This window comes from Phenylobacterium haematophilum (assembly GCF_014196295.1).
Classification (GTDB): domain Bacteria; phylum Pseudomonadota; class Alphaproteobacteria; order Caulobacterales; family Caulobacteraceae; genus Phenylobacterium; species Phenylobacterium haematophilum.
Window position 1 is genome coordinate 1 of the sequence record NZ_JACIDK010000006.1, and the last position, 55143, is coordinate 55143.

53 protein-coding genes and 1 riboswitch (1 of these 54 only partly in view) are annotated in these 55143 nt (G+C 67.2%); of the genes, 15 read left to right on the top strand and 38 right to left on the bottom strand.

The genetic code is table 11. The features are described from left to right. The first annotated feature begins 392 nt into the window (after nucleotides 1-392). The 3 genes from GGQ61_RS17460 (at nucleotide 393) to GGQ61_RS17470 (ending at nucleotide 6368) form a co-directional block, all read left to right on the top strand. Nucleotides 393-1619 carry a TolC family protein gene (locus tag GGQ61_RS17460; RefSeq protein WP_183775724.1) on the top strand — a complete coding sequence of 409 codons (1227 nt, stop codon included), beginning with the start codon at nucleotides 393-395 and terminating at the stop codon, nucleotides 1617-1619. 106 nt (nucleotides 1620-1725) lie between these two features. Further along, nucleotides 1726-3228, top strand: a complete 1503-nt coding sequence (locus GGQ61_RS17465) for an efflux RND transporter periplasmic adaptor subunit (RefSeq protein WP_183775726.1) — start codon at nucleotides 1726-1728, stop codon at nucleotides 3226-3228. Continuing rightward, complete coding sequence (locus GGQ61_RS17470; protein WP_183775728.1) at nucleotides 3225-6368, top strand: efflux RND transporter permease subunit; 3144 nt, start codon at nucleotides 3225-3227, stop codon at nucleotides 6366-6368. Before GGQ61_RS17465 ends, GGQ61_RS17470 begins: the two co-directional genes overlap by 4 nt. 476 nt (nucleotides 6369-6844) lie before the next feature. Here the strand turns inward: GGQ61_RS17470 and GGQ61_RS17475 are convergent, their stop codons facing one another. The 4 genes from GGQ61_RS17475 to GGQ61_RS17490 form a co-directional block, all read right to left on the bottom strand. After that, nucleotides 6845-7165 (bottom strand): DUF411 domain-containing protein, encoded by a 321-nt coding sequence (locus GGQ61_RS17475; protein ID WP_343056184.1) that lies wholly within the window; start codon nucleotides 7163-7165, stop codon nucleotides 6845-6847. A 401-nt stretch (nucleotides 7166-7566) separates the two neighbouring features. After that, nucleotides 7567-8751, bottom strand: a complete 1185-nt coding sequence (locus tag GGQ61_RS17480; RefSeq protein ID WP_068875197.1) for a copper resistance protein B — start codon at nucleotides 8749-8751, stop codon at nucleotides 7567-7569. Further along, entirely contained in the window at nucleotides 8748-10601 is a 1854-nt protein-coding gene (locus GGQ61_RS17485; RefSeq protein ID WP_068875198.1) for a copper resistance system multicopper oxidase, read from the bottom strand. Before GGQ61_RS17485 ends, GGQ61_RS17480 begins: the two co-directional genes overlap by 4 nt. A gap of 220 nt (nucleotides 10602-10821) precedes the next feature. After that, on the bottom strand, nucleotides 10822-11235 hold the full coding sequence (locus GGQ61_RS17490; RefSeq protein ID WP_068875199.1) for a four-helix bundle copper-binding protein: 414 nt from the start codon (nucleotides 11233-11235) through the stop codon (nucleotides 10822-10824). A 212-nt stretch (nucleotides 11236-11447) separates the two neighbouring features. Here GGQ61_RS17490 and GGQ61_RS17495 point away from each other — a divergent pair, with 212 nt between their 5' ends. Further along, nucleotides 11448-11645 carry a heavy-metal-associated domain-containing protein gene (locus tag GGQ61_RS17495; RefSeq protein ID WP_068875200.1) on the top strand — a complete coding sequence of 66 codons (198 nt, stop codon included), beginning with the start codon at nucleotides 11448-11450 and terminating at the stop codon, nucleotides 11643-11645. A 176-nt stretch (nucleotides 11646-11821) separates the two neighbouring features. Further along, entirely contained in the window at nucleotides 11822-12151 is a 330-nt protein-coding gene (locus GGQ61_RS17500) for a copper-binding protein (protein ID WP_068875201.1), read from the top strand. Between the two features lie 177 nt (nucleotides 12152-12328). Here the strand turns inward: GGQ61_RS17500 and GGQ61_RS17505 are convergent, their stop codons facing one another. The 3 genes from GGQ61_RS17505 to GGQ61_RS17515 are packed head-to-tail and all read right to left on the bottom strand — an operon-like array spanning nucleotide 12329 to nucleotide 15550. After that, nucleotides 12329-12601 carry a hypothetical protein gene (locus GGQ61_RS17505; protein ID WP_156467042.1) on the bottom strand — a complete coding sequence of 91 codons (273 nt, stop codon included), beginning with the start codon at nucleotides 12599-12601 and terminating at the stop codon, nucleotides 12329-12331. Nucleotides 12602-12632: 31 nt separating this feature from the next. After that, nucleotides 12633-13070 carry a Cu(I)-responsive transcriptional regulator gene (cueR, locus tag GGQ61_RS17510; RefSeq protein WP_068875202.1) on the bottom strand — a complete coding sequence of 146 codons (438 nt, stop codon included), beginning with the start codon at nucleotides 13068-13070 and terminating at the stop codon, nucleotides 12633-12635. Then, nucleotides 13067-15550 (bottom strand): heavy metal translocating P-type ATPase, encoded by a 2484-nt coding sequence (locus GGQ61_RS17515; RefSeq protein WP_183775730.1) that lies wholly within the window; start codon nucleotides 15548-15550, stop codon nucleotides 13067-13069. Before GGQ61_RS17515 ends, cueR begins: the two co-directional genes overlap by 4 nt. Nucleotides 15551-15874: 324 nt before the next feature. On the opposite strand from GGQ61_RS17515, the gene GGQ61_RS17520 reads away from it, so the two are divergent. The 4 genes from GGQ61_RS17520 (at nucleotide 15875) to GGQ61_RS17535 (ending at nucleotide 17719) form a co-directional block, all read left to right on the top strand. Further along, nucleotides 15875-16276 carry a DUF305 domain-containing protein gene (locus tag GGQ61_RS17520; protein WP_068875204.1) on the top strand — a complete coding sequence of 134 codons (402 nt, stop codon included), beginning with the start codon at nucleotides 15875-15877 and terminating at the stop codon, nucleotides 16274-16276. Nucleotides 16277-16404: 128 nt separating this feature from the next. Continuing rightward, nucleotides 16405-16698, top strand: coding sequence for a hypothetical protein (locus GGQ61_RS17525; protein ID WP_068875205.1), 294 nt, complete (start codon nucleotides 16405-16407; stop codon nucleotides 16696-16698). A gap of 5 nt (nucleotides 16699-16703) precedes the next feature. Then, the gene (locus GGQ61_RS17530) at nucleotides 16704-17135 is read left to right on the top strand and encodes a Spy/CpxP family protein refolding chaperone (RefSeq protein WP_221221126.1); all 432 of its coding nucleotides are present in this window, start codon (nucleotides 16704-16706) and stop codon (nucleotides 17133-17135) included. Then, nucleotides 17132-17719: a sigma-70 family RNA polymerase sigma factor gene (locus tag GGQ61_RS17535; RefSeq protein ID WP_183775732.1), complete on the top strand. Its 588-nt coding sequence runs from the start codon at nucleotides 17132-17134 to the stop codon at nucleotides 17717-17719. The genes GGQ61_RS17530 and GGQ61_RS17535 overlap by 4 nt, the downstream gene beginning before the upstream one ends. Here GGQ61_RS17535 and GGQ61_RS17540 read toward each other — a convergent pair. After that, nucleotides 17712-18788: a type II restriction endonuclease gene (locus GGQ61_RS17540; protein ID WP_246371043.1), complete on the bottom strand. Its 1077-nt coding sequence runs from the start codon at nucleotides 18786-18788 to the stop codon at nucleotides 17712-17714. The genes GGQ61_RS17535 and GGQ61_RS17540 overlap by 8 nt on opposite strands. Before the next feature lie 355 nt (nucleotides 18789-19143). On the opposite strand from GGQ61_RS17540, the gene GGQ61_RS17545 reads away from it, so the two are divergent. The 3 genes from GGQ61_RS17545 to GGQ61_RS17555 all read left to right on the top strand — a co-directional run bounded on the left by GGQ61_RS17545 (nucleotide 19144) and on the right by GGQ61_RS17555 (nucleotide 21110). After that, entirely contained in the window at nucleotides 19144-19506 is a 363-nt protein-coding gene (locus tag GGQ61_RS17545) for a DUF4440 domain-containing protein (RefSeq protein WP_183775736.1), read from the top strand. A 255-nt stretch (nucleotides 19507-19761) separates the two neighbouring features. Further along, entirely contained in the window at nucleotides 19762-20181 is a 420-nt protein-coding gene (gene flgC / locus GGQ61_RS17550) for a flagellar basal body rod protein FlgC (protein WP_183775738.1), read from the top strand. 410 nt (nucleotides 20182-20591) lie between these two features. Then, complete coding sequence (locus GGQ61_RS17555) at nucleotides 20592-21110, top strand: hypothetical protein (RefSeq protein ID WP_183775740.1); 519 nt, start codon at nucleotides 20592-20594, stop codon at nucleotides 21108-21110. A gap of 530 nt (nucleotides 21111-21640) precedes the next feature. On the opposite strand, the gene GGQ61_RS22515 is transcribed toward GGQ61_RS17555, so the two are convergent. The 12 genes from GGQ61_RS22515 to GGQ61_RS22745 form a co-directional block, all read right to left on the bottom strand. Then, on the bottom strand, nucleotides 21641-21865 hold the full coding sequence (locus GGQ61_RS22515; RefSeq protein WP_183775743.1) for a DUF1289 domain-containing protein: 225 nt from the start codon (nucleotides 21863-21865) through the stop codon (nucleotides 21641-21643). Then, nucleotides 21862-23919, bottom strand: coding sequence for a heavy metal translocating P-type ATPase (locus GGQ61_RS17565; protein WP_183775745.1), 2058 nt, complete (start codon nucleotides 23917-23919; stop codon nucleotides 21862-21864). The genes GGQ61_RS22515 and GGQ61_RS17565 overlap by 4 nt, the downstream gene beginning before the upstream one ends. 13 nt (nucleotides 23920-23932) lie before the next feature. Next, nucleotides 23933-24211 carry a metal-sensing transcriptional repressor gene (locus GGQ61_RS17570; protein WP_183775747.1) on the bottom strand — a complete coding sequence of 93 codons (279 nt, stop codon included), beginning with the start codon at nucleotides 24209-24211 and terminating at the stop codon, nucleotides 23933-23935. Between the two features lie 135 nt (nucleotides 24212-24346). Next, nucleotides 24347-25678 (bottom strand): MFS transporter, encoded by a 1332-nt coding sequence (locus GGQ61_RS17575; RefSeq protein ID WP_183775749.1) that lies wholly within the window; start codon nucleotides 25676-25678, stop codon nucleotides 24347-24349. A gap of 526 nt (nucleotides 25679-26204) precedes the next feature. Continuing rightward, a complete protein-coding gene (locus GGQ61_RS17580) occupies nucleotides 26205-26654 on the bottom strand; it encodes an SRPBCC family protein (protein ID WP_183775751.1) in 450 nt (149 codons plus the stop codon). A gap of 30 nt (nucleotides 26655-26684) precedes the next feature. Then, entirely contained in the window at nucleotides 26685-27326 is a 642-nt protein-coding gene (locus GGQ61_RS17585) for a transmembrane anchor protein (protein WP_183775753.1), read from the bottom strand. 13 nt (nucleotides 27327-27339) lie between these two features. After that, the gene (locus tag GGQ61_RS17590; protein WP_183775755.1) at nucleotides 27340-28056 is read right to left on the bottom strand and encodes a HupE/UreJ family protein; all 717 of its coding nucleotides are present in this window, start codon (nucleotides 28054-28056) and stop codon (nucleotides 27340-27342) included. A gap of 83 nt (nucleotides 28057-28139) precedes the next feature. Further along, on the bottom strand, nucleotides 28140-31328 hold the full coding sequence (locus tag GGQ61_RS17595) for an efflux RND transporter permease subunit (protein ID WP_183775757.1): 3189 nt from the start codon (nucleotides 31326-31328) through the stop codon (nucleotides 28140-28142). 12 nt (nucleotides 31329-31340) lie between these two features. Then, on the bottom strand, nucleotides 31341-32600 hold the full coding sequence (locus tag GGQ61_RS17600) for an efflux RND transporter periplasmic adaptor subunit (protein ID WP_183775759.1): 1260 nt from the start codon (nucleotides 32598-32600) through the stop codon (nucleotides 31341-31343). Then, a complete protein-coding gene (locus GGQ61_RS17605; protein WP_183775761.1) occupies nucleotides 32600-33910 on the bottom strand; it encodes a TolC family protein in 1311 nt (436 codons plus the stop codon). Before GGQ61_RS17605 ends, GGQ61_RS17600 begins: the two co-directional genes overlap by 1 nt. Before the next feature lie 725 nt (nucleotides 33911-34635). Continuing rightward, nucleotides 34636-35124 carry a response regulator gene (locus tag GGQ61_RS17610; RefSeq protein ID WP_246371044.1) on the bottom strand — a complete coding sequence of 163 codons (489 nt, stop codon included), beginning with the start codon at nucleotides 35122-35124 and terminating at the stop codon, nucleotides 34636-34638. Between the two features lie 47 nt (nucleotides 35125-35171). Then, nucleotides 35172-35402, bottom strand: a complete 231-nt coding sequence (locus GGQ61_RS22745; RefSeq protein WP_183775763.1) for a helix-turn-helix domain-containing protein — start codon at nucleotides 35400-35402, stop codon at nucleotides 35172-35174. Between the two features lie 93 nt (nucleotides 35403-35495). Here GGQ61_RS22745 and GGQ61_RS17620 point away from each other — a divergent pair, with 93 nt between their 5' ends. Continuing rightward, complete coding sequence (locus GGQ61_RS17620) at nucleotides 35496-35933, top strand: helix-turn-helix domain-containing protein (protein ID WP_183775765.1); 438 nt, start codon at nucleotides 35496-35498, stop codon at nucleotides 35931-35933. A gap of 200 nt (nucleotides 35934-36133) precedes the next feature. Next, nucleotides 36134-36195: riboswitch (Fluoride riboswitch) on the bottom strand. Between the two features lie 120 nt (nucleotides 36196-36315). Here GGQ61_RS17620 and lgt read toward each other — a convergent pair. From lgt to mobQ, 4 genes are all read right to left on the bottom strand, one after another. Then, nucleotides 36316-37173, bottom strand: coding sequence for a prolipoprotein diacylglyceryl transferase (lgt, locus tag GGQ61_RS17625; protein ID WP_183775766.1), 858 nt, complete (start codon nucleotides 37171-37173; stop codon nucleotides 36316-36318). Between the two features lie 266 nt (nucleotides 37174-37439). Continuing rightward, nucleotides 37440-38399: a P-type conjugative transfer ATPase TrbB gene (gene trbB / locus GGQ61_RS17630; protein WP_183775767.1), complete on the bottom strand. Its 960-nt coding sequence runs from the start codon at nucleotides 38397-38399 to the stop codon at nucleotides 37440-37442. Nucleotides 38400-38422: 23 nt separating this feature from the next. Continuing rightward, complete coding sequence (locus GGQ61_RS17635; protein WP_183775768.1) at nucleotides 38423-40399, bottom strand: type IV secretory system conjugative DNA transfer family protein; 1977 nt, start codon at nucleotides 40397-40399, stop codon at nucleotides 38423-38425. A gap of 13 nt (nucleotides 40400-40412) precedes the next feature. Next, nucleotides 40413-41909 (bottom strand): MobQ family relaxase, encoded by a 1497-nt coding sequence (mobQ, locus tag GGQ61_RS17640; RefSeq protein WP_183775769.1) that lies wholly within the window; start codon nucleotides 41907-41909, stop codon nucleotides 40413-40415. A gap of 260 nt (nucleotides 41910-42169) precedes the next feature. Between mobQ and GGQ61_RS17645 the strand changes: the two genes are divergently transcribed. Further along, nucleotides 42170-42856: a hypothetical protein gene (locus tag GGQ61_RS17645; protein ID WP_183775770.1), complete on the top strand. Its 687-nt coding sequence runs from the start codon at nucleotides 42170-42172 to the stop codon at nucleotides 42854-42856. On the opposite strand, the gene GGQ61_RS17650 is transcribed toward GGQ61_RS17645, so the two are convergent. The 9 genes from GGQ61_RS17650 to GGQ61_RS17690 all read right to left on the bottom strand — a co-directional run bounded on the left by GGQ61_RS17650 (nucleotide 42853) and on the right by GGQ61_RS17690 (nucleotide 51269). Continuing rightward, on the bottom strand, nucleotides 42853-43710 hold the full coding sequence (locus GGQ61_RS17650) for a cell wall hydrolase (RefSeq protein WP_183775771.1): 858 nt from the start codon (nucleotides 43708-43710) through the stop codon (nucleotides 42853-42855). The genes GGQ61_RS17645 and GGQ61_RS17650 overlap by 4 nt on opposite strands. After that, a complete protein-coding gene (locus GGQ61_RS17655) occupies nucleotides 43710-44246 on the bottom strand; it encodes a S26 family signal peptidase (RefSeq protein ID WP_183775773.1) in 537 nt (178 codons plus the stop codon). The genes GGQ61_RS17650 and GGQ61_RS17655 overlap by 1 nt, the downstream gene beginning before the upstream one ends. Nucleotides 44247-44444: 198 nt before the next feature. Beyond that, nucleotides 44445-45236, bottom strand: coding sequence for a type IV toxin-antitoxin system AbiEi family antitoxin domain-containing protein (locus GGQ61_RS17660; RefSeq protein WP_183775775.1), 792 nt, complete (start codon nucleotides 45234-45236; stop codon nucleotides 44445-44447). Between the two features lie 178 nt (nucleotides 45237-45414). Then, nucleotides 45415-46464, bottom strand: a complete 1050-nt coding sequence (locus GGQ61_RS17665) for a ParB/RepB/Spo0J family partition protein (RefSeq protein ID WP_183775777.1) — start codon at nucleotides 46462-46464, stop codon at nucleotides 45415-45417. 11 nt (nucleotides 46465-46475) lie between these two features. After that, nucleotides 46476-47678, bottom strand: a complete 1203-nt coding sequence (locus GGQ61_RS17670) for an AAA family ATPase (protein ID WP_183775779.1) — start codon at nucleotides 47676-47678, stop codon at nucleotides 46476-46478. Nucleotides 47679-47988: 310 nt separating this feature from the next. Further along, entirely contained in the window at nucleotides 47989-48954 is a 966-nt protein-coding gene (locus GGQ61_RS17675) for a replication initiator protein A (RefSeq protein WP_183775781.1), read from the bottom strand. Nucleotides 48955-49036: 82 nt separating this feature from the next. Further along, nucleotides 49037-49945 carry a nucleotidyl transferase AbiEii/AbiGii toxin family protein gene (locus tag GGQ61_RS17680; RefSeq protein ID WP_183775783.1) on the bottom strand — a complete coding sequence of 303 codons (909 nt, stop codon included), beginning with the start codon at nucleotides 49943-49945 and terminating at the stop codon, nucleotides 49037-49039. Further along, nucleotides 49942-50751, bottom strand: a complete 810-nt coding sequence (locus GGQ61_RS17685) for a type IV toxin-antitoxin system AbiEi family antitoxin domain-containing protein (RefSeq protein WP_183775785.1) — start codon at nucleotides 50749-50751, stop codon at nucleotides 49942-49944. Before GGQ61_RS17685 ends, GGQ61_RS17680 begins: the two co-directional genes overlap by 4 nt. A 152-nt stretch (nucleotides 50752-50903) precedes the next feature. Continuing rightward, complete coding sequence (locus tag GGQ61_RS17690; protein WP_183775787.1) at nucleotides 50904-51269, bottom strand: single-stranded DNA-binding protein; 366 nt, start codon at nucleotides 51267-51269, stop codon at nucleotides 50904-50906. A 440-nt stretch (nucleotides 51270-51709) separates the two neighbouring features. On the opposite strand from GGQ61_RS17690, the gene GGQ61_RS22520 reads away from it, so the two are divergent. Further along, a complete protein-coding gene (locus tag GGQ61_RS22520; protein WP_281372727.1) occupies nucleotides 51710-51844 on the top strand; it encodes a hypothetical protein in 135 nt (44 codons plus the stop codon). A gap of 412 nt (nucleotides 51845-52256) precedes the next feature. Here the strand turns inward: GGQ61_RS22520 and GGQ61_RS17695 are convergent, their stop codons facing one another. From GGQ61_RS17695 to GGQ61_RS17715, 5 genes are all read right to left on the bottom strand, one after another. Beyond that, on the bottom strand, nucleotides 52257-52472 hold the full coding sequence (locus GGQ61_RS17695) for a hypothetical protein (protein ID WP_183775789.1): 216 nt from the start codon (nucleotides 52470-52472) through the stop codon (nucleotides 52257-52259). Between the two features lie 345 nt (nucleotides 52473-52817). After that, nucleotides 52818-53750 (bottom strand): DUF2493 domain-containing protein, encoded by a 933-nt coding sequence (locus GGQ61_RS17700; RefSeq protein ID WP_183775791.1) that lies wholly within the window; start codon nucleotides 53748-53750, stop codon nucleotides 52818-52820. 129 nt (nucleotides 53751-53879) lie between these two features. Further along, nucleotides 53880-54245 (bottom strand): deazapurine DNA modification protein DpdA family protein, encoded by a 366-nt coding sequence (locus GGQ61_RS17705; RefSeq protein ID WP_425501018.1) that lies wholly within the window; start codon nucleotides 54243-54245, stop codon nucleotides 53880-53882. After that, nucleotides 54200-54754: a deazapurine DNA modification protein DpdA family protein gene (locus GGQ61_RS17710; RefSeq protein WP_183775795.1), complete on the bottom strand. Its 555-nt coding sequence runs from the start codon at nucleotides 54752-54754 to the stop codon at nucleotides 54200-54202. The genes GGQ61_RS17705 and GGQ61_RS17710 overlap by 46 nt, the downstream gene beginning before the upstream one ends. Further along, nucleotides 54741-55143 carry the 3' portion of a hypothetical protein gene (locus tag GGQ61_RS17715; protein ID WP_183775797.1) on the bottom strand. Its footprint extends 146 nt past the window's final position, so the window shows 403 of its 549 coding nt (coding positions 147-549); its start codon lies off the right edge, out of view; it ends in the stop codon at nucleotides 54741-54743. The genes GGQ61_RS17710 and GGQ61_RS17715 overlap by 14 nt, the downstream gene beginning before the upstream one ends.

Sequence of the window (55143 nt, forward strand, 5' to 3'; positions counted from 1 at the left end):
CCCGCCAAGGGCTCGATGAAGACCAAGATCAAGCGCGCCGGGTGGGACAACGCCTTCCTGCTCTCCATGCTCGGCCATATGCGATAGCCCTGCCTGCTGAGGGAGGACGCTATGACCACCGGGTGGGCCCACCCTCCTCCAACCCGCACGATGTCTTTCGACCGGTGATCCGAACCGCCAAACCGGACGCCCTCATTGGGATCAGGGATTGCCCTTGCCCGATGATGCACGGCCCGGCGTCGCAGACGACGCCGAACGGCTGAACCGCCTGAGAGGCCGCGCCCCCCTCCTTACCCCCCGGGGCGCGGTTCTTGACGGGCCGCCGGCGGAGCCTCTGCGCTCCGTCGGCGTGTCCCGGCCGGCTTTGCTCTATGCCCCTTCGGATTCCGAACATGCGACTTCCCATCCTTCTCGCCAGCCTGCTCGTGGCCGGCGGCGCGCAGGCTGCGCCGCTGACCTTTGCCGCCGCGCTCGACGCCGCCCAGCGAACCTCGCCGACCCTTCAGGCCCGCGCGCGGCAGGTCGACAGCGCGCGCGCCGCCGCGCGCGCCGCGGGCGCGCTTCCCGATCCCAAGATCGCCTTCGGGCTGGATAACTTTCCCGTCTCGGGCCCGCCCGCCGGGCGGTTCAACGGCGACAGCATGACCATGGCGCGGGTCGGCGTGATCCAGGATGTTCCCAACGGCGCCAAACGCGCCGCCGAACGCGCTCGCGCTCAGACGGACACCCAGGCCGCCGGGGCCGCCGAACAAGTCGGCGTCCGTGACACCCGCACCGCCACGGCGCTCGCCTGGATCAACCTCTACTATGCCGAACGGCGGTTGTCGGCGATCGACGAGCTGTTGAAGAGTCTCGAACCCCTGTGGAACAGTGCCCCCTCCGCCGTCGCGTCGGGCGCGGCGCGGCCCGCGCAGTCCCTTGAGGCCGAGCAGATGCGGGCCGACCTGCAGGACCGGCGCAGCGAGCTCCTGGCCGCCGTGGGACGCGGCCGCGCAGACCTCGTCCGCTGGACGGGCGATCCGCAGGCCGGAGTCGCCGGATCCCCGCCGGGCTTCGAGGTTGATGCGACCACACTGCGGAGCGGGCTGGCCGGTCACCCGCGGCTGGCGGAGCGAGAGGCAATGACGGCGCAAGCCCAGGCCGACCTGCGCCTCGCCCGCGCCCAGAAACGGCCGGACTGGAGCTGGGAGCTCGCCTACCAGCGGCGCGATCCAATGTTCGGCGACATGGTCTCCGCAGGCGTGACCGTGACCCTGCCGCTGTTCGCCGCCCGGCGGCAGGACCCGCTCATCGCATCTAATGTCGCCTCTGCGGCCCAAAGCCAGGCCGAAGCCGAGGCGACTCGCCGCGACCTCGCCGCCCAGCTCGAGGCTGGTCTCGCCGACCACCTGATGCACCATGATCAATGGAGCCGGGCCAAGGACGTGCTGATACCGCTCGCCAAGCGGCGCGCTGACTTGGAGACGGCCAGTTACGGCGCGGGCCGCGGCGGGCTGACCGACGTGCTCCAAGCCTTCACGGCGCTCGCCAACGCCCAGCTGACCTTGCTGGATCGCGAGGCGGCGGTCGCCGCCGACGCCGCCACGCTGGCGCTCACCTACGGGAGCGACCGACCATGAGCGCCCGCTCCGCCTTCATGACCCTCAATCCCGGCCAGCCCGGCGCCGAGCGGGTCAGCCCACGCCATGGCGTTCGGGTCACCACCCCCTCTGAAAGCAGCGACCAATGAGCACCACGTCACGGTCAAACCTCAGAACCCTCGCGACCGCCGGCGTCATCGCCATCGTCGCCGCCGCAGCCGGCTACGGCCTTGCCCAACTGACGCCCAGGCCGTCGACCGCATCCGAGGCGAGCGCTTTAGGTGGGAAAAAGGTCCTCTACTGGTACGACCCGATGGTTCCCCAGCAACACTTCCCGGCGCCGGGCAAGTCGCCGATGGGCATGGATATGGTGCCCAAATACGCCGACGAAGGCGCCGGCCCCGGCGTGGTGGGATTCAAGATCGATCCCGCGAAGGTCGCCAACCTCGGCATGCGGCTCGCGACGGCCACGCGCGGAGAACTCGCTGGCGGGGTGACGGCGACCGGCACGATCGACTTCAATCTGCGCGACGTCGCCATCGTGCAGCCGCGCGCGGCGGGCTTCGTGCAACGCGTCTATGGCCGCGCGCCCGGCGACATCATTCCAGCTGGCGCGCCCTTGGCGGACCTCCTGGTTCCGGAATGGGGCGGCGCCCAGGCCGAGTATCTGGCGGTGCGCCGGACGGGAGATCCAGCGCTCATCCGCGCCGCCCAGCAGCGGTTACAGTTGCTCGGGATGTCGCCTGCGCTCATCCGCCAGATCGACCAGAGCGGGCGCGCCCGCAACGTGGTGACCGTCACCGCCCCGATCGGCGGGGTCATCAAGACGCTCAGCGTGCGCAGCGGCATGTCGGTCTCGGCCGGCGAAACCTTGGCGGAGATCTCCGGCCTGGGCACTGTGTGGCTGAATGCGGCGGTGCCCGAGGCGATGGCCGGACAGATCCAGCCGGGGCAGCCGGTCACCGCCACCCTCTCGGCCTACCCCGGGGAGACCTTCTCGGGACGGGTGACGGCGGTCCTGCCGCAGGCCCAGGTGGAGAGCCGAACGCTGCAGGTGCGCATCGAACTGCCGAACCGCGTCGGTCGGCTGAGGCCGGGCATGTTCGCCAACGTCCAGCTCACCTCCACCGCACGGCCTGCGATCCTCGTTCCCACCGAAGCGATCATTCGCACAGGCAAGCGCAGCCTTGTGATGCTGGCCTTGCCGGGCGGCCGCTACCAGCCGGCCGAAGTGCAGATCGGACAGAGCGCCGGCGACAAGACCGAGATCCTGGCCGGGCTCTCCGAAGGCGAACGGATCGTCGCCTCCGGCCAGTTCCTGATCGATTCCGAGGCCAGCCTTTCCGGAATCCAGGCCCGCCCGGTCGGCGGCGGGATGGCCTTGCCCGCGTCTCCGGCGGCCGCTCCGAAAACCACAGTCGGCGTGGCCGAAACGACCGGCCACATCGAGTCGATCGGCGCGGACGGCGTGACGATCTCCCACCAGCCGGTCCCCGCCGTCGGCTGGCCCGCGATGACCATGACGTTCCGCGTCGAGCGGGCGGCGCTGCTGAAGGGGGTGAAGAAGGGCGACCGCGTGCGGTTCGCCTTTGACCAGCCGGCCGCCGGCCCCACCTTGCGCCGGCTCAGCAAGGAGCCGGCGCAATGATCGCGGCGATCATTCGCGGGTCCGTCAGGAACCGCTTTTTCGTCCTGCTCGCCGTTCTCGCCATCACCGTCGCCGGGGGACTGGCAGTCAAATCGACGGCGGTCGACTTCTTGCCGGACCTCTCCGACGTGCAGGTGATCATCCGGACGAACTATCCTGGCCAGGCTCCCCAGATCGTCGAGAACCAGGTCACCTATCCCCTGGCGACGACCATGCTGTCGGTCCCTGGCGCCAAGACGGTGCGCGGCTATTCGTTCTTCGGCGACAGCTTCGTCTACATCATCTTCGACGAGGGGACCGATCTCTACTGGGCCCGCTCGCGGGTGCTCGAATACCTCAACCAGGTGCAGAGCCGGCTGCCGCCCTCCGCGAAAGCTGCTCTCGGACCGGACGCCACCGGCGTCGGGTGGGTCTATGAGTACGCCCTGGTCGACAAGACCGGCCGCCACGACCTGGCGCAGCTCCGCAGCCTGCAGGACTGGTTCCTGCGCTATGAGCTGAAGACGCTTCCCGGGGTCGCCGAGGTCGCCAGCATCGGCGGCATGGTCAAACAGTACCAGGTCGTCCTCGAGCCGACCAAACTCGCCGGCTACGGGGTCACCCAGCAACAGGCGGTCGAGGCGATCCGGCGCGCCAACCAGGAGGCTGGCGGCTCCGTCCTCGAATTGGGCGAGGCCGAATACATGGTCCGCGCGGGCGGCTATCTGCAGTCGCTGGACGACTTCCGCGCGATCCCGCTGCGGACCGCCGCCGGCGGGGTTCCGGTGCGCCTGGGCGATGTCGCCACCATCCAAATCGGGCCGGAGATGCGGCGCGGCATCGCCGAGCTGAACGGCCAGGGCGAGGTGGCCGGCGGCGTGGTGGTGCTCAGATCGGGCAAGAACGCCCGGGCGACCATCGCTGCCGTCAAGACCAAGCTCGAAGAGCTCAAGCACAGTCTCCCGCCCGGCGTGCAGGTCGTGACCACCTATGACCGTTCCCAATTGATCGATCGCGCGGTGGAGAACCTGCGCGGCAAGCTGATCGAAGAGTTCATCATCGTGGCGCTGGTCTGCGCGCTGTTCCTCTGGCACATGCGCTCGGCCCTGGTCGCGATCCTGTCCCTGCCGATCGGCGTGCTGATGGCCTTGATCGTCATGCGCGTGCAGGGCGTGAACGCCAACATCATGTCGCTTGGCGGCATCGCCATCGCCGTCGGCGCCATGGTCGATGCGGCCGTCGTGATGATCGAGAACGCCCACAAGCACATCGAGCAGTGGGAGCACGAGCATCCCGGCGAGAAGCTGAAAGGCGCCGAGCACTGGCGGGTGGTCACCGAAGCCGCTGCCCAGGTGGGGCCGGCGCTCTTCCTCAGCCTGGTGATCATCACCTTGTCCTTCGTGCCGGTCTTCACCCTGCAGGCGCAAGAAGGTCGGCTGTTCAAGCCGCTGGCCTTCACCAAGTCCTATTCGATGGCCGGCGCGGCCATCCTGTCGATCACCCTCGTGCCGGTCCTGATGGGCTACCTGATCCGCGGCCGCATCCCACCGGAAAACGCGAACTTCCTGAACCGGGGACTGACCGCCCTCTATCGGCCCGCCATCAACTGGGTGCTGAAGCACCCGAAGAAGACCCTGCTCGCGGCGCTCTTGGCCTTCGCCACCACCGCTTGGCCGCTCACCCATCTAGGCGGCGAGTTCCTGCCGGCGATGAACGAAGGCGACCTGCTCTACATGCCGTCCGCCCTGCCCGGCTTGTCGGCGGCGAAAGCCTCCGAACTGCTCCAGCAGACCGATCGCATGATCAAGACCGTGCCGGAGGTGGCCACCGTCTTCGGCAAGGCCGGGCGCGCGGAGAGCGCGACCGACCCGGCGCCGCTCGAAATGTTCGAGACCGTGATCCAGTTCAAGCCACAAAGCCAATGGCGCAAGGGCATGACCCCCGACAAGCTGGTGGAGGAACTCGACAGCAAGGTGAAGGTGGCGGGCCTGACCAATGTGTGGGTTCCGCCGATCCGCAACCGGCTCGACATGCTCGCGACCGGCATCAAGAGCCCGATCGGCGTCAAGGTGTCCGGCGCCAATCTCAGCCAGATCGACGCGATCGCGCAGCGGATCGAGACCGTGGCCAAGACCGTCCCGGGCGTCAGCACCGCCTTCGCGGAACGGCTCACGGGCGGCCGCTACGTGGACGTGAACATCGATCGCGCCGCGGCGGCCCGGTACGGACTGAACATCGCCGACGTCCAGGACATCATCGGCGGGGCCATTGGCGGCGAAAACGTCGGCGAGACGGTCGAGGGCCTGGCCCGCTATCCGATCAATGTGCGTTATCCGCGCGAGATTCGCGACAGCCTCGACGAGCTGCGCGCGCTGCCGATCTACACGCCGTCCGGCCAACAGATCACCCTGGGCACGGTCGCGAAGGTCGAGGTAGCCGAGGGGCCGCCGATGCTCAAGAGTGAGAACGGCCGGCCTTCGACCTGGATCTATGTCGACGTGCGCGGGCGGGACTTGGCGTCGGTCGTCAAAGATCTTGAGGCGGCGGTCGCCAAGGACGTCAAGGTTCCGCCGGGGGTCAGCCTCTCGTATTCCGGCCAATTTGAGTACTTGCAGCATGCGGTCGAACGTCTGAAGATCGTGGTCCCGGCGACCCTGCTGATCATCTTCGTCCTGCTTTACGTCACCTTCGGCCGATGGGATGAAGCGGCGCTGATCATGGGGACCCTGCCCTTCGCCCTGACCGGTGGGTTGTGGATGCTCTACCTGCTGGGCTTCCACCACTCCGTCGCGACGGGCATCGGTTTCATCGCCTTGGCCGGCGTCGCGGCCGAATTCGGCGTCGTCATGCTCATCTACCTCAAGCAGGCTCTCGAGGCGCGGGGCGCGAATCCCACACGGCAGGATCTCCAGGAGGCCGTTCGCGACGGCGCTGTGCTTCGGGTCCGGCCGAAGTCGATGACGGTCGCGGTGATCATCGCCGGTCTGGCGCCGATGCTCATTGGCCATGGCGCCGGCTCGGAGGTCATGGGCCGCATCGCCGCTCCGATGATCGGCGGCATGCTCACCGCCCCCCTCCTGTCGATGCTCGTCGTTCCTGCAGGCTATCTCCTCCTTCGCCGCCGGAGGCTCCCTGAGGATGGGTCCCGAGCGGGCCGCTAAGCGGCGTCTGCAGCCGAACGGCACTCCAATACAGTGCGAGCAGCTGAGCGGACCGCCCGATCCGACCAGCCACCGCTATCCGGCGCCAAACGATGTCTAAGAACGGGCGGTCGGACCGGCGTTGAGACGTTGCGATCTCCGCGACGGCGACGAGGCGGCGACGGGACCGACTTGCCATGGGGGCGTGTCGCGCCCACGCGGTACGGCAGACCGCGCGGTAGGCTGAGGGCCGCGCAGCGATCTCCACCTTGAGATCGCCGCCACGCGCACGAAGCGCCCCAGGCGCTCCGCCTGCGGAGTGCCGTCGGAAACCCCGCCGGACGGCTTGACCCACTGGAAGGAAAATTAGGAGGCGATGAACGCAGCCTCGGTATGCCGGCCGTCGAGGAGAGGAGGGCTATCGGAGGCACGGGCAGCCAGCTGCACGGGTAACGATGAAGGGGCGCAAGGCAGCAAAGCTACGCTCGCGCGCCTGATCAGGCGCCGTGCGTGGCGAACACCTGCGTCCGTCCGGATCTATCGAGGAGCAACAGGGTCTCGAACCTCTCCGCAGAACCGTTGGGGATTTCCATGCCTGGAGACCCAATCGGCATGCCCGGAACCGTGAGGCCGAGCGCCTTCGGCTTCTCCCGCAGCAGGCGCATCACATCGGCAGGCGGCACATGCCCCTCGACGACATAGCCGCCAATGACTGCCGTGTGGCAGGAGGACAGCGTGAACGGGACGCCATAACGGCTGCGGACAGGCGCGAGATCCTCGAGCTCATTGATAGTCGGGGAGAAGCCCGCACGAGTCATGTGGGTCACCCAACCCTTGCAACAGCCGCAGTATGGCGTCTTGTAGACGACCAAGGGTCCCGTAGAGGCAGCCCGGGCGCAGCCGCTAACCAGGAGCGCAGCAGCCCCGCCTGCGAGCAAATGGCGCCGATCCAACCTTTGGGAAATCATCTTGTCTCGTCCCTTGGCTATCCGGTTAGGGCTGCGATTCGGCGCAACGGCGCCCGTACGGGGCGGCGGCTGAAGCGAGCGGCCGTGACGCCCGATCATCGTTCGCGCCTGGGTCTCAGGAGCAAGTGCACGGCGAACCCTCGCCATGGAGAGTGTGAACAAACTGACGATCTCCGACGGCTTCGGATCAAGCCTCGGCGCTGCGGCAGAGCCGGCGCTATTCGCGCCGGCAGCCCGCCCGCGCCGCAGCGCTAGAAGAAGGCGCGAACACCCATGACGAAACTCGTCGCTTCGACGTCTTCGCCAAGGGCGCGCGCATAGTCGGCGGTCTTGCCGAACTTCCGGTCCCAGGAGACGCCGATATAGGGCGCGAACTCCCGACGGACCTCGTAGCGAAGGCGCAGCCCGAGCTCAGCGTTGGACAGTCCAGAGCCGGTCTTGGTCTCGACGGTGTTCTGCGCGGCGAGATTGAATTCTGCCCGCGGCTGTAGGATCAGGCGGTTGGTCAGACGCACGTCGTAGGAACCTTCAAAGCGCCCGAGGAGTTCCCCCTTGTTGGAGAGGAAGACGGCGCCCTCGACGTCGAACCAATACGGGAAAAGGCTCTCGAAGCCCACGGTCGCATAGGTCCGGTTGCGCGGTTCAAAGTCCTGCCGGATCCCCACCTGGACATCGGTGTAAACGCCGACGGCGCGGGAATAGAGCGCCTGCAGCTCGGCGGCTTCGAGGCCTTCGCCGCGGGTCCCTTCCCCTTCACTCTTGAGCACGAAGCGGTTGATGTCGCCGCCAAACCAAGCCTGGGCGTCCCAGGTATAACCATCCGCGCCCTTGCGCGCCTGGTATTCCGCCAGATTGGTCATGAACTTCGAGGTTATAACCGCGCCGTGCTCACGGCGAAGTTCGGCAACAGCGCTATCCATGGCGGCCGCCGAGAAGAAGCGGTCGGCCGCCCGGTCCGTCGGCGGCGGCGGCGGCGGCGTCTTCGGAATATCGGCGGTCGCCGCCGGAGCGCTGTTCATTCCCGGCATGGCCGAATGATCCGCCGGCGCGGCCTGCGCCGGCATGGTCATCCCGGGCATGGCGCCATGGTCCTGCGGCCCTGGAGCGGCGGGCATGGTCATGCCTGGCATGCCGCTGGAAGCTGGCCCCTGCGACGGGGCCGGCATCGACATCCCTGGCATCGCCGAATGGTCCATCGGGGCTGCGCCGCCCGGCGTAGTGTGGCCGGCATGCGCGTCGGCGGGCGGCGCCGGCGTCGCGTTGCGGCGCGGGGGCGCCGCGGGCTGGGCCTTTGCCTTGGGCTTGGATTGCTGAGCGGGTTGTGACGGCGCAGCCGGCATGGCCATGCCCGGCATGGAAGAATGGTCCATGGTCTGCGCCGCGACAGGCGTCGCCAACGGCAGGGGGACCAGCGAAATCAGAGCGAGCCGGTTCATGCGGCGGCTCCGTCGAGCGGCCGCACGCTGAACACTTGGAACATCCCGCCGTGCATGTGGTAGAGCATGTGACAGTGGAAGGCCCAATCTCCCGGATCCGCCGTGATGTCCCAGGAGACCTTGCCGCCCGGCGCCACCGTCACCGTGTGTTTCCTCGGCCCGTAGCCCGGTGGCGCGTGCGCTAGTTCGAAGAAATGACCGTGCAGGTGGATCGGGTGGGCCATCATGGTGTCGTTGATCAGCGTCACCCGAACCCGCTCTCCCTTCTCGAAGGTGTACGGCTTGCTGGTCTCGCTGAACTTCAGGCCGTCGAACCCCCACATAAACCGTTCCATGTTCCCGGTCAGGTGGATGTCGAGCGCGCGCGTCGGTATCCGTGGATCGACGCTCGGCGTCAGCGCGATGAGGTCCTTGTAGACCAGCACCCGATGGCCGACGCTCTCCAGCCCTTGTCCCGGTTCGCCGGTGCGATCCATCGGCATCGGTGCAATGGTCTGGACTCCGGGACCAAGCTTTACCCCAGGGGCATTCTGCGGGTCGCGCATCGACATCTTCATACCTGCCATGCCCCCCATCGCATCTGACCCGCGGGGCTTAGGCGGCGCCATGCCGGGCGGGGCTCCCATGCCGGGCATACCGGCCATTCCCGGCATCGCGGCCATGTCATGGCCCGAGGCGTCGTGGTTCATCCCGGGCATGGCGCCGGACCCGCCCATGTTCATGCCCTGCATCGCGCCCATGTCCATGCCCATGTCCTTCATGGTCGCGAGCGGCCGCTCACGAAGCGGCGGGACAGGCGCGGTCATGCCCGGGCGCGGCGCCAACGTGGCGCGCCCCATGCCGGAGCGGTCGCTCGCCTCCGAGACAATGGTGAAGGCTCTATCTTCCGTCGGTTGCACGACGACGTCGTAGGTCTCGGCGTTGCCGATCTGGAACTCTTCGACCTCTACGGGCCGGACGTTCTGGCCGTCGGCCGCAACCACCGTCATCTTTAACCCGGGGATCCGCACGTCGAACACCATCTGAGCGGCGGCGTTGATGAAGCGCAGGCGCACCCGCTCGCCGGGCGTGAACAGCCCGGTCCAGTTGTCCTTCGGCCCGTGGCCGTTAATGAGGAACTTCAGCACCGCACCGGTGACGTCGGAGACGTCCGTCGGATCCATGCGCATCTTGGCCCATTCAATGCGCTCTTGAAGCGTCTGGTCCTTGCCTGCGAGCAAGCTGGCGATGGTCTGCTTCTGGAAGTTGAAAACGCCGCCCTGCTGCTTCAAGCGCTTGAAGATCAGGTGCGGGTGCATGAAGCTGAAGTCGGAGAGCACGATGACGTGTTCGCGGTCGTAGGCGACCGGGTCCGGTTCCGCCGGATCGATGATCATCGGGCCGTAGTGACCCTCGGCCTCCTGCAGGCCCGAGTGGCTGTGGTACCAGTAGGTGCCGGACTGCTTGATCGGGAACTCGTAGACGAAGGTTTGTCGCGGCTTGATCCCGGGGAAGCTGACCCCCGGAACGCCATCCATCTGGAAGGGCACGAGCAGGCCATGCCAGTGGATTGAGGTGTCCTCGTCCAGGTCATTGGTCACCGACAGACGGACGTTCTGGCCTTCCTTCAGCCGCAGCAAAGGCCCGGGCACCGTCCCATTGATGGTGACGGCGTGCCCGGTGCGGCCATCGACGTTCAGGCGAGAATGGCCGATCCGCAGATCGATATTCGGGCCGGTGAGGGTCGGCAGCGTCGGGCCGGTGTCCAGCGTGGCGCTTTGCGCCCAGCCCGGCAGCAACGTGCTGAGGGCCAGACCGCCCCCCATCAGCGAGGCGCCGCGCAGAAGCTGGCGACGATCGAAGTCTTTCATGTCGATGCGAGATCCCAGGCGAATGACACCGCACGGCTGCGAGGCCGCGCACTTTCATGAAATACGCGCCGGATCAGCCGCCACCCTTATGGAAATGTCGAAAAACGGATCACGTTCACGCCAGGACCCGCCGCTAACGCGATCTCAGCCCATGCCTTCAAGGCGCGCTAGCCGCGCGGTCGCGCGAGTGACGACCGCGCGCTGACTGGTGGGGTGTCCTCTATTGAAGCGTCGGCGTGATGGTGTCGGCTGCCTCGCGACAGGCCTGTTCGCACCGACGGCAGGCGTCGGCGCAGATGCGGCAATGCTCGTGCATCTGCGCGTGTTTCTGGCATTCGTCGCCGCACAGCCGGCACGCCTCGGCGCAGGTCTCGATCATCCGCTTGATGGTGAGCTCGTTGGTCCCGGTCCGGCGCGACGAGACCGAGCCCGTGGCGAGGCAGACGTCGGCGCAATCCAGATTCAGCCGGATACACTGGGTCAACTCCTTGACCATGTCCTCTCCGAGGCACGCGTCCGCACAGCTCGTGCAGATCTGGGCGCACTCGTAGCAGGCCTCGATGCAGCGGATCAGCGCATCGTTGGTGTTGCCGCGGACATGCGGATGGGTCGCGATCATTTCCTGGACGTGCATGGTTTAGCTTCCTCTGGCTGCGCGGGAATGTTCGTCAAACCGCCGCGCCTCGACGCGGTTCCGCGAGAACAGATGAAATGAATAGAAAAGACAAAAGCTTGCTATGATGGGAGGCCTGCTGGCGCGTTTGCTTGAAGGCGGCCCCCTTGACCTTCCTACCGTGGGAATCCCTATGTACCCGGGCGAAGCGAACCCAAACGAGGAGATGAGCTATGCTTCGCCTGAATGTTGAAGGCATGAGCTGCGGCCACTGCGTCCGATCGGTGACCGAGGCGTTCAATCGCGTCGATCCCAAGGCTGAGGTCCGGGTGGATCTTGACGCCAAGCGGGTCGAGGCCGAGACGGCCGCAGACCCCAAGGCGGTCATGCGCGCAATCGCAGAGGCTGGCTATGCGGCGTCCGCGGCCTGATCCCTTTGCAGGCGCCGCGTGCAGCCGATGGCCCCACGCGGCCCTTCCAGGGCCGCCGCCGGTCCCCTCGGCCGCTGCCCCACCCGATGAGGGGCGCAGCCCGCCTCGTGCGTAAACCAAGCGGGGCGATCATGAGGCCGTGCGCGCCTCACCCGAGCAAGACCAGGAGACTAGCAATGAAACTGATCCTCGCCGCCGTCGCGGCGCTCGGCCTCAGCGGCCCCGCCTTCGCCCAAGCCGGCCATGACATGGCCAAGATGCCTGGCATGGACCGTCCCGCCGCCGCGGCCGGCGCCCAGGGCGCGGGCGTGATCAAGAAGCTCGACGCCAAGGGCGGCTCGGTGACGCTGCAGCACGGCCCGATCGCGGCCCTCAGCTGGCCGGCCATGACCATGGCCTTCAAGGCCGACCCCGCGCTGCTGAAAGGCCTCAAGATGGGCCAGCAGGTCAATTTCACGCTGAAGACCGGCGGGACGCCGGAAGTGGTGGCGATTCAGCCGAAGTAGGACCGCCGCCGGCGTCCCGTCCCGGGCGCCGGCGGTCTCGCAGGCTAGGGCCATGCGCTTTGCGGATCCGAGCCTATGGCCGCCGGCTCGGCGGCTTTGCACGGGAAGGCGGCCCACCACCTTGAACCACGCTGGCCGGCAGCGGCTGGACCTCTCCGAAGAGGCGCGCGGTAAATTTCAGAGCCCAGGTCCCGTCGGTCGGTAGGCGGCCCGGAAATTAGAGACGCCATATTCCAGACTGGGCGTGAAGAACGCGGGCAGCACGCCGCCCGCCTGACCTTCGGGGGAGCGGTCGACATAGGCGTCGCGGATGTCCGCGCCAGCGATGGCGGCATTGGTCGTGCGTGACCCGATCCGGACTTTCAGTGGAACGCCGACGCCGCGTTCGACGATGGGCGCGACGGCTCGAAGCGGTAGTCGGCGGGACCCGCCTGGCTCACCGTCGGCCAAAACACGAGCACCAGGAGCCAACCCGGGCGCATCACGAGACCGCGCCCGCGCGGTCTGCGACATTGGCCGCTGGCGAGGCGGGCCCTGCGGCGAGGTCGATGAGGATCGGACAGTCAGGGCGATCATCCCCCGCGCAGCCCTCCGACAGGGCCGTCAGGGTATCGGCCATCGCCTGCATCTCGGCGATCCGCGCGCGCAGGTCGGACACGTGGGCGTCGGCAATCGCCTTGACCTCGCGGCTCGGACGGGTGTGATCGCGCCACAGGGACAGCAGGTTGGTGATCTCCTCGACCGAGAAGCCCAGCGAGCGACCGCGCTTGATGAACCGCAGGTCGTTGACGTCGCGCTCGCTGAAGCTGCGGTAGTTGCTGTCGGTGCGATCGGCCGGGCGGATCAGTCCGATCTGTTCATAGTATCGGATCATCTTCGCGGACACGCCGGACGCGCGCGCAGCTTGGCCGATATTCATGCGGTGTCCTCTGCCGCCAGCCGCCGAGGCGTGTAAGCCCTCAGGCGCAAGGCGTTGGTCAAGACGCTGACGCTCGACAGCGCCATAGCGCCCGCCGCCAGCATCGGCGAGAGCAGCCAACCGAAGGCCGGGTAGAGGACGCCGGCGGCCAGCGGGATCAGCACGACGTTGTAGCCGAACGCCCATATGAGGTTCTGCCGGATGTTGCGCAGGGTGGCCCGCGACAGGCCGAGCGCCGTCACCACGCCGGTGAGATCACCGCCCATCAGCACCACGTCGGCGCTCTCGATGGCGATGTCGGTCCCCTGCCCCATCGCGACGCCCACGTCGGCGGTAGCCAGGGCGGGCGCGTCATTGACCCCGTCGCCGACAAAGGCGACGGCGCCATAGCGCCCGCGCAAGCCCTCCACGGCGCGCGCCTTGCCGTCCGGCAAGACGTTGGCGAGCACGTCGTCGACGCCGAGCGTTCGGGCGACGGCCGCGGCGGTTCGCTGGTGGTCGCCGGTGACGATCGCCACCTTCAGGCCAAGCCTGTGCAGCGCCGCCACCGCCTCGGCCGACGTCGGCTTGATCGGGTCGGCGACGGCGAGCACGCCGGCCAGGCGGCCGTCGATGGCGACGAACAGCGGGCTCTCGCCTGCGTCGGCCAGGGCGTCAGCTCGCCCCGACAGCGGCGAGACATCGATGCCGGCCGCCTCCAGATGTCGCGCTGTGCCGATTACGAGCTCACGGCCATCGACCCGAGCGGTCACCCCAAACCCTGGGGTGGCCTGGAAACCCTCGGCCGGCCGCAGGGTCAGGCCCCGCCTCCGCGCTTCGGCGACGATCGCTTCGCCAATCGGGTGCTCGGAGCGCTGTTCGACGCTGGCGGCCGCGGCCAGGACCTCGTCCTCGCCATATCCTCCGACGACCTGCAGGGCGGTGAGCGCCGGCCGCCCCAAGGTAAGCGTCCCGGTCTTGTCAAAGACCACCACCTTCACGTCTCGCAGCGCCTGCAGCGCTTCCCCGCGCCGGAAGAGCACGCCGAGTTCGGCCGCGCGACCGGTGCCGACCATGATCGACGTGGGTGTGGCCAAGCCCATGGCGCAAGGGCAGGCGATGATCAGCACGGCCACCGTGTTGACCAGCGCCAGGCCGAGCGCCGGGGCCGGTCCGAACGCCAGCCAGACCCCGAAGGTGAGCGCTGCGAGCGCCATCACCACGGGCACGAACCAGGCCGTGACCTTGTCGACCAGGGCTTGGATCGGCAGCTTGGCGCCTTGGGCTTGCTCCACCATGCGGACGATCTGCGCCAGCAGGGTGTCGGCCCCGACCTTGGTGGCGCGGAAGCGGAAGGCGCCGGTCTTGTTGACCGTGCCGCCGATCACGACCGCGCCCGGTCCCTTTTCCACCGGCATCGCTTCGCCGCTGATCATCGATTCATCGACGAAGGAGCCGCCGTCGAGGACCTCGCCGTCCACTGGGACGCGCTCGCCAGGCCGGACGATCACCAGATCGCCGGGCCGCACCGCCTCGATCGGGAGCTCGACATCCTCCCCGCCGCGCTGCACCCGGGCGGTCTTGGCCTGCAGGTGCAGCAGACGCTTGATCGCTTCGCTCGTGCGTCCCTTGGCGCGGGCCTCGAACCAGCGGCCAAGCAGGATCAGGGTGACGATCACCGCGGCGGCTTCGTAGTAGACGTTGTTCGTGCCGGCCGGCAGGGCCTGGGGAAAGAGCGTCGCCACAAGCGAATAGGCCCAGGCCGCAGTGGCGCCCAGCACCACCAGGCTATTCATATCCGGCGCCAGCCGCAGAAGATTGGGCACGCCCTTCTTGTAGAAGCGGAGTCCCGGCCCGAAGAGGACGAAGCTCGCCAGAGCGAGGCTGATCAGCCGCCAGGGCTGCTCGCCCAGGCTCGCCGCCAGCCAATGGTGGACGCCGGGCACGGCGTGTCGGGCCATCTCGACCGTGAACAGCGGCAAGGTCGCGAGCCCGGCGAGGACGACCGGGCGGCGCAGGGCGCGGATCTCAGCCAGACGGGCGGCCTGCTCGCGGTCCCCGTCCGCGCCGCCCGCTGCTTCCACCATGCTTGCGTCATAGCCGGCATGAGTGATCACCGCGGCGAGGCGTTCAGACGTGACCGTCCCATCCAGGATCCGAACGGTGGCCCGCTCGGTCGCCAGGTTGACCTGGGCGTCCAACACCCCGGGCTCCGCCTTGAGCGCGCGCTCGACCCGGCCGACGCAGGTCGCGCAGGTCATGCCGCGGACCCGAAGCTCGACGGCATGTTCGAGCGGTTCGTAGCCGACCGCACGGATGGCGGCGGCCACGGCGGCAGGGTCGCCGCCTTCGACATGGGCGCGCTCGGCCGCCAGATTGACGCTGGCCCGGCGCACGCCCGGCACAGCGCCGATCGCCCGTTCGACCCGGCCCACGCAGCTCGCACAGGTCATGCCGAGCACGGGCAGTTCGATGGCGTCGAGGGCTGCAGCTTCGGGCATCGCAGGGTTCCTTCTTCCGATGCCCAACTCAGATAGAGCTTCCCATCATGGGAGGGTCAAGGCTCCGTCGGTGCTGTTCTTGGGATACGCGCCAGCGCAGGCACGCCCCTCAGGGCTTCGACTGCTGTGGCGCTCCCAAGGTGCGGCGTAGAGTCTCGGTCAAGAAGGGCCGTCCGCATCGCCCATCCTCCAATCATTGGAGGCTTCGGCGCGGGCCTCTTTGGGGATCTCAAGCAACGAAGTCCCGCTGTGGCGGTTCTCTTCGCGTTCGTGACCAGGCTAGAGGCCGAGGTCGCGCCTTTATGTCAGGACGGAACAACGAAGATGCGAACAAAACTTACGATCCTCGCGGTGATCGCGGCGCTCTCGACCGGGGCGGGCGCGGCGTCCGCTCAGTCGAACCAGGGCGCCATGAAGGGGATGGACCACAGCGCCATGCCGGGGATGAAGGGCGCGAAGGGCGATCACAATATGATGGCCATGAACGACTACATGGCAGCCATGAAGAAGATGGACCAGGCGATGATGAGCGCGAAGGGCTCCACGCCCGACGCCACGTTCGCCCGCAAGATGATGGCCCACCACCAAGGCGCCATCGACATGGCGCAGATCCAGCTTCGCCACGGCGCCGACGCGGACGCCAAGAAGATCGCCCAGAAGACGATCGACGAGAACACCAAGGGTAAGGCCGAGCTCGAGGCCTGGCTCAAAGCGCACGGCGGCTGACCCCAACTGGTGCGGCGACGAGTCCCAACGGTCAACGGCGGCTCGTCGTGCGCCTCATCCAATGATCCTTTAGGGGTTGGGCCGGGCTGGAACGTATAGTTCCTGGGGCGACCTTGAAGGATTTGGACATGAGCGAACGCTTGGATGAGCTGCTCAACCGATTGGCAGCCAGCCCGGCTGACCGTTCACTGGACGGACTGGAAACTGAGATCGGCCGCAGAATCGCGGCGCGCCGGCGCGATGCGCGTGCGCTTGCCGCGCTCGCGCCGGTTCGCTTCGCCTCAGTGAGCCTGGCCCTGGCGATGGGGTTGACCGCAGGCGGCGCTGTCGCGGCCTCGGCGGCCTTGGCGCCGCAACACGACAGCCCCCTCTCCAGCGCAGCCCGCCTCGCGCCGTCCAACCTGCTGGAGGGTCGCCGGTGAGCGTGATGAGGAGCATGGCGCTGACACTGATCTTGTCGGTGTTGGTGGCCATCCTTGGGGTCTGGGGCGGCGCGCAATACGTCATGCACCGCGTGCACCGACCGACGCCGCTGCACGAGTTGGTGCACGAGAAGCTGAATCTGACCGCCGACCAGGAACGGCGCATCGCCGGCATGGAGCGTGACCACGAGGCGCGTCGCCAGGCGCTCGAGGCCGAGATGCGGGCGGCCAACGCGCAATTGGCGCAGGCCTTCCAGCAGAGTCATGCCTACACGCCGCAGGTGCAGGCGGCGATCGATCGTTTCCACCGCGCCATGGGCGAACTCCAGAAGGAGACGATCGTGCACACCCTGGCGATGCGCGCGGTGCTGACGCCCGATCAGACGGCCAGGTTCGACGAGACCGTCGTCAGGTCCCTGACCGAAGACACGAGGTGACCGTGGACGCCGAGGCGTCCGACAGCATCCTCGCCCGATCCGCCGCGGCCGGGGATGATCGGGCCTTTGCGGTGCTCGTTCGTCGCCACAAGGATGGCCTCTATCGCCTGCTGCGCCGCTACACCGGGGACTCTGACGAAGCCTACGAAGCCGTCCACGAAGCCTTCATCGCCGCCTGGAGCGCGCTGAAGCGCTATGATTCCCAGCGCCCCTTCGGCGCCTGGCTACGCACGATCGCGATCAACAAGGCGCGCGATCGTGGCCGCCGAATGGTGGTCCGTCGTGTGATCTTCGGGTCGGGCGGACTTGATGACACCGAGGCTCTGAGCGCGCCGGACCCGTCGCCCAGCGCCGAAGCCGGCGTGTTGGAGGACGAACAGGCAGTGCGGCTGGACCGGGCCGTCGCGCGGCTGCCAGCCGCCCTGAAGGAGCCGCTGCTGCTGACTGCGTTCGAAGGTCTGAGCCAGCAGGACGCCGCGCAAATCCTCGGCGTCTCGATCAAGACGGTCGAGACCCGCGTCTACCGGGCGCGCAAACTTCTGGCCGAGCAGCTCGACTCTGACATGCGGCCTTCCGCTAGGTGAGCCGGTGGGAAACCTTCTCGAGCGCCGCAACCCCGGATCCGAATCGGGCCATCGCCTCCCGATGCTGCTCCAGGGCGCTATACGGCAAATACCGCACGCTCAGGTCGGCGATCCGGCTGAAGGCCGGTCGGGCGATCTGCGCGCGCACGTCGGCTTCGCGCTTATCCGGTGCGACGAGGAACAGGCTGTGAAGTCCGCTCGCGTCGCCGCCGAGCGCGAGGTCCAGCATCCGCACGATCCCGGAATAGATCGAGGTCGTGTGCTCCACCTCGAAGGCGGCTACGATGGCGCCCGCCGCGTTCAGCCACAGCACATCGATCAGGCGCACGGCTTCGGCGCCTGGGCGACTGTCGAGCGCCGTCGGCAATCGCTCCAGGCAATGATCGCCCAGGCGACCGGGCCCACACGGCCGCCCACGGTCGTTCTGCGCGATCCATACATCGTAGCCGAGCGCGCGCCCGAGATCGCGCAGCCAGCCTTGGATTTCCGTGTGGGTCCGCGCATCCGCATCGGCCGCCGAGGGTTTAGCGGCCTGGGCGCGAACTTTGGCCAGATCCGCCGCCCAGTCTGCGCGCGCGGCGGCGTCATTGGTCCGCGGCGGGGGCGCATAGAGCCCCATGCCCAGGTCGAAACAGAACGCCGCCGCCGCGCCGAGGTCATTGGACAGCAACTCGCGGTGTTTGCGATTGAAGGCGATCAGGCCTTGCCGCATCGCGAGGTACTCGTCCCAGCGACCGAGCTTCACGTTGGCGCCGGTCAAGGCGTTGTAGCCGCGCACGATCGCGGTGTTGAACGGCGGCGCGATGGTCGGGTGCAGGAAATAGAGGATGTTGGCCACCGCCGGACCGAGGCCCTTGATCTTCAGCGCATCGATCCGATGGATTTCCGCCAGGACATGCTCTTCGCTGTCGCAGCAGACGCACGCATCCAGCAGCTGGCCGAAGGCGCGCTGGTTGCCTGGATGCTCGTAGATGTCGGGAATGCGCAGCTTGGGCTTCCAAAGGAAGGCGTGATCTGCCCCCTTGAAGACTTGCCGCTGCTCCGCGATCGAATGGACGACGGTCTCCAAGGACGATCCCCGATAGGCGACGCCGAAACGCTCAGCCTGGATCTCGGCCGCGACCTGCTGGACGCCGCGCCGGATCGACCGGAAGTTCTTGAGCCGCTCTTCCCACAAGAACCAGCTCTGGTAGGCGCCTGCGGGATTGTTTCGCCAGCGGCTCAGCAATTCACGTGTCAACTCGTCGGACAAGCCCGTTCCCCCCGCAGGACGCACATGTTCGCTGGGGCGACCTGCGATCACAAGCTCTCTCCCTGAAAAAGGCGCGTCGATGGTTCATCCCGCCAAAAATGGTCCCGGTCCTAGTTGCGGCCTGCTCGCTGCGCCGATGTCGGCCTCTGCGCATGATCCGGTCGCAGGCCCAATGCCGACAACCGTGCGCCTCAACCCCGCCGCCGCCGACGCGGCGGCCGTCGTCGACGCCTTCCATGCGGCTCTGAAGGCGGGGGACGCGTCCAAGGCCGAGAGCCTCCTCGACGACGCCGCCCTGGTCTTCGAGGCGGGCGGCGCCGAGCGCTCAAGGGCGGACTATGCGGCCCATCATCTTCCCACCGACGCGGCCTTCGCCAAGCTGGCTACGGAAAGCCTGAACCGCCGTAACGGCGGCGGCGGCGGAAACTTCGCCTGGATCGCTTCGGAAGGCGTGGTTCGCCCACCAGCCGAAGGCAAGGCGCCGCCGCGGATCACAACTGAGACCATCATCTTGGAGAAGACGGCGGGGACTTAGCGGATCGTCCATGTGCACTGGTCGTCCCGCGCGCTTCCGACGGCGTCCCGCTGAGTCTCGGGCGGAATCCCCGCAATGGCGCGCCGGAAGCCAGCGATGCGTACGAAGATGACAACACTGACATTCTTGGAATGTTAGGGTTATCGTCCTGGCTCGTAAGACTTCGAACAGTGACAAATCTCAGTTTTACACGGCGTTAACCGAGCGTTAACCACGACACCTGAGCTTGAGGGCGATGACAAAGGATAGAAGGTCATGGCCAAGGTCGGGTTGCAGGGGGACGGTGTCGCCGCCATCGCCGCTTCCGCGCTTAGGGCTGAGCAAGCGCGAATGCGGGTCATCGCCGAAAACATGGCCAACTCCTCCTCGACGGCGCGAACCCCCGGCGGGGAGCCGTACCGGCGCCAGGTCCCTGTGTTCAAGGTCCTGCGGATGGAAGGCGGCAAGGGCGTCCAGATGGCCGGCGTCAAACCAGACCCATCGGCCTTTGCCAAGACCTACGACCCCGGACATCCCGCCGCAGACGCGAGCGGCTATGTTCTGCTGCCCAATGTGAACGGGCTGGTAGAATCGTTGGACATGAAGCAGGCGATGCGCGCCTACGAAGCCAATCTGAACGTGCTTGAAAACCAAGATGCGATGGAAAAACGCACACTTGATCTTCTGAAGCGCTGACCCCCCGCCCATCGCCCGCACACGAACTGAATTGTTTCAAGCGCAGGCCGGCGGCCGCTCCCACGTTCAATTGGGTGCGGAGCGCGAAATCTCCTCGAGACTACGTGGGTTCGTGGATCGATCGCGGCGCCGTGCGACGCCCATCCCATGGAGCACCGTCCAGTAAGGCGTGCGCGACGGGTCAAGGGCGCCGCCAGCACGGGCACGACCGCAGCTTGCGTGGTCGCAAAACTCTCTCCAGCGCAGGCGTATTCATGGCGCCGCAGACCCGGGGGCATCGGCGCGCAGGGGTCAATCAGTGAGATGTCGACTTTGGGAGCCGGCCGCTGCGGGGAACCGCTCTCACGGTGCGTATACGTATCAGGTGAAGTCGATCTCAAATCGGCCTGAGCCGAACGGAGACACGACGATTGGACGCAATTGGCCACAGGCTGTTCGAGATCGTCATGCGCACCCGGGACAAGGTCGTCATGGGCCCCGCCAGCGATCCGGCCGAGGCTCGATTTCGGGCCGGCGTGACCCGATACTTCATGGCCGTCGCCTGGATCTCGGCGGACGCCGAGCTAGCACGCCACAAGTTGGCAGGTGACAAGCCGAAGGCATTCATGAGCGCCTTCCTTGAGAAGATGTACAGCGAGCTTCAGCGCGTGCAGATCGCAATCCAGCCATCCTGCACGGACGGTGAGATCTGGCGCATGCTCTTTGACGATGCGGACCTCTACAGCCAAGTCTGGAATGAGGCCGCGTCCCAACAGTGCGAGGACCTGACGCTGGCCGCCGGGTTGCGTTGGTTTGACGAACGCTCTCTCGTCAATCTCGCGTCAGCCGAGGCCTACGGCGAGTGCATCGCGGTCCTGACCATCGGGGCCGCGATCACTCCCCAGATCGTTAGTGTCGTTGAAACAATGCGTATCGACGGGACCGGCTGAACGAATGTCGGGGCGTCGGCAATGCCAGCTCCGAGCCTGTCCTGATAGTCCGCGGCTGGCCAAGTCACCTGCCTCGACTAGACGCCAGGGATCGGCAAGGCTGGCGCCCCGCCCCCGAGCGATCCTGGGGGAGCTGTTGTAGGCGCCCCCGCGACGGAGGCTCCGGCGCGTCCTGGACGACTTTCAGCCCGGATTGATCTGGGGCGATCGCGCCGCGTTCCCTGAGCATAAACAGGACGTTTAGGACGAGGTCATGGGCCCGACCCTCTTATTTCGTGCGCTATGACGTGTCTCCCTAGACGCTGAAGCTTCCAGGCGCACGCCTGCGCGGCGCCTGCTGGAGACATCAGACTTGCGATCGTCCAGCAGCTCGCGCGCGACGGCCGATCGCCACGAAGCGCTTCAAGTTCAGCGCGCCTCAGGCGTATGGCCTGCGGCAGCTGGGGCCTGCCTTCGACGTGAACGGCGCCCCCAAGCTGTGGAATGGCTGCCTCCTGATCACCCGGCTCCTGGCCTGGTTTCCCACGACCCTACAGAGCCGACGCCTTGGCGCCGCCAGGGTTGCCGTTGCGCATCTTGCCTTCGTCATGCAGGCGGTCTACCCGCCGCTTGAGGTCCTTCAGGATCATCTGGCGAGCCCGCGGCTGCATCTTCCGCCAGGCGCGGATCTCGAGGATGGTCCGGCCACATCCGACGCACCAGCCCGTCCGGCCCTCGAAACGGCAAACATCGATACAGGGTGAAACCGCGCTCACGGGTGAACCGGCACTGGTTGCGGGACGCGGGCGGTGGGCGCAGCCGTCAAAGCCTCGCTGGCCTTCGCCTTGCTCGGCAATAGCCGCGCAGAGTTGAGGATGAAGGTAAGCTCGGACGCGACGTGGATGAAGGCGGCCAGCAGCGGGTTGAGCAGGCCGACGGCGGCCAGCCCGATCCCGAGCCCGTCGATCGCCAGGGTCCCTGCGAAGTTCTGCCAAATGATGCGCCGGGTACGACGCGCGACCTTCAACGTCTCGACAAGCCGCACGAGATCGTTGCCCAACAGCACCACATCAGCGCTTTCCTGGGCGACGTCGGTCCCAGAGCCCATGGCGATCCCGACGCTCGCTTCGGCCAACGCCGGCGCGTCGTTGACGCCGTCGCCGACCATGGCGACCGTCCGCTTCTGCCGTACGAGAGCCTGGATTCGGGCGAGCTTGTCCTCCGGCAACAGTCCGGCTTCGATCTCCTTGATACCGAGCCCGTTGCCGACCGCATTGGCCACCGGCAGCGCATCGCCAGTGAGCAGGATTGTCCGGATACCCAGCGACGTGAGCGCTTCGATGGCGCGCTTGGCTTCCGGACGAACCGTGTCGGCAACAGCGATCGCGCCGAGCAGGACGCCATCTCGCGCGACGTAAACCTCGGAGGCGGCCTCGACGCCAGGGCTGAGCGTGCTCGGGACCGAGATGTTGTTGTCCTGCATCCACGCCCGATTGCCGACTAGAACTCGCGAAGCGGCGACCTTGGCGTCGACGCCGCGTCCCGGCGTGTAAGCGAAGTGCTCAGGCTCGACGATCAGGCGACCCTGCGCGCGGGCATGAGCAATGATCGCCTTGCCGAGCGGGTGTTCGGACCGCAGTTCCGCTGCAGCCGCCGCATCGAGAAGCTCTTCAGAGCTGGTCCCTGCCACGGCGGCGACCGCCTGCACCTCTGGCCGGCCGAAGGTCAGTGTTCCGGTCTTGTCGAGCACCACGGTGTCGACCTTGCCTAGGGTTTCGAGGTGGACGCCGCCTTTGATGATCGCGCCAAGCCGCGCGGAGCGGCCGATTCCGCCCAGGATCGCAAGCGGCGTTCCCGCGGCGATGCCGCAAGCGCCGGCCACGATGATCACCGAGATGGTCGAGGTGATGTTCCGGGTGATGAGGTAAGTCAGGACGGCCGAGCCGAGCGCGAAATAGACGAGGTAGCCCGCCATGCGGTCGGCGAGCCGCTGGACCGGTGCTCGTGACCGCTCGGCCCGCTCGACGGCTTCGATGATCTTGCCATAGCTGGTGTCTCGGCCGATCCGCTCGGCGCGGACTTCGAGCGCGCCGGATTGGTTGATCGACCCGGCGAAGACCGAAGCGCCTTCGACTTTCTCGACCGGCATCGACTCGCCGGTGATGCGGGATTCGTCGACGAAGGACTGGCCGGAGAGCACCGCCCCGTCCACGGGGATCCGACCGCCCGGCGCCACCAGGATCGCGTCACCGACGCTCAGCTCAGCGGCCGAGATCGTGCGAATGGAACCCGTGCGCCGGACTGACACCTCGCTCGGCAGGAACTCCAGCAGGTCGCGGATCGCCTTGCGGCCGCGCCCAACGGTCAGGCCCTCCAGCACCTCGGCCACCAGCACGAAGAGCGTGATGACGAGAGCGGTGAAGAATTGGCCGATAGTCGCGGCGGCGACGATGGCAATCGTCATCGACAGCTCCATCGTCATGCGCCGCTGCAACACGTTCTCGAAGGCCTCCTTGAGGATTGGCCACCCGCCGACCAGCAAGCCGGCGACACCGATCACGCTGACCAGGCTGAACGGTTCCCAGACCCGGAACCAAACGAGCGCCGCAGCTACGGCCACGACGCCGATGCGGACGGCCTCTTGCCACTCGAACGGGTGTTCGTGATCGTGCCCGTCCTCGTCGTCATGGTCGTGATCACCGTGGGTATGGTCGTGGTGATCGTGGTCGGTATGGGGGTGAGAATTCTCGTTCAGCGCCTGGGGAACGGTTGTCCGCGCCTCCGCCTGGTCGGCGAGCGACGCACCGTCGCGGTTCAATTGGTCCGCCATAGGGGTTCCGTTCTCATTTCAGGTAGGTGCGCACGACGTCGATCAGCTCTTCCGCGCCTTTGGCCCGTTCGGAGTCGGGTTCGCGGTCCGGATCGACGACGTGCATCCGGATGTGGTCTTCCATGACCTCGGCCATGAGGCCGTTCATGGCCCCCCTTACCGAGGCGATGAGTTGAAGCACCTCGGCGCAGCCGATTTCAGCTTCCAGGCCCCGCTCGACCGCTTCCACCTGGCCGCGAATCCGGCGCACGCGCGCGATCAGCTTGGCTTTTTCTCGAACCGTATGAGCCACCGCGGCCCTCCATACACACTCGTTTAATATAGGGGGGTAGACTATAATGTCCATGTGAGATGATTGGATAGCGATCCTTGTCGCTATTTCACCGGTGTATCAGGGGATTGGTCGGACGATCTTCGCCCCACCAAGTCAGGGCTTCACCTGCGGCCATTCCTGGTGAAGATCATCGATGACGAACTCATGGGTGTGCGGCGAGCTGGTCCCCCGAAGGTGGGGATGCGAAGCTGCGAGTTCAGGGTGGTGGTGCGGCAGGCGTTCGGCGTCGGCACGGGGCCAGACCCGCGAGGCGACGACAACGCCGAGGATAGCCAGACCCCCCAAGGCCACCAAGGTGACCGTCATCCCGAAGCGCGCGCCAGCCATTCCCGCGACCAAGTAGGTGATCAGCCAACAGGCGTGGGAGAGAGCGAACTGCGCGGCGAACAGCGCGCTGCGGTCTTCAGGATGCGCTGAGCGGCGCAGGAGGCGGCCCGATGGCGTCAGCACCGCAGAGTAGCCCATGCCCATGACTCCCCATACGGCCAACAGCGCGATCCACTGCTCCGCCGCAGGCAGACGGGTAAGGGCCGCCATGCCGAAGAGGCACAAGCCGAGGACGCCGGCGGCGGCTATCATAAGTCGGCGGTCGTCCAACCGATCGAGGACCCGCGGTAGCAGCAGCGCCGCGACCATGGAACCGCCGCCGAACGCCGCCAGCCCGAGCGCCACGTCATCGGCGCTGCGGCCAAGCACGCTGCGCACATAGACGACCGTGTTCACGATCACCATTGCACCGGCGGCCGCAGCAGTGAGGTTGAGCGCGAGCAGGCCGCGCAGGCGTGGGGTCTTCAGATAGATCCGCGTGCCGCGAGTCGTGCGGGCGTAGATCCCGCCTTCGCGTGGCGCCGGCTTCGGTTGCGGGACGACGACGGAGACGACGAGCATCGCCGAGGCCAGGAAGCCGATCACCGTGCCCCCGAACAGCCAGTGGAAGCTCATGACGCCGAGCAGGGCGGCGGCGAGCGTTGGGCTGACGAGGCTTTCTAGATCGTAGGCGAGTCGCGATAGGGACAGCGCCCGCGTGTAGGCCTTCTCGTCCGGGAGGATGTCCGGGATGGCGGCCTGGAAGGTGGGGGTGAACGCGGCCGAGGCCGACTGCAGGAGGAAGATGAGAGCGTAGACCTGCCAGACTTCCGTCACGAACGGGAGGAAGATGGCGACTGCAGCCCGCACGAGGTCCATCGCCACGAGGAAGGCTCGGCGAGGCAGGCGGTCGACGAATGCGTTCACGACCGGCCCCACGCCGATGTAGGCGATCATCTTGATCGCGAGAGCGCCCCCCAGGACGGCGCCGGCGTTCCCGCCGGCGATGTCATACGACAGCAGACCCAGCGCCACCGTGGCCAGGCCGGTGCCGACCAGCGCGATAACCTGGGCGAGGAAGAGGCGCCGATAGGTGCGGTCGGAGAGGACGCCGAGCATGTATGCCTCTGGAAGCGGGGTGGATTAGGTTGGGCTCGGACTGTTTACCAGCCCGGGAAGTTTGACACGGCTGCGGACCACGCACGACGCCGCTCAAGGTGGCGATGATCGCGCCACATGTCTGACGACGATGTGGGCGACCTGCGTGGTGGGGACGCCGAGTGATGCGGTGTACGTGCCCGTCCGTACGCGCCCTCCCGCCGTCATGCCCGACCAGCGGGCGCTTCGCGCGGCGATCTGGACGCCCGCGGCGTCGAACGCGATGACCTCAAGCCCACCTGGTATAGGTCCGCGCCAGAGCGGATCGGCCGAAACTGTCCCCCGCACGACCGCCAAGTCGCTTCCCGCGCGTAGATAGGCGCTTCGGATGCGCAAGTGGCCTCCGTCGACGCGCGTGACGGCGACCGAGGGGGTGGGTGGGAGCTTGGTGGCGCAGGCCGTGGCGGCCAGGGCGAACACCAGCAGACAGCCCGAGCGTAGAGCGTGTCGTTTCACGGTTCCCTCGTCGAATTTGTCGGCCAAGATTTCACGCGCCGCGCCGCTGCCTTCGGCGCGCCTCCGCTTCGAGATCGCGCAGCATCGTCTCGACCACGGGTTCGAAGATCCTTCTGAGGAGCGCCGGCCTGAGCACGGTGACCAGCCCGGTGATCCGTACGACATGGCGCACATGGGTCATGCCGCCGCGCGCGCTGGTCTCGAAGCCGATGTCTAGACGGAAGACCAAGGCCATGCCGAAGCGCCAGCCGATCGCCCGTAACGGTTCTCGCGTCGTCTCGCGTCCCGGGAAACTCCACGCCCGCTCATCGCGGCCAGGCGTGCGGACGCGAATGCGATAGACCAGCTCGCCGGGCCGCGCAGGGTCCTGCAGAAGGATCGCGGCGCCGGTCCACTTGGGGTAGCGCCGGTAGTCGGCCAGCGCGCGCCAGACGGCGCCGACCGGCGCCCGCACGTCCCGCTCAGCGTCGAGAACGAGCATCCCCGTCACGTCGAGACCTGGGGCCGCCGGTTACACAACACGCTTCACTTCCTTATAGGCTCCGGAAGTTTCGAGCGTGATGGTCACGGTCTCTCCTGTGCGGTTGCGCCAGAACCAGCCGTGACTGCCGGTAAAGGCAGCCGCGAGTTCACCTTCCTCGCGCTGTGACGAGCCCTTGCCGTAGCCGTGATAATTGACGCCGGGCCGGTCAGCGTGAGTGTCGAAGTTGACCCTGCCGCCGCTGCTCGACCAAACGAAGCGGACGCGCGCGCCCTCGACCATCACGAGTTTGATCTCCGCCGCGGCGTCGGGCTCAAGGGTGATGACCGTCCGGTCCGACCGTTCGCCCTGCGCAGCGGCGGCCGGTGTCTCGGCCGGAATGGAAGCGGCGGCCGGAACGGGAGCGGCGGCGGCGGCCGGAGGTGACGCTGAACTAGCAGCGGCGTCGGCTCGCGCATCTGCCGCCGACTCGGCGGCAAGTTGTCGTTTGATGCGCCCCATCTCGGTGAGGCCGAGCACCGACCCCACCCTGGTGGGGTCGACCCCGTACTCCGCAGGCAGGACGACAGTGGCGAGGAGGAGCCCCGCAACGCCAGCGGCGAGCGCGGTCGAGCGGAGGAGCTTGCCTGTCGTGGGCAACTCGGAGAGACGGGGCTTGTTGGCGTTGTGCATGAGGGATCTCCCGTCAGATGACGAAGAAGCCGACGAGCTGGTAGCCCGTCAGGATGAAGCCGAGGCTCATGAGGACGACGTTGGCGAGGTAGGCGTGCTTCCAGAAGCCGTCAGTGCGTCGCCAGAAGCCCATCGCAATGAGGATGGCGCCGAGCGCCAGCAGCTGGCCCAGCTCGACGCCGATGTTGAACCCGATGAGGTTCCAGACGAGGCCGTCGGGAGAAAGCTGAAAGTCCTGAAGCTTGGTCGCCAGGCCGAAGCCGTGGAACAGGCCGAAGATCAGGGTCGCGGCCTTGGTGTTGGGCTGCACGCCGAACCAGCGCTGGAACGCGCCCAGGTTGTCGAGCGCCTTGTAGACGACGGACAGGCCGATGATCGCGTCGATCAGGTAGCTGGAGACGCTGACGCCGGTGAGCACGCCCAGCAGCAGGGTTGTTGAGTGACCCACTGCGAACATGGTCACGTAGATGCCGATGTCCTTCATCCGGTAGAGGAAGAAGATCACCCCAAAGAGAAAGAGCAGGTGGTCGTAGCCGGTGATCATGTGCTTGGCCCCCAGGTAGACGAACGGCAGGAAGACCACGCCGCTCGTCTCCTGGATGTAGCCCTTGTCGCCGTCGGCGACCCCATGGGCCAGGGCCTGCGACAGCGCGCCGTCGACCAGTAGCAGGAGCAACGCGAGAAGAAGGATGGCAGATCGCCATCTGAGCAGGATGCTTGCTTGAAGCATGGAGCGAACCTCGAAGGCGTGACATGCAGGGGGTGGGCGGCCGCTCCCGACAAGCGACCGCCCAGACGGTGTGAGGGGGGTGGTCACACCGCCTTTCGGCTGGCGCGGAATGGCAGATGGTCGAGCCAGGCCGGCCTCGGCCAATCGCTCCCACGCTCGCGGCCGTGCACAAGGCTATAGAGAGCAGGCAGCACCAGCAGGGTCAGCAGGGTCGACGAAATGATCCCGCCGATCACCACGGTGGCCAGCGGCCGCTGCACCTCTGCGCCCGCCCCGACGTTGAGCGCCATGGGGACGAAGCCGAGGCTCGCCACCAAGGCGGTCATCAGCACCGGGCGCAGGCGTGTCAGGGCGCCTTCGCGGATGGCGTCCTGCACAGGCTTGCCTTCCTCGATGAGGCCGCGAATGAAGCTGACCATCACCACGCCGTTCAGGACTGCAACACCGGACAGAGCGATGAAGCCCACCCCTGCGGAGATGGACATCGGCAATCCCCGAAGCAGCAAGGCCGCAACGCCGCCGGTGAGCGCCAGCGGCACGCCGGAGAAGACGATTGCGCTGTCGCGCCAGGACCGGAAAAGCGCAAACAGCAGGGCGAAGATGAGCGCGAGAACCGCCGGCACGACAAGTTGCAGCCGCTTGGCCGCCGAGATCAGCTGTTCGAAGGTGCCGCCGTAAGTGACCCAGTAGCCGGCCGGCAGCTGGACCTCGCTCTCGACGCGCTGACGGACGTCACCGATGAAGGAGCCGAGATCCCGGCCCCGCACGTTCGACGTCACCACGATCCGCCGCTTGCCGTTCTCGCGGCTGATCTGGTTGGGACCTTTCTCGAGGCTGATCGACGCGATCTCGCTCAGCGGAACGAACCCGCGGGGCTGACCATCCACGGCTGGCAGCGGCACCTGGATGCGTCCGATGGCATCGGTGTTGGAGCGCAGGTCCTCTGGCATGCGCACGACGATGTTGAACCGCCGATCGCCTTCGAAGATCTGTCCCGCGATCGAGCCGCCCATCGATGTGGCGATCACCTGCTGGACGTCGTCGATGCTGATACCGAGCCGCGCAATCGCCTGCCGATCAGGACGAATCTGCAGAACGGGCAGGCCCGTAACCTGTTCGGACTGCGCTCCGGCGGTGCCCGGAACTCCGCCAACGATCTCCTCGATCTCCGAGCCGAGACGAACGAGTTCGTCAAGGTCGTCACCGAACACCTTGATGGCGACGTCCGCCCGCACCCCGGAGAGGAGTTCGTTGAAGCGCATCTGGATCGGCTGGGTGAACTCGTACTTGTTGCCCGGGACCTTGCTGACGGCCTCCTCCATTTCACGGACGAGCTGATCCCTGGGCTTGCGCGGGTCTGGCCAGTCCTTGCGGTCCTTCAGGAGGATGAACGTGTCCGCAACTGAGGGCGGCACGGGATCGGTAGCCACAGCGGACGTGCCGATCTTCGCCACAACGCGTTCAACCTCCGGGAAGCGCGACAGCCGCGCTTCCAGAGCGGTTTGCATCTGGATGGCCTGGCTGAGACTCGTTCCTGGAATACGCAGCGCGTGCATGGCGATGTCCCCCTCGTCGAGGTTGGGGACAAACTCCGAGCCCATGCGCGAAGCGCCGAACGCCGCAAGAGCGACAAGCGCCACCGCGCCTGCGATCATGACGCCGCGCGCGCGCAATGCAAAGTCCAGGGCCGGCTGGTAGGCGATCCTCGACCAGCGCATCAGCGGGCTGTCCTTCTCCTGAACCTTACCGGTGACAAACATGGCCACCGCCGCCGGCACGAAGGTCAGGGAGAGGATGAGCGCCCCGGTGAGCGCGATCACCACGGTGATCGCCATCGGATGGAAGGTCTTCCCCTCCACCCCGCTCAGGGCAAAGATCGGCACATAGACCAGGGTGATGATCAGGACGCCGAACAGCGAAGGCCGGATCACCTCGCTGGAGGCCGCGGCCGCCAGAGAGAAGCGCTCGTCGCGCGTCAGCAGTCGTCCTTGCTGGTGCTGAGCTTCTGCAAAGCGGCGCAGACAGTTCTCGACGATAATGACCGCGCCATCGACGATCAGCCCGAAGTCCAGCGCTCCCAGGCTCATCAGGTTGCCTGAAACGCCCGTTCGAACCATGCCGGTGATCGTCATCAGCATGGTGATCGGGATGACGGCCGCCGTGATCAACGCCGCGCGGACGTTGCCGAGCAGGAGGAACAGCACGACGATGACGAGGAGAGCGCCTTCGACGAGGTTCTTCTCGACCGTCCCGATCGCCCGTTCCACCAGGTCCGTTCGATCGTACACTGGGGACGCGACCACGCCCTTCGGGAGCGCTCGCGCAGCTTCCTCAAGGCTCGCCGCCGCGGCCTTCGCGACGACACGGCTATTCTCACCGGCGAGCATCAGCACCGTCGCCAGAACGGTCTCTTTGCCGTTCTCCGTCGCCGCGCCAGTCCGTAGCTCCTCACCCATGCCCACATCGGCGACTTCGGCGATCCGGATAGGGACGCCGCCACGAGTGGCGATCACGATCGCCGAGAGGTCCTCCTTGGTGGAAGCCTGCCCCGGCACACGGATGAGGTATTGTTCGCCATAGCGCTCGACGTAGCCTGCGCCGACATTGGCGTTGTTGCGCTCAAGCGCATCGACGACGTCTGTCATGGTGACGCCGTACGCGGCTAGACGCTCGGGCCACGGCGTCACGTGATATTGCCGCTCGAAGCCGCCGATGGTGTTCACCTCGGTGACGCCCGGCGTGTTGCGCAGCTGGGGGCGGATGACCCAGTCCTGCAGCGTCCGAAGGTCCTCCGGCGTATAGGCCGTGCCGTCTGGCTTCCGCGCACCCGGCTTGGCTTCGATGGTGTACATGAAGATCTCACCGAGGCCGGTGGCGATCGGACCGAGTTCGGGCGACAAGCCGGACGGCAGTTGGCTGAGAGCGGTCTGCAGCCGCTCGTTCACCAGCTGGCGCGCGCGGTAGATGTCTGTCCCGTCTTCGAACACAACGGTGACCTGCGATAGTCCGTAGCGTGAGACGGACCGCGTATACTGCAAGCCAGGTACGCCGGCGATTGCGGTCTCCACTGGGAAGGTGATGCGCTGCTCCGCCTCGAGCGGCGAATAGCCGGGCGCCTCTGTATTGATCTGGATTTGGACGTTGGTGATGTCGGGGGTGGCGTCGATCGGCAGGCGCTGGAAACTCCAGACACCGACGGCCGACGCGATGAGGGCGAGCGCCAAGACGACCCAGCGGTAGCGAATCGAGAGCGCGATGATGCGTTCAAGCATGGGTATGCGCTCCTAGTGGTCGTGGCTCGCGCCGGACTTCTCGATGTCCGCGCGGATCAGGAAGGCGCCGTCGACGACATACTCGGTTCCTCGCTCCAGGCCGCCGAGCACCTCGGTCCATTCGGGGGTGCGGCGGCCGATCTCCAGCATCCGCACCTCGTAGGTGTTTCCGACCTTGGCGTAGACCACCTCGAAGTCGCGGAACGGCTGAATGGCCTTTGTCCGAACCGCAAGCGGCGCGGCGGTCGCGCCGACCTGCACCGTTCCCTTCACGCCCAGACCGGGTCGCCAGACGTCGCCCGGCCCAGTGATCGGCACATGGGCGACGAGGGTCTGGTTGGCCAGATCAGCCGTCGGGAGGATCGCTTCAATGCGGCCGATCAAGCGGTGATCGCCGGCAAGACTGGCGACCTCTACGGGCTGCCCCACGCGCACGCGCTCCGCATCCCGTGGGTAGAGGAAGAACTCGGCATGTAGGCGCGTGGGATCAGCCACGACGAGCATGGCTTCCGAGCCGGTGACGCCGCCGACTGTCACATTCTTCTCGACGATCACGCCTGAGATCGGCGCCACAACCGAGTAGGTTTGCAGGCTGTCGCTTGATTCAACCCGCGCCAGCACTTGGCCGCGCCGGACCCGCTGCCCGAGCTCAGCGTTCATCGAGACGACGCGCCCCGGATAGCGCGCGATCACATCGCTGCGCCCCTCCGGCGTAATCTCGATGCGACCATTGAGAGGCAGTGACTCGCCGATCTGGCCTGGGCCCGCGCGTTCCGTCGTCACACCGCCGGCGCGCGCAGCGTCCGCGGTGATAGTCGTGCGTCCCTCATATGAGGCATAGGTCCACTTGTGCTGCTGGCCGCCTTGGGTCGCTGCCACGCTGACGTCGAACGAGTGCGGCTCGCGGACGATCGCCGGGCTCGTCAAATAGTCCGCCTCAGGCGTGAAGGTGAACCGGTCCACCTTTGGACCAAGGCGGGTGAGTGCGATGCTCGCCTGTACCTGCTTTGGGTCGACTGGTTTGTCCTTGAGATAAGGATACAGCCGGAAGAGCGGCGCAGGTCCTTCTTCATACAAGGTGATCTCGAGGGCGAAATCACCGCTCCGCAGCAAGCGGCCGTTGTGCGGTCCGCGCTCGTAATCGGCGGCGGCGGCCTCAGCCTTCTCCGCCTCCGGGGCTTTGCTGGCGGACTGGCCACAAGCGGCAAGCGCTGTGGCGAGAAGGAGGACGGCGGACAGGCGCGTGCGCCGCCGGATCAGGGTGGCGTGCATCAGCGACGCTCCGCATTGAGGTTGGAGGAAGCGAGCGCCGCATGGCGCCCAGTAAGACGGTCGAGCGCCGCCTGATCGATATGAAACTGCCGCAAGACGGCGACCCGGCGGGCTCGCGCATCGGCTAGCGCCCGCTCGGCGTCGGCCACGTTGATGTATTGGAAACCGCCCCGATTGAAGCCTTCGCGGACCTGCTCGACAGCCCGAATGGCGCTCGGAATAACCTCCGCCCGCAGCCGCTCGGACTCCGTGGCGGATGCGACCAGACGCGCCGTCAAGCGAGCAATCTCGCGCTCGCGCACAATCCGCTCTGTCGCAAGGTCTGCTTCGGCCGCATTCCGCTCGGAAAGAGCGCGTTCGACCCCAGCTTTGTTGGTGTCGTACAGCCGCAGCGGGATCGTGCCGCCAACGACAAAGGCCACGTCTCGTCCATCGCCGAAATAGCGGACGCCCGCTCGCACGGTCGGATCCACGACCGCGCGGGACTGCTCGATCCTTATGTTGGCGGAGGCGACATCGCGCTCGCCCTCCAGTAAGGCGAGATCGGCTGCGGCGACGGGCCCGGGAATCCCCGGCGGCGCCACGGAGAAGAAGGTTTCCAAGTTGAGCGTGAAGTTCGCCGAGCCGCCCCAGAACCGGGCCAGCACCGCGCGCGCGTTCTCCGTCGCGGCCTGCGCCTGATCCCGCTCCACCTGGGCCTGCGCCGCGGTGGATTCGGCGCGCGACCCGGCGAAGAGCGGGTCACGGGCGGCGCGCACGCGGCGATCGACGTCGGTTTGGGCGCTGCGCGCGGCGATGAGCCGGGCTTCTGCAATCAGCAAGTCCGCTTCTGCGGCGAGCGCCTCGGCATACGCCAGCTGGACATCTCGAAGCAGATCTAGGCGACGAACATCACGGCGCCGGCGGGCCACCTCGGCGTTTGCGCGGGCGAGACCCACGCGCGCCTCGCGCTTGCCGCCTCGCTCGAGGACTTGCTGATAGCTAAGGGTGGTCTGGCTGCCACTGAGCATCGAGTAGGGGCCGCTCCCAGCGACGTTCTCCGTTTCCAGCCCGAGCGCCGGGTTTGGCTTGACGCCGGCCTGGCGGATGTTCGCCTCCGCCGCGGTGAGGCGCGCCTCCCAGCCAGACACCGCGGGATCCGCGGCGCTGGCTAGGGAAAGCGCCGCGGCAAGGTCCAGGTTTGGTCCGGCCGTAGCCGATGAAGATGGCTGTGCGAACGCCGAGGATTCGCCCGTCAAGGACAGCACTAGACTCGCGGCGAACGCGAAGCCCGGCCGCGCAAATGCGCGACCCACACGAAATTTGGACATGAGATTTCTCGAAGGTGTTGATCAGGCGCGCGGCCGGATCACCGCGCTGCTTAGGCTGCGTGGCTTCGAGGTTTCGGAGGCCGTTTCAGGCCAAACGTCAGGGATTGTGGCGCGCCGTCGTTCGCTTGGGCGAACACGGCTGCAGATCGCATCTGTACGACCGGCTCGAGCGTCGCTGTCGCGACGTGGGCCACCTGCGGACCCTCCGCGTGGTGGTGGTGCGACCCGGGGTCATGGTCACCAGAGCGGCCGTCTTCGCGATCTTGATCGACGCGATCATGATCCAAGCCGTGATCGTCCGACGCCGTTGCGAACTCAGAGGCGGGCGCTGGATGGTCAATCGACAATCCGTGCTGAATATCGTTGATCATCGACTGCGACCGTTGCACGGCGACGACTGCGCTAAGTGCCATCAAAATGATGACTAGCGCATTCCGCACGGACACTAGGCGCGTTGACGATAGCACGGAGCCCCCCGATCAAAGCCACCTAGCCGAGCGCGTCATGAATTGCAAGGTGACCTTACGCCGCGAATCCGGTTGGCGCGCCTCTATCGGGTGAGCGAAACGACCGTAACCGCATCGTCGGCGCCACACGGACGACTGCTCAGGTCGCCCAATGAAGCTCGCACCTGCCCCTCGCGGTCCGAAAGCCGTCCCACGCGGCGTCTGGGCCATCGGTTTCGTGTCGATGTTCATGGATATCTATCAGGCTCGCAGATCGCCTTACCCCCGGTATTGGGCGCCGGCTTGCTGACACACCCTTTGGCAGGCCGCGGCCAGCTGCGCCGGCACGATCGGCTTGGGTACCACGGGAAATAGCGCCTGCCCGCTCCGCATGTCTGAATTCGCGGTCACGAACACCACGGGAATGTCACCCATCTCCGCCAGGATCGCGTTGACCGCCTCAAGACCGGTGCCATCGACGATCCGCAGATCCGCGGTGATCAGATCGGGGCGATGGCCTTTCGCGCAATGCAGAGCCTGAAGCGGTGATGTCGCCCAATCGAAGCTCTGAAAACCATGTTCACTCAGCAGGGCTTCGATCTCAATCGAGATGAGAGCCTCGTCCTCGATGATCAAGACATGACGTCCGAGCGCCCCGCCCACGGCGTGATACTCCCTGGTGCTTCTTCGCTTGCGCCCAGAAGGATGAATCAATTGTGGAATCGCCGCCAGCGACTTCGCGACCGCGATCACCGAATTACGGGGCAAGCGTCGAGTGCCTGGTTTCCAGCTTCAGGAGCCCTGAGGGCCAGGTCTCACTGGTCCGACTTTGGTAAATCCTCTGTCGTCAGGAAGTCTGCTGGATTGACACCCATGGCGTCTGCGAGCCGCGCCAGGATGGCGACGGTCGGACTGCTGGTCCCTCGCTCGATACGCCCCAAGTGCCGCATGGCCAGGCCAGCCTCTCCGGCAAGATCCTCCTGGGTCAACTTGCGCGCTAACCTGAGACGCCGCACGTTGCGCCCGACGACCCTATTCCAATCCATGCACGATGGATTTAACGGTGCGTCGACAACTTCTAGGACATATATGTCCTATCGCTGGAGTGTGGGTTGGTTTTGGCCCCGAGGAGGCTTCACATGGGCTCAGAGCCAGCCCACGTCGATATCCATGTCGGCAATCGCCTTCGGTTGAGGCGCCGGCAGCTCGGCATGAGCCAGGAACGCTTGGCCTGCGGCCTCGGCCTGACATTCCAGCAAGTCCAAAAGTACGAACGCGGGGCGAACCGCATCAGCGCTTCAAAACTTTATGAGGCCGCCCGATGCCTGGAGGTGCCGGTCAGTCATTTCTTCGAAGGTCTGGCGGATCCAGCGTCGCCCGATGGCGACGCCTATGCGAAGACCTGGAGTGGAGTGGTCGAGGAACTCCTCGCGGAACCCAACGGCATGGCGCTGGCCGAGGCATTCTTGAGCATCCGAAGGCGTAGTGTCCGAAAGAGTCTCGCCGACCTAGCCCGTAAAATCGCCGCCAATGATGACCCGTCACCCAATCCCAAAGGCCGGTCAAAGGCCGAGTGAGCAAGTGAAGTTCCTCGCAGAGACCTGCTCCTAGCGCGCCCCCTGCTCGGGCGGCGTGATGACTTGCAAGTGACCCACAACACCGTCATCCGCACCCTGCCTTCGCAGAGGGCAACTTGTCTTTCATCGGGGTCACGCGGGTCTCCTCGACTCGAGCGCCATGAGGGTCAAACAAGATCCTACCCGCGCCGACATATGGCGCATTGGTAGGAGTCATCAGCCTTTTCGGCGGTTATCGAGGAGCTCCATCCCCATCGTGGGCGGGAAGAGTTACGAACGCAGATTTGTACCGCCAGCCAGGCCGCTCTTGACGTCTTGCGCAGCAGCAGGAAGTTCTTTCCTCGCCCGCGGGTTCAAGACCCCCGACGCCGCAAGCCGCCTTCTAGCTGCGGACATGGGTCCCCGGCGGCGACAGCGCGGCGCGAAGCCCCAAGGCCAGACCCAGCGCGATCATCGGCGCCGACAGCATCATTCCCATGGTCAGGCCTAGGGGGAAGGTCGGCATGGTCAGGTCTGGGTTGCGCACCGTCTCCAGCGCGATCCGCGACGCGCCGTAGACGACCAGGAAGGCACCGCTGACCACGCCGCGCCGACGCAGCCAGCCGCGTCCGCGCACACCCCAAAGCAGAATGAGGAACAAGATCACGCCTTCCAGCGCCGCCTCATAGAGCTGGCTGGGATGGCGCGGCGTTTGCCCGGCCGGGCAAACGCCGCCGGCCGCCTCCGCGAGCCTCTGCGTGCAGAAGACCACGCCCCAAGGGACGTCGGTCACGCGACCCCAGAGCTCGCCGTTCACGAAGTTGGCCAGTCGCCCGAAGAAAAGCCCAATCGGCACGCTGGGCGCCACGAGATCGCCAAGGGCGACCAGACTTACGCTATGGCGCCGTGCGAAGAGGGCCATCGCGATGACCACACCGATGAGGCCGCCGTGGAAGGACATGCCGCCTTCCCAGACCTTCAAAACCTGTAGCGGATCACGCCAGAGCACCGCAGTGTCGTAAAAGGCTACATAGCCCAGCCGTCCGCCAAGAATGATGCCCACGGTAAGCCAAAGCACCAGATCGTCAAGCGCAGACGGCGCCAAGGGTGGGCCTGGCCGAGCCCATAGTTGGGGTGAACGGATCAAGCTTGCTGTGTAGCGCCACCCCAACAGGATGCCAGCGACATAGGCGAGCGCGTACCAGCGGATCGCCAGGGAACCTAATTGAAGCGCGACAGGATCGAAGTTTGGAAAGACCACGACGTGCTCTATCAGGGCATGGCCTGCGGGCCGAACCGATTTTCAGGTGAGCGTCTCGGCGATGCCAGGCCCATGGGCGAGGGATATCGAAGGGGCGCGCCTGCGGCGACGGCAGAAAGGTCATCGTGGCGACCGTCGCACAAGCAGAAGCGCCGCGAACGAGCGGTCGTCTTAACGCCCGCAGTGTCCGGCTCCCCTGAAACTTGGGAACGGCGCGCTGCTTCGAGCGTAGTCGGCGGCGCCCGCGCCGCCGACGATTGCCAATCCTAAAGCCTGACAGGTTCCAGGAAATAGGTTTCCCCCTCACGGCGGACGAGCCGGCTGACCTCCCTTACCCGCCGGCCATTCGGCGCTCGCTCGATGAAGATCACCACATTGATCGCCTGGGTGATGGCCCGATACGGTATTCGCGGTGTCGCCTCGCCGATCAGGTCCTCGAGCCGCGTCAGCCCTTCCCGGGCGCTGTTGGCGTGAATCGTGGCGAGCCCGCCAGGATGGCCCGTGTTCCAGGCTTTCAGCAGATCCAGGGCGGAGCCGTCGCGCACCTCGCCGATGATGATACGATCCGGCCGCAGCCGCAGCGTGTCCCTGACCAGATCGGTCATGGTCACTACAGGCTCGGTGCGTTTGGTCAGCATCTGCACCTTGTCCTCGGCCGAGCACTGTAGCTCGGCCGTGTCCTCGATCAGCACCACCCGGTCCGTGGCGAACGCAGGCTCGGCGAGAATGGCGTTGGCAAGGGTGGTCTTGCCCGACCCCGTACCGCCGACGATCAGCATGTTGTCGCGATTGACGGCGGCCGCGCGGATCGCCGCAGCTTGACTGGCCGTCATGATCGCCTGCTCGACATAGTCATCGAGCGTAAACACCACTTCGGGGCGCTTGCGGATGGCGAAGGCTGGGCTCGGCACGATCGGCATGAAGGCGCCCTGGAACCGCTCGCCGGTCTCCGGCAGGGTCGCGCTGACCCGCGGCCGGTCGCGGGTCACCACCTCGCCCACGTGGTCTGCCAGGAGCCGCAGGATCCGATCGGCGTCGGCGCTGGCCAGGCTCTGGCCGGTGTAGGAACGCCCCTCCCCTATTCTGTCGACCCAGATCTTTCCGTCGGGATTGACCATCACCTCCACCACCATCCGGTCGGCGAGCGCGGCGGCGATCACCGGCCCCATGGCCTGCTTCAGGGCCGCGACCTTGCGGTCCTGAGCGATCGGATGCGAAACGGCCATGGGAACTCCAGGTTAGGCAGGGGCTAGGCGGCGCCGGGCAGGCTGTCGTCTTCGTTGGGCCGCAGGTTTTCGATCGACTGCGGCGCCATGTATTCGTCGGCGTCGATCGCCTCCGGCGGGGCGGCGTTGGCCGGCGAGGCGATCGGCGTGATCGCCTGATGCGGCGCGGGCGCGGCCTTCACCGGCCTGACCCCCTTCCAGTCGATCGTCGCCGTGCCAGGCAAGTCCGCCTGACCGCGCGCCTGGCGGACCTTGGCCGGCACGCCATGGAAATAGTCGCCGGTTCGGTCCTGGAAGAAGGGCTCCTCGTAGTAGCGGATCTTGTCGGCGAGGATCGGCTTGCAGTTGTTGACGAACAGGAACTGTTTGCGGTCGTCGAGGCCGCGGACGTCCTCCTCGGAGAGGATGTAGCGCTGCTGCTCCGACTGGGACGTCGAGCGATGCGCCCGGCCGAACAGCGTGCGCGGATCGCTGAAGCTCTCGCGCATTTCCAGCGCCTTGCCGGCGCGTCGCACCACCTTCTCGATACTGGTCGGCTCCGACGTCGCGAAGGCCGCCGTGATATGCATGTTGTCGAACAAGGGCGTGCGATCGCCGTACTTCGAGAACACGTCGTTGAAGCTCTGGCAGATCAGGTGGGCGGTGATGCCGTAGCCGGCCATCTCGCCCATGGCGTTCTCTAGGAACGGCAGGCTGCCGAGCTTGGGGAACTCGTCGAGCATCAGCAGCAGGCGGTGCCGCTTGGCGCGGCCGCGGCTATCGACGTGTTCGCTCTCCATCAGGCTGTTGATCGTCTGGCGCGTGAACACCCGCACCAGGAACGCCAGCCGGTCGGCGTGGGCCTGTGGGGTGATCATGTAGAAGCTCACCGGCGCCGTCGAACACACCAGGTCGCCGATCGAGAAGTCCGACCAGCTGGTGGCGTATTCGACCAGAGGATCGGCCCAGAGCGACAGTGACGCCCGGCAGGTGGCCAGCACGCTCGACTTCACCCGCTCGTCGAGATTGGCCAGCGCCGTGGCGCCCAGCAGCACCTCCGGATGCACCTCGGCGATCGGCTCCCCATCCGCGCCGCGCGCCGTGCCGCCCGGCGCGTGGTAGTCCGGGCGATGGCGATGCAACGTGTGCTGCATGGCGTGCAGGGTCGGCTCGATATTGATCAGCAGCCGCCGCACCTGGGCCAGGTTCTTGCGCTCGTCCGGCTCGCTGTAGAGCACATGCAGGATCACCGCGGTGAAGAAGTCCGTGGCGCTCTGGTCCCAAAAGTTCAGATCGCCGGCCTTGCGCCCCAGCGGGTCGACCAGGATCCCGACCACGTTCTGGATGTCGGCGATCTCCATCGGCCCCTTGCGGACCTCGAACAGCGGGTTCCAACGCACGGTGTTGGGGTCGGTCGGCGCGAAGTAGAAGACGTGGCTGAAGGTCTTCCGATGGTCGGCCGTAATGTGCCAGAGCTCGCCTTTGCGGTCGTAGATGAAGGCGCTTTCCGGCCAAGACACCAGCGTCGGGACGACGTGCCCGGCCCCCTTCCCACTACGCGAGGCGCCGACGATGATGGCGTGCTCGATGCCGCGATAGGCGAGGTAGCGATCACCGAACCGGCCCAGCACGCGGCCGCTGAGCTGCTTGCCGCTCTGGATCAGCTTGGCCCGCTCGACGTCGATCATTGTCGCCCACGCCCCCTTGCCGAACTTCGGCGGCGAGCGGCGCAGGCGGCGACTCAAACCGATGGCCGCCATCGCCGGGATGAACAGGATCGCGAGCGGCAGGAAAGCCGCCATTTCGAAGGCGTCGGGATAGGTCCGGGCATAGTGGCCGTACCAGCCGATGAAGGCCCACGGCGGATAGATCCGCACCGCCCCGACGTCGACGAAACCCGCGCCGAACTCGCGCGGATAGTGGAAGACATGGGCGACATATTGCGTCGAGAGCGCCCCGGCCAGCAGCAGCAGGACCGCGGTCAGCGGAAGCAGGATGCGCGCCTTCTGGGTCTTGGTCATGCCGCTCGCTCCTTTACCGCCCGGGGAACAGGTTGCGGCCGATCGAGCGCCCCTGCCCTCGGTTCAGCCGCTCCACCGCTAGCTGCCGCGCCTGGGCCGGATAAGCCTGGATCGCCGCCCGCGCGGGCGCGCCGACGTCGCGCACGAACCGCGTCGCATCGGGCGAGGTGCGCGGCACACTCAACGCCGCCTGACCGAGCTCATGGGCCACCCGCAGGTCGTTATAGGTGCGCGTCGCGCTGACGATCCGCTTGTCCATCCGCTTGATCTTGCGCTCCAGGGTCCGGCGCTGGCGGGCCACCTCGGCGGCGGCCGTAACGCCGGGCTGACGTCGCGCCGCGATGAACGCCTGGCCGGCCTCCGAACGTGCCCAGGCCTGCCGGACTTGCAGGGCGGCATCGTGCCGCCGGACCTCCGCCCGGGCCCGCGCCAGGGCGTTCAGTTCGGCATGTTTCGCCCAGATCATCCGCGCCGGATTGCGCACCCACTGGACCAGATTCAGGCGCTTCTCGCGGGCTTTTTTGACCCGCTGCTCGGTGTGCTGCAGACGCGCCCGCGCGCTCTTCAAAGCGACCGCCGCCTCCGCCGTCAGCTCGCGTTCGACCTGCCGTTCGGTCAGCACCTTGGGGGCCGCCAAGGCGTCGCGATCACGCACCCATTGATCGCGCTGGGCCACCAGATCGTCGCGGACTTTCGCGGCGTCGGCGACGAGCTTCGGCACCGGCACAAGGATGATCGGCTCGCGTGCGGCGAGCTTGTCGATGGTCTCCTCCAGCGCCACATGGACCTCCCGAACCTTCCGGTTGCGGGCGCGCACATCGCGATTCTGCTCGCCCCGATCGGATGCGATGTTCTTGCGCTCCAGCGCCGTCGCCGTTGGGCCCATATGCACCGTCGGCGTCCGGTCAACGCCGCGCTCGGCCAGGCTCAGATGGGAGACCTGCGGCGCGTCGGGGCCCAGGCGTCGACGTAGGTGTTCGTTCTGGATCTTGGCCCATCCGGCGCGCCATTCGCGGACCTGCTCGGGCGTGCGCCAGCTGCGGTCCTTCAGCCCGAAACCCTTCGGCCCCACCCGCCGTGTCGTCACCAGGATATGGGCGTGGAAATTGCGCTGGTCCCCCTCCTTGCCCGGCCGGTGCATGGCGACGTCGGCGATCATGCCCTTGGCCACCAGGTGCTCCTGCACGAAGGCCCGCACCAGCTCGCGCCGCTGCTCGAAATCGAGCTCGTGCGGCAGGGCCACCAAGAGCTCCCGGGCTGGCACCCCGTCCCGCCGGGTCTCCGCCGCCTCCGCCGCGTTCCACAACCGCTCGCGGTCCTGCAGCGCCGCCGGCGCGGCATCGGGCGCCATGATCTCGGCGTGCTCGATGCCGTCCTTGTTGGCGAAATCGAACTCCATCGCCAGCCGCTCGTCCACCAGCGCCGCGCCCGACCGATAGGCCGCGGCCGCCACGGCCGACCGGCCGGCGGCTCTCTGAATGGTCTGCACCTGGCACAGGAATGACGCCACGCCGCACTCTCTTCGGGCCGGCTTGGCCGGCGGATCGCTAAGGGCCCTGGCCCTTGGCTCAAACCCCAGGCCGTCACCGGCCGCAGCGGGGGTTGAGGGTGTCGGGCGGAGCCTGACCGCATCCGTCGGTGGGCGTAGCCCAACCGATGGGTATATGCGCCATTGTCCACAAACTGCTCTGCCGACCACTATCGACCATCCCGCCGCATTTTGGTAGAGGCAGCCCATCACGTTCTTTTTTTCCACGGATGGTGCGTGTCATGGCGACCGTCGATAAACGCCGCCGCAATGCCCGCCGCTCTAAATACCGGCCCCGCACCGAGGCCCAGAAGCAGCGCCGCAAGGAACTCTGGACCGCCCGCGAAGCCGACCGTAAGGCTGGTCGCCGGCTTTCAGAGGAAGACGCCCTCACCCTACGCCTCGAGGAACTCGAGGCGGCGCTGCGGGACCAGGGCCACGTCGGCATCCACAACCGCCGCCACGTCACGCCGCTCGACGAGATCGACGACGACGTCCAGCGCTTCGCCGTCCTCAAGGCCCGGGTCGAACGTCTTGAGGCGCTCTGGGCGATCAATCAGCGCAAGCGCGAGACCCGCGGCAAGATCATCATCGGCGGCGCGCTTCTGGCCGAAGCGGCCGACTTCGAGGTCGAGGATCGCGACGAGCTCATGGAGCGGCTGGTCGACATCTTGGACCGGCGTGTGGACCGCGTGCGGGACCGCCTGACCGTCCGTGAATTGCTCGGCAATCCGCCCCTCGCCCTGCGGCCTGGCGGCGACCTCGAGGAGGATGCCGAGACCGCGCTGGCCGCCGCAGGCGAACAGCTCCCCGACTTCGACGCCATGGCGCGGTCGGCGCTGGCGGAGAGCGAGGACGAGGCCGCCGAGTGGGACGGGAATGACGCGGCGGAGGCCGAGATGGAAGAAGCCCACAGCGACCCGTCCTAACGCCCGCGATCGCTCTCGCGACCATCCGGCAGGACGAACATCCCCCGCAGCGGATCGGCCGCCGAAGCGGGGGCGCGGGCGGCTTCGGGCGCGGGCTCCACGCGGAGCACCACGGGCCCTGCGAACGGATCGGATCGCGCGTTCGACACCAGCTCAGAGCGGTCCGACGCCCGGTTCTCCCCGACGAAAATGGTCATCGGTGGAGGGCTGGAGGACGGCGCCGCTGTCGCCTGTCGGGCGCCGCCGCCCCCTCCCCCGCTCCGCCGGGCCTCGACATAGAAGCTATGGTCGCCGATGCGCGCCGAGCGGGCCGCGCCCCCGAAATCCGTGAGGCCTGGGGACACCGTGCCGGCGGCCTCGCGCGCGGCGACAACGGACGCATTCTGGAAGAACCGCGCGCCGTTGGTGAGGTCGGGGAGCCGGCCCTCCAGGGCGAGGTTGAGAATGGTGTCGATCCGCGCTCGCTCGGCGTCGGACACCGGCCGCAGGTTGCGCCAGGACCCACCGGCGCGCATCACCGGCTCGAACTGGCCGCGGGCGTTGACCACGGCCTCGACCGTCGCGCCCCAGCGCCCGTCCTGGAGCCGGTTGAGGATCGTGTAGACGACGCCAGCCAGCCCCGAGTCGCCCTGGTTGCCGGCCTCGGCATAGGCGACGCGGGCGATGGCCTCTCGCGCCGTCCCAGAGGCCAAGGCGGCCGCGAGCGGCGCCCCGCCGCGCGCCGGATCGGCCGCCGCAGATCGAGGCGCGCTGAGCGCCACGGCGGGTGGACAGGTGACGCCCGCGGGCAAGGGTTGGGCGGTCGCGCCACGGGCCAACAAGGCGCAGAGACCGGCGAGGGCGGCGGGATCCATCAGCGGGCTCCAGAGGCCGTCTGGGCGGCCGCGAGGGGTCGATAGACCCCGAGCACCCGCTCGCCTCGGATCGGCCCGTAGTAGCGGCTATCGAAGCTGTTGGGGATGCGGTCGGAGTAAACGAAATATTCGGCCGCCTGCAGGCGCCGGCACCCGTTCCATTGCGGCAAGGCGCGGCCGCGCGGATCGCGCGCATAGACGGGGGCGACCGGTCGGCCGTTGATGGCCAGCACGCCGTCCCGCGCGCACACCAGGTCGCCTTCGACCGCGGCGATCTGCTTCAGGATCGGCACGCGCCGCAGATAGGCCATCCGGCCGTCGGCGTAGGGGAAAGCGGCGGCCGGCGCCTGGAAGGCGATGAGGCGGCCGATCGCCGGGCGCGTCAGCGTGCGGGTGTAGATACCCAGCGGCTCACTGTCGGTCCGATTCCACAGCACCCACGGGCCGCCCAGGCTGGCTGCGCCGAGCAGGGCCGTGGCGCCGAGCGCGCCCAGCGCGAATACGGGTGACAGGGGACGCGAGAGCACGAGGGGCATGCGGAATTCCGACCTTCGCCGCGCAAGGACGATCGCCCCTCTGATCGCCCGTCACGACCCTTTTAGGGTATTTTCGCCCGTCGGGCGAGGGGGTCGGCGGCGAAAGCGCTGGCGCGCGGGCCAGGCATCGATATGCCGAGGTTTCATCCGAGCGGCGGCATCGACGAGGCTCGGTTCGATCCCTACGTCGGCGCGCCGTCAGGCGCCTTCGAATCCAGGATCGACCACGGCGGCCGGCAGGATGACATTCCAACCGCGGGCCGGTCGTCCCTCCCCGGCCACAGCGCCCAGGGCGTAACGGGTTTGTCGCGGCGCCAGGGTGCGGATGGCCTCCAGCGCCGCCCCCGGAATCTGAAGACTGGCCCGCCGCTGGGTCAGCCACCAGCCGGCGGCGCCGGCTGCCGTGGCGTTGCCCAGCGCCTTCAAGTGTTGACCGACCTTGTACCCGTCGAGGCGACCGATCAGGGCGAGGCTGTTCATCAGTTCTTCCGCACCGCCCGCCAGGTCGGGCCGGTCGAACAAATCGGCCACCGTGCGTTCCAGCGTCGTAACCGGAACGCTCTGGCCGACCCGGTCGAGGACGGTGACGCTGTCGGGTCCGACCGGGGCGGCGGGCCGGACGAACCGGCAGATGAAGTCCGAGGTTTCGAGCGCGCCGGGTTCGCCGGGCGCGATCGCCTGGACGTCGAAGGCGGCGGTATAGGCGCAGCCATGCGCTTCAAGGGCCGAGTGGTAACCGATCACCGCCTCCGGCCGTAGCCGCGAGGCGACCAGAAGACGGTCGACCCACCAGGTCTTGGGATCGGCGTGCTTGGGGACCGAGGCGTAGACGCCTCGGGCCAACCGCTTGATGTTGCCGGCGCGCATGTGCTGGGCCAGCATCGCGGTCACGGTCTTGTCCTGCGAGCGCCGACCGACGGCGCGCGCATACTCCGCTCGGCGAAACACCGGGATGGCGCTGAAGAAGGGCGCGGAGAGATTGCGGGGCATGGCGCGCAATAGGATCGTTGAAAGCGATAGGTAAAATATCGCTTTCCTTGCATAAGCCAAACAATTCGCCGTCGCGCGGCGACAGAACAGCCCGTTCAGGGCCGGGCTTCACTTCGGCGGATTTTGGCGGGTCACTGATCCCCCGAACCCCGCGTTAACGACTTGCCAACTGGCAAGTTCATTTGCCGGGGCGCAGATCCGAGAGCGCCGCTGCGAAGGCCTTGTGGAAGTCCGCATTGGTGGCGTTGGCGTCCAGGGACAGCTCGATCACGGCCCGCTTCGCGCTCTTGGGAATGAGGCTGAAGAGCCGGGCGCCAGCGTCTGAGGAATGGATCTTCGGGCCCGCCTTCGCTCGCGACGCAGTCGCCTTCCCAGCGCCAGCCGCCTTTAGGCGCTCGATCACCTTCGCCGCCTCGATCACCGGCTCGCCTGCCTTGGCGCGTGCGCCCTGCTCGGCGCTCAACGTCTTGGCGGCCGCCATCACCTTGGGCCGCGCCTGGTCGTCGTTCAGCAGCGGCTTGATGGTGCGGGCGTGGTTCTCGCGGATCTGCCGGATGTCACCGAACGCCTCGACGACCGCAGCCGGCAACTTGGCCAGCTCGAGGAAGCGCGAGAGCCATTGCTCCGACACCTCCATTCGCTCGGCCATCCGGCGCGCGACCCCCCCATAGTAGTCCTCCACCGCAGTTCGATAGTCCAAGGCCCGCTCATAGTCGGAGATGTCGTCCCGCGCCCGGTTCTCGACGTCCGACAGCCGGAAGGCGGCCTCGTCATCGAGGTCACGAACCTCGATCAGGAACTTGATCGGACGGTGCTCCACCGTCCGCAGGAAGCTCACCGACCAATGGCGTCGCGCACCGCAGATGACCTCGAAGTCGATGTTTGGGTCGTCGCTGACTGCCCGGACGATGGCCGGAAACTCCTGCTCGCCCTGCGAGCGGAGACCCTCCAAGAGATCGGCGCAGGACGCCTCGCTGAGCAGGTCGTAGCGACGGTTGTGCCGGCTCCACATGCGGCAGCGCGCCGGATCCACGAGGTGAAGGGTCTTCTCCCTCACATCACCGGAGGTCACGCGCGAGAGGCCGCTCAAGCGCGTGTTGAGGCGATCCGGCGGCCGGGTCGCCGGCGGCGCAGTCGCCTCCTGAACCTTCGGGGTTTCCGTGACCGGCGCACGGTCGCCGACCAGGCCGGACAGGATGCTGCGGTTCTTGTTCGCGGTCGTCGCCATGGTCCCCTCCCCTACGCCACACCCTGCTGCCGCAAGGCCGCCCGGTGGCTGGGCCAGCAGCGGCGGATGAGCAGCTCCACCTCGTCATTGAGGAGATCCAGATTGTTGCGGCAGCGCTCGTGGGTCTTGGACCCGCCGGCCATCTCGTAGACGGTCCGGAGCTGGACGTTGGCGTTGTCGATCTCGGCCGAGTCCAGCAGCGAGGCGCGAAGCATCTCGGCGCCGAAGACCGACTGCATCATCGCTCGGATCTGCACGTGGGCGCTCTTGTTCTCGTCGACCTTGGTGGCGACCACCTTGACGAAGTTGAAGCTACGCGCCCCGAGCTTGTCGTCCAGCACCTCGATCGTCTCGACGACCATGCGCAAGAAATGCGCCGTCGAGGCGAAGTCGACGGTCGAGGGCGGAGTGGGGATCAGCAACGCGTTGGCCGCGCGCAACACCGCGAGCGAGATCATGCCCAGCGCCGGTGGCGGATCGAGCAGGATGACATCGTAGTCCCGCATCAGGTCCTCGACGCCGTGCCGCAGGCGATCGAAGTCCTTGGGATTGCCACGGACCCGGGCAGCCGCCTCATACTCGGCGTTGTAGAGGCCGAGGTTGGCCGGCAAGAGATCGATCCCCGGCCAGGCGGTAGGCCTCAGGCCATACCGCAGGTCAGACTGCTCGCCGTGCCGGAAGAACGGCAGCAAGGTCTCCTCGTCGGCGATGTCCGCGTCCGGGTTGAAGCCGAAGACCGTGGTCGTGCTGGCCTGACTGTCGCAATCGATCACGGCGACCCGGTAGCCCTTCAGCGCCAGGGACTGGGCGAGATGGCAGACCAAGGTGCTCTTGCCGACGCCGCCTTTGAAGTTCTGCACGGCCAGCACCAGGGCCGGATCGCTGTCGGCGCGGCGCGGCCGGGTGCCGAACACGTCGCGCATGGCGTTGATGTCGGCCAGGGTATAACCCTCGCGCCGGTTGGTCGCTGTCATGCGCGGTGCGGGCAGGCGGCCGTCAGCCTCCGCCTGGCGAATCGCCTCCGTGGACCGACCGACCATTTCAGCGGCCTTGCCAATGGCGAACCGGACGTCGAGGGTCTTCTGAGCGTCCGGCGCGAACACGGTCGCCCGCAGCCGGTCGAGCACCGCGTGGGCCCGTTGGTTCAGGCCCTCCATGGTATCGTAGAGGACCGGCGGGTTGCTGGCCCGATCAGCGAGTGCGGCGGTCGCCATGGCCAAATCCCTTTGCAAATTTCGCTCGGCAGGAAGCAAGTTTGCCAAGTTCTGACGGCAATACAATGAAAGAAGGGTTAACGGCGACCTGCGCCCGAGCCCTTCAAGGCTCGGGGCGCAGGTCGACCGCCGTGCCGCCGCGTCCGTTACAGAGAGATTTTAATGGGGAAGGTTAGGAAGGGTTAGAGAGCGCCGAAAGGCGGCCAACCCCTTGCCTACACAGGGGTTTTCCCCGCGGCCGGTCACCGATCCCCCGATCTCGGGTCACAGATACCCCGGGCGCCTGGTCACCGATCCCCCGAGGGAAAGGTCACTCATCCCCCGAGTCGCGGAGGCGGCGCCGGTCAACCAGCCCATCGACTTCCGCGGCCCGCGCATCTTCGCGGGCGATGCGTTCGCGGCGGACCGATTCGGCCTCGAGGTCCGCCTTGAGCTGGGCGCGTTCGACGGCGCCCCTGCGCACGAAGTGGATCGCCGAGGCGTTGTCCGCCGTCGTCACGAAGGTCAGATCGTAGTCGGGCAGGGCGTTGGCCTCGACGATCTTCTTCATCAGGTAGTTGAACTGCTTCAGCGGGCTGTCGCTGCCAGACTTCTCGTGCAGGACCGACACCCGGCAGATCCATCCCTTCGGTTGATCGCCGGCATGTTTGCGCGCGATCCGGTAGATGGCGCGTTCCAGGCCGCCCTGAAGGGTGAAGTAGTCAGGGTGGAGGGTAAGCAGTGTCTTGTCGCCCATCAGCCCGTCGAACACCCATTTCGACAGGGTGATGGTCAAGCCGCGCACGGCGCCGGAGCTGGGATCGATGTCCATGGTCCACTCGTCGAGCCAGCCGAACTGGGCCCGCTTGTCGCGCTTGGTCGCGCGGATCGAGGTCTGGATATTGGTGGCCTGGAGCCGCTGCAGGGCGGCCTCCAGCTCCTTGTAGCCCTTGCCCCCGGTGTCCCGGCGGATCGCCTTGAGGAGTTCATGCGCCGTCGTGTGGAGCGTTGGGGTCAAATCGTTGACGCCCTTTTCCCGCAGCTGGTTCAAGCGCGACGTCGCCCAGATGAGGATGTCGGCATCCCAGATTGTGGCGATGCCGAACAACGGGTTGGCGCTGACATGCACCCACACGTCCCCGTCGGGGCTGTTGTACACGATCGGCTTGAGGCGCTTGCGCTTCTGGAGCGAGAAGAACGGCCGCTCCATCATCTCCCGCTGATCCTTCAGCGGGAGGCTGTTCATACGAGGGATGAACAGGTCGAATTCCTGGTCGCGGACCGCGCGCTTGCTCATGCGGCCACGCCAGGGCCGGAGCGGGCAGGGGGCTTAGCCAGCCCGGACTTGCCAATTGGCAAGTTGGAAAATCGCTGCGAATTCATAGCTCAAGCACCGTCTTCAGCCGATGCGCGAGGGCTTGCCGGCGGGCGTCCGGCAAGCGCGCCAGGTTCATCAAGCGCCACCGCACCGCCGGCAGGTCGGCGGCCTGCGGCAAACCGATCATCGACCAGTCGGGCGCGCCGGTCTTAACGCCGAGAAGGAACCTCCGGTCCTGCTCGGTCAGGGCGGCATGCAGGCCGCGGATGAGGTCTTCTCGGGCGGCTTCAAGCGCCTCGATCGCCACCGGGACGTCCGTCATCCCGGCGAACGTCCGGCCATACTCCTCGGCGAGATCCTTCCGATTGGGCGAAAGCACCTCGGCCATCGGCCGATTGTGGCTGACCAGATAAACGAGGAAGGCCTCGATCAGCGGTCGCGTCAGGCCCTCGTTCGCCAGAAGGTCGCGCACGTCGAAAAGGTCGCGGGGGTGCTGCCGGTCGAGGGCGGCGACGATCTTGCCCGCGAAGAGGTCCGCGAAGGAGACGAGGTTTGCTTCGGCGAAGCCGAAGGCGGCTTCGACCCTTGGCGACACGGCGCGCCTCTCAGGGGCGAAAACCACGCCGCGTAGAACCGGGGTGACCTCGACCTTCACCTGGACGGCGCCGGCGCGCACCAGCAGCCGATGCACGCCCTCCTGGCTTTCGTGCAGGCCCACGGTCGCGCCATCGATCCTCATGCGAATGAGGCCGGCCAAGCGCTGCAGCGCCGCGTCGATCGCCGCCATCGATGCGGCGCGGTCGGCAACTGGCAGATAGGTCAGGTCGATGTCGACCGACAGCCGGGGCAGGTCGCGCCAGAACAGATTGATCGCCGTGCCGCCCTTGAGGGCGAAGTCCGGTTCGCTGGCGAGCAAGGGAAGCACCCGCACCAGCAAGCCGACCTGGGCGCGATACTGGGCGGTGCTCATGACGACACCAGATCGCGCGGCACAGTGATCCTATAGGTTCGGTCCAAGCGCCCGCCCGGCGCCAGCACACGCTTGCCTTGGCCAAGATCGATGCGGCCGCGGTCCAGGCGTTTGGCCCAGGCCATGTCGTGGCGGTCGGCGAACCACAGCGCCAGCCGCTTGACCTTCACGCTCCGGCACGCCGCGAGGAGCGCAGAAAGGCGCAATGGGCTCAGCGTCGTTAGGCCTTCGACCAGAGCGTCCGCCTCATGGAAACTCGCCGCCTGCGGAACGGCGTCCAGCAGTTCGAGGAAGGCGCGCTCCGCCGTCGAGACCTGGAGTAGGCCGGCCATTCCGTCCTGATCGGGGTGCCGGAGGTGTAGGGCCAGGGCCTCGGGGGAGGGGTCCGTCGCCAGCAGCGGGTCGGCTTCGAACAGGCGGGCGCGATGGAACGCCAGGCGGGGGCCGATCAAACGGCGCGCCCAGACCGGCGGCGGGCGGGCGCCGTAGAGGTTGAGTTCCTGGGGGCCGCCGGCGGCGAGGTAGTGGGTGAAGCCGAGAAGCTCCAGCGCAGTGCGGCCGCCGACGGCGTAGAGGGGAGGGGCCAGCCTTTGCAATGAAACGACCACGGTCGCCCAGTCGTCCTCGCCCCCTCCCGGCGCGACGCCCGCGCGCCTGTAGGCGCCGCGGGTCGGTTGTTCGAGCCACCCGCCCCGAACGTACTTGGCCACGAGGCTGGAATAGTAGCCGTGACGCGACAGCCAACCGCCATCGACCAAGAGGCCGGCGGGCAACAGGCTCTGGAGTTGGTTTAACTTGCTATCCAACCGCTAACCCAGGGTGAGTGTTCAGAGCGGTCTCTAAACCCCCGAACGGTTTAGGTCTAGCCGATTCGACTAACCCTCAGTGAGCCGTCTAGCACGATTCCGAACCACGCCGAAAAGCCCCACCCGGCGGACCGGGTGGGGCGGGCGGCGGATCAGTCCTCCTCGGCGGGGTTTTGCTCGGGCCGGTCCAGAGACTTCAGCTCGTGGCCGGGCATGGCGATGACCACCTTCGAGAAGAAGCGCTCGACACCGTCCTTGTCGGTGTAGCGGTCGTGGCGGATCTCGCCCTGGACATAGACCTTGGCGCCCTTCGAGAGGCCCTTGGAGTCCAGCCAGTTGACCGTCGCCTGGTTCCAGATCTCCACTTGGTGCCAGGTCGGGTAGTCCTTCCGCTCGCCGTTCTTCTTGGTGTAGCGGCTGGTGCAGACCCGCAGGGTGGCGACCTTCTTGCCGCCTTGGGTGGTGCGGATTTCCGGCTCGGCGCCGGTGAAACCGATCAGTTGGACTTGGTTCAGCATCGTCTTTCTCCATCTTCCGCCCGGAGGAGCCCGGGCGGCTCGCGGTCCCTGCCGCGATCACGAGACCGCCCAGGTCGGGGATCAGCGAGGGGACGAAGCCCGGCGGGGCTGGAAACCGGTCTGCAGCGGCGCTAGCTGCGAAGACCGGAGGGTCCGGCCCGGCCGCCTCGCCTGCGAGGTCGGCTTCGACCCTGAGCGACCCGGCCTAGGTTCACGTGATTGATCGCGCGGGACCGTCCTCCGCCACGGCCCCATCCCCAGGAAGACGCCTAGACGATGCGCCAAGGCTGACCCCAGGGGTCACTGCGGAGAACCGGATCGCCTGACACGCCCACCGCGACGTCGCCGCCCGGAGGGAACCGCCTCATCCTGCACCCACGAACGGCCGGGCAGGGGGCCGCCCACCCAAACCTCGGGAGGCTGGACCCGGAGACCTGCAGATGAGCGCTGGCCTCATCGCCGCCTGGAGCTGCGTCCCGTTCGCCCCCGGGGTGACCGTCCACCTCACCGCCCGCACCGACTTGACCGGGGCCATTCCGCGTGAGCCGAATAGGTGCTCGCCGCCTATGACCTAGTCCGCGACCCAAGCCTGGGCCGGCCCGACTTCGCCCGTCTCCGAGGACTAAGGGCCTCCGCAACTGCCCGACGCCGGCTGGGAGCGGACGCCATTCCGCCTGTGGGCCGAAACAGCGTAGGGACGGGGCGAGCCAAAACGTCAGAGATCCTTCGCCGGGTCTCGCCGCGATACTTAGCCGGTTGCCGGCGGCTAGGTCGCTCAGCTCCGGGGCCAGATTCCATTCACGCCGTCGGCCCACGCCGACAGGGTGACGAAACGCGAGGACGGGCGCCGATCGGCGCCCGTTGGAACGAATCACCAACCCCAACGGGTCGCGCCGTCAGGACCAACGCCCACAAGGGCTTGGATTCCGTTCGGCGCCCGTTCTCGCTCAAACGAGGGAGGGCGGCCGTTGCCGGCCGCCCGAGAGCTCAGTGGACCGTTCGCCGCTGCGCGATCAGCGCCCCGAAGTGGGCGATCGCCGCCGTCTCGAGGGTGAAGGGGACGTTGGTCCGCTCTTCGTGCTGGTCCAGCTCCTCGAGCACCGACCAAGTGTCCCAGCACTCGGCGACCACATACCAGTTGTCCACGTCGTAGAATTGGTGGGCGTGTTCCAGAACCGCCTGCGCCATCGCCATGCTCGCCATCTGAAGTCTCCGTTGCTCGACCGGCGGGCTCATCCCGCGATCATGCGACCGGTCGGGACGGGGAGAGGGTCGGACTCAGGGTCGGCGGCGGTGGAAACCGGCCTGCACGAGAGCGCAGCGAAGGAAGGCCGGAGGGTCCTGCGCCGACGCCTCGCCCTCCGGCGAGGTCGCCTTGAGCCCGAACGGCCCCGGCCCAGGTTCGCCTTGAGAGATCGCGTTCAGCCCGCCCGATCGTCCGCCTGGAGGCCTCCGGTGAGCCTGTGATGACCCTGCCGGCTCCCACAGCCCTCGCGGATCGCAGACAAAAAGGATGCGGCGACCTTGCGGCCGCCGCACCGGCGGGGCTCAGGCCCGCGCCTTGACCGGAAGATGACGCAGCCCGCGCTCGGCCGCCTTCTGCGCCAGGTTCAACGCCGGCCCGAAGGGCTTCAGCTCCGCCGCGCGCTCCGAATTGATGGTGTTGGCCAGCGTCAGCACGCACACCAGCTCGAGCTCGAGCATCTCGTCATTGGCCCGGAACGGGGCCGCCCGGCCGTGTCGGTCGAAATCGGCCTTCGCCAGCACCACCCGGACGCCCTTCTGCTTGGCCCACTTGAGAGCCAGCTTTTCGGCGCCCTTGGCCCCGGACGTGGCCAGCGCCATGTCCGGCCACTGCACCCGCGCCCAGTTCAGGGCGTCGAAGATGCGGTTGGCGTCGTCCGCCGTGTCCGCCTGCGGCGCGCCGCGGAACGCCACGATGCTCACGCCCGGGTCGGTCGCCGCGTGCTTGCGGGCCTTTTGGGCCCGGATGGCGTCGCGGGCTTCGATCTGAGCCGCCGTGGTGCGGGTGCCCTTGACCGAGCCCTTCCACGGGCTCCACACCTCGCCGGTGTTGGTCGTGTAGGTGTCGGCGGCCGCATCGCGAACGATCTCCATCGCCAGGGTGGCGACGTCGGCGGCGCGCGCCTTGCGGGTGACGTCCTGGATCTCGGTGTCGAGCACCTCGGAGCCGTCGAAATCCCGCACCAGGCCGCCCAGCTGATCCCGGGCCTTGTCGGCGTCGCGCTCGATGCGCTGGGCCATGGAGTGGAAGGCGCCGATCAGCGCCTCGCCGATCAGGACATGGAAGTCCTCCAGGGCGGACTCGCCGACAACGTCGAGCAGCTCCGTCATGAGACTGTGACCAAGCTGGTGAAGCGCCGCCTCCGGCGGATGGGTTCGGGTGTCCTCCAGGTGGAGGGCCTGAGCCTCGTAGGCCGTCAGGCGATCAGAAGAGGGGGGAGAGAGGGAAAACTGCATGGGAAAGTCCCTTCGTGGGTTGGGGGTGCGAGCCCGTCGGCTCGGGACCGCCTCGCGCCGCCCAGCGGCGGACCCCACAAGGGCTTTGAGCGCAGCGCCCCTTGTGGGGGCCGGCGATTGGTGGCGAGGTCACTGGAGCCAAAGGGCCGCGCCCACCCCACGCTCGGACGCTGCAGCGTCCCTCCGCACCGCCCGGCGCCAGCCGGCCTTCGCGGCCAACCATTCAACCGCCTCCGGACACCCGCCGACGCTGAGCCCGAACCGGCCGGCCTCGTCCCAGGCGTTCTGGTCGCGGCCCTCGAAGCGCGCCGCGAACGACCACGCCATGCTGTCGGCCGTGGCCAGGCGGCTCCGCACGGCCTCATCGAGCAGCGACGTGCGCTTGCAGCCGAACCCGTGCAGGCGCAGGTCCGGCCGGTCCTGCTGGATGGCGTCGAGGATTGCCGCGATCACCTCAGGGCGGCCCTGCCGCTTGCAGAGCGACCCCACGCCCACCCAGGCGCCAGGACCGATGCGGTCGCCATAGGCCTCAAGGTGACGGCGGTAGTCGTCGGGGTGCGGCCTTGCAGCACCGGCAGCAGATGCACACGGCCCACGCCGGCGTCCCGGATCGCGTCGAACCGCTCGATGGTCAAACCCTGGTGACGGGCGACCGTCAGGCCCGTCGCCTTCAGCGCGACGGGCTCGCACATGTAGTCCTGAGTGGAGGCCGCGATCAGGCCGGTTCCCGCATAGCGGCGGATCATCGCCGCATAGGCCCTGGGCGGTTGGCTGAACCCGCCCTGCAGGGCGACCTGGGTGAAGGCACCGGAATCCAGCAGCCACGGCTCGTCGCACCCCACGAAGGGCGTATCGCACACCCGGTCCCGCAGCACGTTCGCCGAGATGCACACCCGGAAGCCGCGCAAGGTGAGCGGCCAGGCCAGCCGCGGATGGTGGACGCCCACGTAGAAGCGGAAATCCACATCGCGCGTTAGGGCGAAAGACCCGTCAGGCGGTCGCATGATCGCCTCGCAAGGTCTCGCGCCGCCGGCGCTCCGCACGCAGCGCCTCCACCACCTGCAGGTCGCGATGATGCTGGATCAGGTGATCGAGCCGGTCGTCCGGCAACCGCCGGGGATCGAACTGCGGACCCTTCGGCCGCGGCGTCACCCGGCCGATGGCCAGCTGGCGCTGGCGGTTGACCGCCTCGGTGATCAGGACGCCGAGTTCGGCGCGCGACCACACCCGGTCAAGCTCATGCAGATCATGACCCCACGGATAGCGGGCCACGCGTAGGCGGCCCACCAGCTCGCCGACGGCGACGGGATCGTCCGCCCGGCGGATGCGCTCGGGCGTGAGGGTGCGGGCGGTGCGGTCGAACCGTTCGTAGAGGCGGCGCCTCGGCCGCATC

Excerpts from the sequence above, each read along its gene's own strand:
- GGQ61_RS17655 (WP_183775773.1), bottom strand. The coding sequence starts at position 44,246 with ATGCCCCTCGTGCTCTCGCGTCCCCTGTCACCCGTATTCGCGCTGGGC.
- GGQ61_RS17590 (WP_183775755.1), bottom strand. The coding sequence starts at position 28,056 with ATGCTTCAAGCAAGCATCCTGCTCAGATGGCGATCTGCCATCCTTCTT.
- GGQ61_RS17585 (WP_183775753.1), bottom strand. The coding sequence starts at position 27,326 with ATGCACAACGCCAACAAGCCCCGTCTCTCCGAGTTGCCCACGACAGGC.
- GGQ61_RS17635 (WP_183775768.1), bottom strand. The coding sequence starts at position 40,399 with ATGACCAAGACCCAGAAGGCGCGCATCCTGCTTCCGCTGACCGCGGTC.
- GGQ61_RS17700 (WP_183775791.1), bottom strand. The coding sequence starts at position 53,750 with ATGCAGTTTTCCCTCTCTCCCCCCTCTTCTGATCGCCTGACGGCCTAC.
- GGQ61_RS17710 (WP_183775795.1), bottom strand. The coding sequence starts at position 54,754 with ATGCGACCGCCTGACGGGTCTTTCGCCCTAACGCGCGATGTGGATTTC.
- GGQ61_RS22745 (WP_183775763.1), bottom strand. The coding sequence starts at position 35,402 with ATGGATTGGAATAGGGTCGTCGGGCGCAACGTGCGGCGTCTCAGGTTA.
- GGQ61_RS17500 (WP_068875201.1), top strand. The coding sequence starts at position 11,822 with ATGAAACTGATCCTCGCCGCCGTCGCGGCGCTCGGCCTCAGCGGCCCC.
- trbB (WP_183775767.1), bottom strand. The coding sequence starts at position 38,399 with ATGGCCGTTTCGCATCCGATCGCTCAGGACCGCAAGGTCGCGGCCCTG.
- GGQ61_RS17650 (WP_183775771.1), bottom strand. The coding sequence starts at position 43,710 with ATGGATCCCGCCGCCCTCGCCGGTCTCTGCGCCTTGTTGGCCCGTGGC.
- GGQ61_RS17600 (WP_183775759.1), bottom strand. The coding sequence starts at position 32,600 with ATGCACGCCACCCTGATCCGGCGGCGCACGCGCCTGTCCGCCGTCCTC.
- GGQ61_RS17605 (WP_183775761.1), bottom strand. The coding sequence starts at position 33,910 with ATGTCCAAATTTCGTGTGGGTCGCGCATTTGCGCGGCCGGGCTTCGCG.
- GGQ61_RS17495 (WP_068875200.1), top strand. The coding sequence starts at position 11,448 with ATGCTTCGCCTGAATGTTGAAGGCATGAGCTGCGGCCACTGCGTCCGA.
- GGQ61_RS17480 (WP_068875197.1), bottom strand. The coding sequence starts at position 8,751 with ATGAACCGGCTCGCTCTGATTTCGCTGGTCCCCCTGCCGTTGGCGACG.
- GGQ61_RS17595 (WP_183775757.1), bottom strand. The coding sequence starts at position 31,328 with ATGCTTGAACGCATCATCGCGCTCTCGATTCGCTACCGCTGGGTCGTC.
- GGQ61_RS17465 (WP_183775726.1), top strand. The coding sequence starts at position 1,726 with ATGAGCACCACGTCACGGTCAAACCTCAGAACCCTCGCGACCGCCGGC.
- GGQ61_RS17565 (WP_183775745.1), bottom strand. The coding sequence starts at position 23,919 with ATGGCGGACCAATTGAACCGCGACGGTGCGTCGCTCGCCGACCAGGCG.
- GGQ61_RS17690 (WP_183775787.1), bottom strand. The coding sequence starts at position 51,269 with ATGCTGAACCAAGTCCAACTGATCGGTTTCACCGGCGCCGAGCCGGAA.
- GGQ61_RS17575 (WP_183775749.1), bottom strand. The coding sequence starts at position 25,678 with ATGCTCGGCGTCCTCTCCGACCGCACCTATCGGCGCCTCTTCCTCGCC.
- GGQ61_RS17660 (WP_183775775.1), bottom strand. The coding sequence starts at position 45,236 with ATGCCCCGCAATCTCTCCGCGCCCTTCTTCAGCGCCATCCCGGTGTTT.
- GGQ61_RS17520 (WP_068875204.1), top strand. The coding sequence starts at position 15,875 with ATGCGAACAAAACTTACGATCCTCGCGGTGATCGCGGCGCTCTCGACC.
- GGQ61_RS17485 (WP_068875198.1), bottom strand. The coding sequence starts at position 10,601 with ATGAAAGACTTCGATCGTCGCCAGCTTCTGCGCGGCGCCTCGCTGATG.
- GGQ61_RS17460 (WP_183775724.1), top strand. The coding sequence starts at position 393 with ATGCGACTTCCCATCCTTCTCGCCAGCCTGCTCGTGGCCGGCGGCGCG.
- GGQ61_RS17620 (WP_183775765.1), top strand. The coding sequence starts at position 35,496 with ATGGGCTCAGAGCCAGCCCACGTCGATATCCATGTCGGCAATCGCCTT.
- GGQ61_RS17695 (WP_183775789.1), bottom strand. The coding sequence starts at position 52,472 with ATGGCGAGCATGGCGATGGCGCAGGCGGTTCTGGAACACGCCCACCAA.
- cueR (WP_068875202.1), bottom strand. The coding sequence starts at position 13,070 with ATGAATATCGGCCAAGCTGCGCGCGCGTCCGGCGTGTCCGCGAAGATG.
- GGQ61_RS17530 (WP_221221126.1), top strand. The coding sequence starts at position 16,704 with ATGAGGAGCATGGCGCTGACACTGATCTTGTCGGTGTTGGTGGCCATC.
- GGQ61_RS22520 (WP_281372727.1), top strand. The coding sequence starts at position 51,710 with ATGAGCGCTGGCCTCATCGCCGCCTGGAGCTGCGTCCCGTTCGCCCCC.
- GGQ61_RS17475 (WP_343056184.1), bottom strand. The coding sequence starts at position 7,165 with ATGACTCGTGCGGGCTTCTCCCCGACTATCAATGAGCTCGAGGATCTC.
- GGQ61_RS17545 (WP_183775736.1), top strand. The coding sequence starts at position 19,144 with ATGCCGACAACCGTGCGCCTCAACCCCGCCGCCGCCGACGCGGCGGCC.
- GGQ61_RS17680 (WP_183775783.1), bottom strand. The coding sequence starts at position 49,945 with ATGAGCACCGCCCAGTATCGCGCCCAGGTCGGCTTGCTGGTGCGGGTG.
- GGQ61_RS17580 (WP_183775751.1), bottom strand. The coding sequence starts at position 26,654 with ATGCTCGTTCTCGACGCTGAGCGGGACGTGCGGGCGCCGGTCGGCGCC.
- GGQ61_RS17470 (WP_183775728.1), top strand. The coding sequence starts at position 3,225 with ATGATCGCGGCGATCATTCGCGGGTCCGTCAGGAACCGCTTTTTCGTC.
- GGQ61_RS17515 (WP_183775730.1), bottom strand. The coding sequence starts at position 15,550 with ATGCCCGAAGCTGCAGCCCTCGACGCCATCGAACTGCCCGTGCTCGGC.
- GGQ61_RS17490 (WP_068875199.1), bottom strand. The coding sequence starts at position 11,235 with ATGCACGTCCAGGAAATGATCGCGACCCATCCGCATGTCCGCGGCAAC.
- GGQ61_RS17665 (WP_183775777.1), bottom strand. The coding sequence starts at position 46,464 with ATGGCGACGACCGCGAACAAGAACCGCAGCATCCTGTCCGGCCTGGTC.
- GGQ61_RS17645 (WP_183775770.1), top strand. The coding sequence starts at position 42,170 with ATGGCGACCGTCGATAAACGCCGCCGCAATGCCCGCCGCTCTAAATAC.
- GGQ61_RS17670 (WP_183775779.1), bottom strand. The coding sequence starts at position 47,678 with ATGGCGACCGCCGCACTCGCTGATCGGGCCAGCAACCCGCCGGTCCTC.
- flgC (WP_183775738.1), top strand. The coding sequence starts at position 19,762 with ATGGCCAAGGTCGGGTTGCAGGGGGACGGTGTCGCCGCCATCGCCGCT.
- GGQ61_RS17675 (WP_183775781.1), bottom strand. The coding sequence starts at position 48,954 with ATGAGCAAGCGCGCGGTCCGCGACCAGGAATTCGACCTGTTCATCCCT.
- GGQ61_RS17525 (WP_068875205.1), top strand. The coding sequence starts at position 16,405 with ATGAGCGAACGCTTGGATGAGCTGCTCAACCGATTGGCAGCCAGCCCG.